This window comes from Pseudomonas sp. CCNWLW23 (assembly GCF_037095675.1).
Taxonomy (GTDB): domain Bacteria; phylum Pseudomonadota; class Gammaproteobacteria; order Pseudomonadales; family Pseudomonadaceae; genus Aquipseudomonas; species Aquipseudomonas atacamensis.
The window spans coordinates 170,183-223,769 of sequence record NZ_JBAWKM010000003.1; the positions used below are offsets into that span (position 1 = coordinate 170,183).

The 53,587-nt window shown below is 59.7% G+C and carries 68 protein-coding genes and 1 tRNA gene (2 of these 69 cut by a window edge); 45 read left to right on the forward strand and 24 right to left on the reverse strand.

Going from position 1 to position 53,587, the window contains the following annotated elements; all coding sequences use genetic code 11:
- On the forward strand, positions 1-310 hold the 3' end of the coding sequence (locus tag V8J63_RS06150; RefSeq protein WP_336463759.1) for an aminotransferase-like domain-containing protein. It extends 857 nt beyond the left edge of the window; only the last 310 of its 1,167 coding nucleotides appear in the window; the start codon falls outside the window, past its left edge; the stop codon is at positions 308-310.
- A 137-nt stretch (positions 311-447) separates the two neighbouring features.
- On the opposite strand, the gene V8J63_RS06155 is transcribed toward V8J63_RS06150, so the two are convergent.
- From V8J63_RS06155 to V8J63_RS06175, 5 genes are all read right to left on the reverse strand, one after another.
- The gene (locus tag V8J63_RS06155) at positions 448-819 is read right to left on the reverse strand and encodes a glutathione S-transferase N-terminal domain-containing protein (RefSeq protein WP_071171524.1); all 372 of its coding nucleotides are present in this window, start codon (positions 817-819) and stop codon (positions 448-450) included.
- Positions 820-922: 103 nt separating this feature from the next.
- Positions 923-1,468, reverse strand: a complete 546-nt coding sequence (gene folE, locus V8J63_RS06160) for a GTP cyclohydrolase I FolE (protein ID WP_016773769.1) — start codon at positions 1,466-1,468, stop codon at positions 923-925.
- 77 nt (positions 1,469-1,545) lie between these two features.
- Positions 1,546-2,103, reverse strand: coding sequence for a Smr/MutS family protein (locus V8J63_RS06165; RefSeq protein WP_016773770.1), 558 nt, complete (start codon positions 2,101-2,103; stop codon positions 1,546-1,548).
- Positions 2,104-2,177: 74 nt separating this feature from the next.
- A complete protein-coding gene (locus V8J63_RS06170; RefSeq protein ID WP_016773771.1) occupies positions 2,178-2,498 on the reverse strand; it encodes a hypothetical protein in 321 nt (106 codons plus the stop codon).
- A 131-nt stretch (positions 2,499-2,629) separates the two neighbouring features.
- Positions 2,630-3,220 (reverse strand): cysteine hydrolase family protein, encoded by a 591-nt coding sequence (locus V8J63_RS06175; protein WP_016773772.1) that lies wholly within the window; start codon positions 3,218-3,220, stop codon positions 2,630-2,632.
- 239 nt (positions 3,221-3,459) lie between these two features.
- Between V8J63_RS06175 and prmB the strand changes: the two genes are divergently transcribed.
- Positions 3,460-4,368 (forward strand): 50S ribosomal protein L3 N(5)-glutamine methyltransferase, encoded by a 909-nt coding sequence (gene prmB / locus V8J63_RS06180; protein ID WP_130887536.1) that lies wholly within the window; start codon positions 3,460-3,462, stop codon positions 4,366-4,368.
- Between the two features lie 58 nt (positions 4,369-4,426).
- On the opposite strand, the gene V8J63_RS06185 is transcribed toward prmB, so the two are convergent.
- Together V8J63_RS06185 and V8J63_RS06190 are read right to left on the reverse strand one after the other, a co-directional pair.
- Positions 4,427-5,218 carry a hypothetical protein gene (locus V8J63_RS06185; protein WP_130887535.1) on the reverse strand — a complete coding sequence of 264 codons (792 nt, stop codon included), beginning with the start codon at positions 5,216-5,218 and terminating at the stop codon, positions 4,427-4,429.
- A 99-nt stretch (positions 5,219-5,317) separates the two neighbouring features.
- A complete protein-coding gene (locus V8J63_RS06190) occupies positions 5,318-6,271 on the reverse strand; it encodes an alpha/beta hydrolase (RefSeq protein WP_125927483.1) in 954 nt (317 codons plus the stop codon).
- A 130-nt stretch (positions 6,272-6,401) separates the two neighbouring features.
- On the opposite strand from V8J63_RS06190, the gene aroC reads away from it, so the two are divergent.
- The 5 genes from aroC to mtnC all read left to right on the forward strand — a co-directional run bounded on the left by aroC (position 6,402) and on the right by mtnC (position 10,622).
- The gene (aroC, locus tag V8J63_RS06195) at positions 6,402-7,493 is read left to right on the forward strand and encodes a chorismate synthase (RefSeq protein WP_336463760.1); all 1,092 of its coding nucleotides are present in this window, start codon (positions 6,402-6,404) and stop codon (positions 7,491-7,493) included.
- Between the two features lie 34 nt (positions 7,494-7,527).
- A complete protein-coding gene (locus tag V8J63_RS06200; RefSeq protein WP_125927482.1) occupies positions 7,528-8,673 on the forward strand; it encodes an MFS transporter in 1,146 nt (381 codons plus the stop codon).
- Positions 8,670-9,296: a methylthioribulose 1-phosphate dehydratase gene (locus V8J63_RS06205; RefSeq protein WP_024012225.1), complete on the forward strand. Its 627-nt coding sequence runs from the start codon at positions 8,670-8,672 to the stop codon at positions 9,294-9,296. The genes V8J63_RS06200 and V8J63_RS06205 overlap by 4 nt, the downstream gene beginning before the upstream one ends.
- A 92-nt stretch (positions 9,297-9,388) precedes the next feature.
- Positions 9,389-9,934, forward strand: a complete 546-nt coding sequence (locus V8J63_RS06210; RefSeq protein WP_038861971.1) for a 1,2-dihydroxy-3-keto-5-methylthiopentene dioxygenase — start codon at positions 9,389-9,391, stop codon at positions 9,932-9,934.
- 4 nt (positions 9,935-9,938) lie between these two features.
- Positions 9,939-10,622 (forward strand): acireductone synthase, encoded by a 684-nt coding sequence (gene mtnC, locus V8J63_RS06215; protein WP_323621566.1) that lies wholly within the window; start codon positions 9,939-9,941, stop codon positions 10,620-10,622.
- A gap of 80 nt (positions 10,623-10,702) precedes the next feature.
- Here mtnC and V8J63_RS06220 read toward each other — a convergent pair whose 3' ends face one another.
- On the reverse strand, positions 10,703-10,981 hold the full coding sequence (locus tag V8J63_RS06220; protein ID WP_016773780.1) for a DUF3509 domain-containing protein: 279 nt from the start codon (positions 10,979-10,981) through the stop codon (positions 10,703-10,705).
- Positions 10,982-11,366: 385 nt separating this feature from the next.
- On the opposite strand from V8J63_RS06220, the gene V8J63_RS06225 reads away from it, so the two are divergent.
- The 10 genes from V8J63_RS06225 to V8J63_RS06270 all read left to right on the forward strand — a co-directional run bounded on the left by V8J63_RS06225 (position 11,367) and on the right by V8J63_RS06270 (position 20,539).
- The gene (locus tag V8J63_RS06225) at positions 11,367-13,205 is read left to right on the forward strand and encodes a long-chain-acyl-CoA synthetase (protein ID WP_336463762.1); all 1,839 of its coding nucleotides are present in this window, start codon (positions 11,367-11,369) and stop codon (positions 13,203-13,205) included.
- Positions 13,206-13,300: 95 nt separating this feature from the next.
- A complete protein-coding gene (locus tag V8J63_RS06230; protein ID WP_016773782.1) occupies positions 13,301-13,819 on the forward strand; it encodes an ankyrin repeat domain-containing protein in 519 nt (172 codons plus the stop codon).
- An 80-nt stretch (positions 13,820-13,899) separates the two neighbouring features.
- On the forward strand, positions 13,900-14,430 hold the full coding sequence (locus V8J63_RS06235) for a hypothetical protein (protein ID WP_123443419.1): 531 nt from the start codon (positions 13,900-13,902) through the stop codon (positions 14,428-14,430).
- 71 nt (positions 14,431-14,501) lie between these two features.
- Entirely contained in the window at positions 14,502-14,693 is a 192-nt protein-coding gene (locus tag V8J63_RS06240) for a PLDc N-terminal domain-containing protein (protein WP_016773784.1), read from the forward strand.
- Positions 14,694-14,934: 241 nt separating this feature from the next.
- Positions 14,935-15,810, forward strand: coding sequence for a polyamine aminopropyltransferase (gene speE, locus V8J63_RS06245; protein ID WP_016773785.1), 876 nt, complete (start codon positions 14,935-14,937; stop codon positions 15,808-15,810).
- A 288-nt stretch (positions 15,811-16,098) separates the two neighbouring features.
- The gene (locus tag V8J63_RS06250) at positions 16,099-16,332 is read left to right on the forward strand and encodes a hypothetical protein (RefSeq protein ID WP_024012230.1); all 234 of its coding nucleotides are present in this window, start codon (positions 16,099-16,101) and stop codon (positions 16,330-16,332) included.
- A 209-nt stretch (positions 16,333-16,541) separates the two neighbouring features.
- Positions 16,542-16,889, forward strand: a complete 348-nt coding sequence (locus tag V8J63_RS06255) for a ribonuclease E inhibitor RraB (protein WP_003223226.1) — start codon at positions 16,542-16,544, stop codon at positions 16,887-16,889.
- A 477-nt stretch (positions 16,890-17,366) separates the two neighbouring features.
- The gene (locus tag V8J63_RS06260) at positions 17,367-18,776 is read left to right on the forward strand and encodes a circularly permuted type 2 ATP-grasp protein (protein WP_016773787.1); all 1,410 of its coding nucleotides are present in this window, start codon (positions 17,367-17,369) and stop codon (positions 18,774-18,776) included.
- Between the two features lie 12 nt (positions 18,777-18,788).
- The gene (locus tag V8J63_RS06265) at positions 18,789-19,739 is read left to right on the forward strand and encodes an alpha-E domain-containing protein (protein WP_016773788.1); all 951 of its coding nucleotides are present in this window, start codon (positions 18,789-18,791) and stop codon (positions 19,737-19,739) included.
- Complete coding sequence (locus V8J63_RS06270) at positions 19,736-20,539, forward strand: transglutaminase family protein (RefSeq protein ID WP_016773789.1); 804 nt, start codon at positions 19,736-19,738, stop codon at positions 20,537-20,539. Before V8J63_RS06265 ends, V8J63_RS06270 begins: the two co-directional genes overlap by 4 nt.
- A 120-nt stretch (positions 20,540-20,659) precedes the next feature.
- Here V8J63_RS06270 and V8J63_RS06275 read toward each other — a convergent pair whose 3' ends face one another.
- On the reverse strand, positions 20,660-21,481 hold the full coding sequence (locus tag V8J63_RS06275) for a c-type cytochrome (protein ID WP_336463826.1): 822 nt from the start codon (positions 21,479-21,481) through the stop codon (positions 20,660-20,662).
- Between the two features lie 577 nt (positions 21,482-22,058).
- Here V8J63_RS06275 and V8J63_RS06280 point away from each other — a divergent pair.
- The 3 genes from V8J63_RS06280 to V8J63_RS06290 all read left to right on the forward strand — a co-directional run bounded on the left by V8J63_RS06280 (position 22,059) and on the right by V8J63_RS06290 (position 26,254).
- On the forward strand, positions 22,059-23,264 hold the full coding sequence (locus tag V8J63_RS06280) for an acetyl-CoA C-acetyltransferase (RefSeq protein WP_336463764.1): 1,206 nt from the start codon (positions 22,059-22,061) through the stop codon (positions 23,262-23,264).
- Between the two features lie 24 nt (positions 23,265-23,288).
- Positions 23,289-25,433 (forward strand): 3-hydroxyacyl-CoA dehydrogenase NAD-binding domain-containing protein, encoded by a 2,145-nt coding sequence (locus tag V8J63_RS06285; RefSeq protein ID WP_336463765.1) that lies wholly within the window; start codon positions 23,289-23,291, stop codon positions 25,431-25,433.
- Between the two features lie 92 nt (positions 25,434-25,525).
- Positions 25,526-26,254 (forward strand): amidotransferase, encoded by a 729-nt coding sequence (locus V8J63_RS06290; RefSeq protein ID WP_123443416.1) that lies wholly within the window; start codon positions 25,526-25,528, stop codon positions 26,252-26,254.
- A gap of 69 nt (positions 26,255-26,323) precedes the next feature.
- Here V8J63_RS06290 and V8J63_RS06295 read toward each other — a convergent pair whose 3' ends face one another.
- The 3 genes from V8J63_RS06295 to V8J63_RS06305 form a co-directional block, all read right to left on the reverse strand.
- A complete protein-coding gene (locus V8J63_RS06295) occupies positions 26,324-27,295 on the reverse strand; it encodes a magnesium and cobalt transport protein CorA (protein ID WP_122612025.1) in 972 nt (323 codons plus the stop codon).
- A gap of 132 nt (positions 27,296-27,427) precedes the next feature.
- Positions 27,428-28,150, reverse strand: coding sequence for a lysophospholipid acyltransferase family protein (locus tag V8J63_RS06300; protein ID WP_122747083.1), 723 nt, complete (start codon positions 28,148-28,150; stop codon positions 27,428-27,430).
- Between the two features lie 221 nt (positions 28,151-28,371).
- On the reverse strand, positions 28,372-29,061 hold the full coding sequence (locus V8J63_RS06305; RefSeq protein ID WP_016773796.1) for a crotonase/enoyl-CoA hydratase family protein: 690 nt from the start codon (positions 29,059-29,061) through the stop codon (positions 28,372-28,374).
- 296 nt (positions 29,062-29,357) lie between these two features.
- Between V8J63_RS06305 and V8J63_RS06310 the strand changes: the two genes are divergently transcribed.
- The 5 genes from V8J63_RS06310 to V8J63_RS06330 all read left to right on the forward strand — a co-directional run bounded on the left by V8J63_RS06310 (position 29,358) and on the right by V8J63_RS06330 (position 31,354).
- Positions 29,358-29,447: transfer RNA gene (locus tag V8J63_RS06310), tRNA-Ser, on the forward strand.
- Positions 29,448-29,652: 205 nt separating this feature from the next.
- Positions 29,653-29,871, forward strand: coding sequence for a hypothetical protein (locus tag V8J63_RS06315; RefSeq protein WP_336463766.1), 219 nt, complete (start codon positions 29,653-29,655; stop codon positions 29,869-29,871).
- Between the two features lie 672 nt (positions 29,872-30,543).
- Positions 30,544-30,867: a hypothetical protein gene (locus V8J63_RS06320; RefSeq protein ID WP_110645142.1), complete on the forward strand. Its 324-nt coding sequence runs from the start codon at positions 30,544-30,546 to the stop codon at positions 30,865-30,867.
- Positions 30,852-31,109, forward strand: coding sequence for a hypothetical protein (locus tag V8J63_RS06325; protein ID WP_336463767.1), 258 nt, complete (start codon positions 30,852-30,854; stop codon positions 31,107-31,109). Before V8J63_RS06320 ends, V8J63_RS06325 begins: the two co-directional genes overlap by 16 nt.
- Positions 31,106-31,354: a hypothetical protein gene (locus V8J63_RS06330; RefSeq protein WP_336463768.1), complete on the forward strand. Its 249-nt coding sequence runs from the start codon at positions 31,106-31,108 to the stop codon at positions 31,352-31,354. The genes V8J63_RS06325 and V8J63_RS06330 overlap by 4 nt, the downstream gene beginning before the upstream one ends.
- On the opposite strand, the gene V8J63_RS06335 is transcribed toward V8J63_RS06330, so the two are convergent.
- From V8J63_RS06335 to V8J63_RS06375, 9 genes are all read right to left on the reverse strand, one after another.
- A complete protein-coding gene (locus V8J63_RS06335) occupies positions 31,338-32,522 on the reverse strand; it encodes an Arm DNA-binding domain-containing protein (protein ID WP_336463769.1) in 1,185 nt (394 codons plus the stop codon). The genes V8J63_RS06330 and V8J63_RS06335 overlap by 17 nt on opposite strands.
- Before the next feature lie 106 nt (positions 32,523-32,628).
- The gene (locus tag V8J63_RS06340) at positions 32,629-32,799 is read right to left on the reverse strand and encodes a hypothetical protein (RefSeq protein WP_178081155.1); all 171 of its coding nucleotides are present in this window, start codon (positions 32,797-32,799) and stop codon (positions 32,629-32,631) included.
- A complete protein-coding gene (locus V8J63_RS06345; RefSeq protein WP_336463770.1) occupies positions 32,789-33,040 on the reverse strand; it encodes a hypothetical protein in 252 nt (83 codons plus the stop codon). The genes V8J63_RS06340 and V8J63_RS06345 overlap by 11 nt, the downstream gene beginning before the upstream one ends.
- A 65-nt stretch (positions 33,041-33,105) precedes the next feature.
- On the reverse strand, positions 33,106-33,399 hold the full coding sequence (locus V8J63_RS06350) for a hypothetical protein (RefSeq protein ID WP_336463771.1): 294 nt from the start codon (positions 33,397-33,399) through the stop codon (positions 33,106-33,108).
- 15 nt (positions 33,400-33,414) lie between these two features.
- Positions 33,415-36,213 (reverse strand): toprim domain-containing protein, encoded by a 2,799-nt coding sequence (locus V8J63_RS06355; RefSeq protein WP_336463772.1) that lies wholly within the window; start codon positions 36,211-36,213, stop codon positions 33,415-33,417.
- Positions 36,214-36,215: 2 nt separating this feature from the next.
- Complete coding sequence (locus tag V8J63_RS06360) at positions 36,216-36,449, reverse strand: hypothetical protein (protein ID WP_064392761.1); 234 nt, start codon at positions 36,447-36,449, stop codon at positions 36,216-36,218.
- Between the two features lie 75 nt (positions 36,450-36,524).
- The gene (locus tag V8J63_RS06365; protein ID WP_336463773.1) at positions 36,525-36,890 is read right to left on the reverse strand and encodes a hypothetical protein; all 366 of its coding nucleotides are present in this window, start codon (positions 36,888-36,890) and stop codon (positions 36,525-36,527) included.
- On the reverse strand, positions 36,887-37,360 hold the full coding sequence (locus V8J63_RS06370; protein ID WP_336463774.1) for a YmfL family putative regulatory protein: 474 nt from the start codon (positions 37,358-37,360) through the stop codon (positions 36,887-36,889). Before V8J63_RS06370 ends, V8J63_RS06365 begins: the two co-directional genes overlap by 4 nt.
- A 29-nt stretch (positions 37,361-37,389) precedes the next feature.
- Positions 37,390-37,590, reverse strand: coding sequence for a DNA-binding protein (locus V8J63_RS06375; protein WP_336463775.1), 201 nt, complete (start codon positions 37,588-37,590; stop codon positions 37,390-37,392).
- Positions 37,591-37,682: 92 nt separating this feature from the next.
- Between V8J63_RS06375 and V8J63_RS06380 the strand changes: the two genes are divergently transcribed.
- On the forward strand, positions 37,683-38,030 hold the full coding sequence (locus V8J63_RS06380) for a helix-turn-helix domain-containing protein (RefSeq protein WP_227974493.1): 348 nt from the start codon (positions 37,683-37,685) through the stop codon (positions 38,028-38,030).
- 102 nt (positions 38,031-38,132) lie between these two features.
- Complete coding sequence (locus V8J63_RS06385; RefSeq protein WP_130929242.1) at positions 38,133-38,318, forward strand: hypothetical protein; 186 nt, start codon at positions 38,133-38,135, stop codon at positions 38,316-38,318.
- 55 nt (positions 38,319-38,373) lie between these two features.
- Here the strand turns inward: V8J63_RS06385 and V8J63_RS06390 are convergent, their stop codons facing one another.
- From V8J63_RS06390 to V8J63_RS06400, 3 genes are all read right to left on the reverse strand, one after another.
- A complete protein-coding gene (locus V8J63_RS06390) occupies positions 38,374-38,631 on the reverse strand; it encodes an ogr/Delta-like zinc finger family protein (RefSeq protein ID WP_064392752.1) in 258 nt (85 codons plus the stop codon).
- Between the two features lie 75 nt (positions 38,632-38,706).
- Positions 38,707-39,561, reverse strand: coding sequence for a phage portal protein (locus tag V8J63_RS06395; protein WP_243241673.1), 855 nt, complete (start codon positions 39,559-39,561; stop codon positions 38,707-38,709).
- Positions 39,488-41,530, reverse strand: coding sequence for a terminase large subunit domain-containing protein (locus tag V8J63_RS06400; protein WP_336463827.1), 2,043 nt, complete (start codon positions 41,528-41,530; stop codon positions 39,488-39,490). Before V8J63_RS06400 ends, V8J63_RS06395 begins: the two co-directional genes overlap by 74 nt.
- A gap of 162 nt (positions 41,531-41,692) precedes the next feature.
- On the opposite strand from V8J63_RS06400, the gene V8J63_RS06405 reads away from it, so the two are divergent.
- The 18 genes from V8J63_RS06405 to V8J63_RS06490 form a co-directional block, all read left to right on the forward strand.
- Positions 41,693-42,616 carry a GPO family capsid scaffolding protein gene (locus tag V8J63_RS06405; protein ID WP_336463776.1) on the forward strand — a complete coding sequence of 308 codons (924 nt, stop codon included), beginning with the start codon at positions 41,693-41,695 and terminating at the stop codon, positions 42,614-42,616.
- 2 nt (positions 42,617-42,618) lie between these two features.
- Positions 42,619-43,638, forward strand: a complete 1,020-nt coding sequence (locus tag V8J63_RS06410; protein ID WP_110645156.1) for a phage major capsid protein, P2 family — start codon at positions 42,619-42,621, stop codon at positions 43,636-43,638.
- Complete coding sequence (gene gpM, locus V8J63_RS06415) at positions 43,635-44,357, forward strand: phage terminase small subunit (RefSeq protein ID WP_110645157.1); 723 nt, start codon at positions 43,635-43,637, stop codon at positions 44,355-44,357. The genes V8J63_RS06410 and gpM overlap by 4 nt, the downstream gene beginning before the upstream one ends.
- A gap of 97 nt (positions 44,358-44,454) precedes the next feature.
- On the forward strand, positions 44,455-44,970 hold the full coding sequence (locus V8J63_RS06420; protein ID WP_252885621.1) for a head completion/stabilization protein: 516 nt from the start codon (positions 44,455-44,457) through the stop codon (positions 44,968-44,970).
- A complete protein-coding gene (locus tag V8J63_RS06425) occupies positions 44,967-45,419 on the forward strand; it encodes a phage tail protein (protein ID WP_243241675.1) in 453 nt (150 codons plus the stop codon). The genes V8J63_RS06420 and V8J63_RS06425 overlap by 4 nt, the downstream gene beginning before the upstream one ends.
- Positions 45,406-46,089 (forward strand): phage virion morphogenesis protein, encoded by a 684-nt coding sequence (locus V8J63_RS06430; protein WP_336463777.1) that lies wholly within the window; start codon positions 45,406-45,408, stop codon positions 46,087-46,089. Before V8J63_RS06425 ends, V8J63_RS06430 begins: the two co-directional genes overlap by 14 nt.
- A gap of 11 nt (positions 46,090-46,100) precedes the next feature.
- Positions 46,101-47,216, forward strand: a complete 1,116-nt coding sequence (locus V8J63_RS06435; RefSeq protein WP_336463778.1) for a DUF2586 domain-containing protein — start codon at positions 46,101-46,103, stop codon at positions 47,214-47,216.
- Positions 47,217-47,222: 6 nt separating this feature from the next.
- Complete coding sequence (locus V8J63_RS06440) at positions 47,223-47,675, forward strand: phage protein (RefSeq protein WP_110645162.1); 453 nt, start codon at positions 47,223-47,225, stop codon at positions 47,673-47,675.
- A complete protein-coding gene (locus tag V8J63_RS06445) occupies positions 47,675-47,887 on the forward strand; it encodes a TraR/DksA family transcriptional regulator (RefSeq protein ID WP_336463779.1) in 213 nt (70 codons plus the stop codon). The genes V8J63_RS06440 and V8J63_RS06445 overlap by 1 nt, the downstream gene beginning before the upstream one ends.
- Complete coding sequence (locus tag V8J63_RS06450; protein ID WP_110645164.1) at positions 47,884-48,180, forward strand: hypothetical protein; 297 nt, start codon at positions 47,884-47,886, stop codon at positions 48,178-48,180. Before V8J63_RS06445 ends, V8J63_RS06450 begins: the two co-directional genes overlap by 4 nt.
- Entirely contained in the window at positions 48,177-48,704 is a 528-nt protein-coding gene (locus V8J63_RS06455) for a lysozyme (RefSeq protein ID WP_336463780.1), read from the forward strand. The genes V8J63_RS06450 and V8J63_RS06455 overlap by 4 nt, the downstream gene beginning before the upstream one ends.
- Entirely contained in the window at positions 48,701-49,228 is a 528-nt protein-coding gene (locus V8J63_RS06460) for a lysis system i-spanin subunit Rz (protein WP_336463781.1), read from the forward strand. The genes V8J63_RS06455 and V8J63_RS06460 overlap by 4 nt, the downstream gene beginning before the upstream one ends.
- Positions 49,225-49,512 carry a putative phage tail assembly chaperone gene (locus tag V8J63_RS06465; protein WP_336463782.1) on the forward strand — a complete coding sequence of 96 codons (288 nt, stop codon included), beginning with the start codon at positions 49,225-49,227 and terminating at the stop codon, positions 49,510-49,512. The genes V8J63_RS06460 and V8J63_RS06465 overlap by 4 nt, the downstream gene beginning before the upstream one ends.
- A gap of 23 nt (positions 49,513-49,535) precedes the next feature.
- Positions 49,536-49,676: a DUF6890 family protein gene (locus V8J63_RS06470; RefSeq protein ID WP_177433972.1), complete on the forward strand. Its 141-nt coding sequence runs from the start codon at positions 49,536-49,538 to the stop codon at positions 49,674-49,676.
- A 5-nt stretch (positions 49,677-49,681) separates the two neighbouring features.
- Entirely contained in the window at positions 49,682-51,667 is a 1,986-nt protein-coding gene (locus V8J63_RS06475) for a phage tail tape measure protein (RefSeq protein WP_336463783.1), read from the forward strand.
- Positions 51,664-51,981: a DUF2590 family protein gene (locus tag V8J63_RS06480; RefSeq protein ID WP_110645169.1), complete on the forward strand. Its 318-nt coding sequence runs from the start codon at positions 51,664-51,666 to the stop codon at positions 51,979-51,981. Before V8J63_RS06475 ends, V8J63_RS06480 begins: the two co-directional genes overlap by 4 nt.
- Positions 51,978-53,153: a baseplate J/gp47 family protein gene (locus V8J63_RS06485; RefSeq protein ID WP_336463784.1), complete on the forward strand. Its 1,176-nt coding sequence runs from the start codon at positions 51,978-51,980 to the stop codon at positions 53,151-53,153. Before V8J63_RS06480 ends, V8J63_RS06485 begins: the two co-directional genes overlap by 4 nt.
- A protein-coding gene (locus V8J63_RS06490) for a phage tail protein (protein ID WP_336463785.1) crosses the window boundary here: on the forward strand, positions 53,150-53,587 show its 5' portion. 87 nt of this gene lie beyond the right edge of the window; only the first 438 of its 525 coding nucleotides appear in the window; the start codon lies at positions 53,150-53,152; its stop codon lies beyond the right edge, outside the window. Before V8J63_RS06485 ends, V8J63_RS06490 begins: the two co-directional genes overlap by 4 nt.

The following is a 53,587-nucleotide window of genomic DNA, read 5'->3' on the forward strand; positions in this document are numbered from 1 at the left end:
GCAGCGGCGCGACGCGTTTCAGTTGGCGCTGGAACTGCATTTTACCGATCTGGCTGAGTGGAACATGCCCCAGGGCGGGCTGTTTTTTTGGTTGACGTTGAAGCAACCGCTGGACACCCGGTCATTGCTCAATGAGGCGTTGGCCAATGATGTGGCATTCATGCCCGGTGAGCCGTTCTTTCCTGAGCCGGACAAGCATCATGGGCATTTGCGCTTGAACTTCAGCCACATTGATCCGGCGCGGCTGGATGAGGGGTTGAAGCGGTTGGCGGCGGTGGTGCGGCGGGCGCAGATGGAGAGGGCGGCCTAGCAAAAACGCCGGCTCAAGGGCCGGCGTTGTCAGTGCGGGCCTCTTCGCGAGCAGGCTCGCTCCCACAGGACGGGATGCGTTTCAACGGTGGGAGCGAGCCTGCTCGCCAAGGCGGCTAGCGCTCCAACCCATTAAAATCAGACCGCCGCAAACCGCTTATCCAGATAATCGATAATCACCTTGGATTCATACATCCAGGTGGTTTGCCCATTCTCTTCGATACGCAGGCAAGGCACTTTGATTCGGCCACCCTGTTCCAGCAGAGTCTGGCGATCCTGCTCGTTGTTCTTCGCGTCTTTCAGCGCCACCGGCACATTCAGACGATGCAGGGCGCGGCGGGTTTTCACGCAGAACGGGCAGGCGTGAAACTGATACAGCGTCAGATCTTTCGCGGCAGCGTCGACTTGCGCCTGAGCAGCAGCGGGGCGCTTTTTCTTGCCTGGACGGGTGATGAAGTCGATGAAGATAACCAGTTGGCCGAGGCCGACACGAAGCGCTTTGACGAACACGTTGAAAGCCTCACGGTGCAAATGAAGAAAGGCGCGCAGCTTACCCGATTTTTCACAGGCGAAAAAAAACCGGCGATCAATGCCGGTCCTTTTCTGTTGCGAATTACTTGATGAGGCTGAGGAATTCGCTACGGGTCGCCGCGTTTTCACGGAATTCACCGAGCATCACCGAAGTGATCATCGACGAATTCTGCTTTTCGACGCCGCGCATCATCATGCACATGTGCTTGGCTTCGATCACCACGGCCACGCCCAGCGCGCCGGTCACTTGCATCACGGCATCGGCGATCTGGCGGCTGAGGTTTTCCTGAATCTGCAGGCGGCGCGCGTACATATCGACGATCCGCGCAACCTTCGACAGGCCCAGCACTTTGCCGCTCGGGATATAGGCGACATGCGCCTTGCCGATGAACGGCAGCAGGTGGTGTTCGCACAACGAATACAGCTCGATGTCCTTGACCAGCACCATTTCGCTGTTGTCGGAGCTGAACAGGGCACCATTGGTGACCTCTTCGAGCGTCTGTGCATAACCACGGCAGAGGTACTGCATGGCTTTGGCGGCACGCTTTGGCGTGTCGAGCAGGCCCTCGCGGGACACGTCCTCGCCCAATTGGCCGAGAATCGCGGTGTAATTCTGTTCCAGGGACATGAAACTACCTGTGGGGATTTTCGCAAAGGGCAAGGGTACGGTGGCGGACACAACCCTGCAAGTTCGGTGTGACGGCTTTATTCGTCGCGGCCTTCCATCATCGTCCGTTTCAGCATCACATAAACCGCGCCGGCGCCGCCGTGGCGGGCCTGGCAGGAGCAGAAACCGAGCACTTGCGCATGCTGGCGCAGCCAGGTGTTGACGTGGCTTTTGATCATCGGCCGCTTGCCATCCAGGCGCACAGCCTTGCCATGAGTCACGCGTACGCAGCGGATTTCGAATTTGGTTGCTTCGGCGAGAAAGGCCCAAAGCGTCTCCCGGGCCTTTTCCACGCTCATGCCGTGCAGGTCGAGACTGCCTTCGAACGGGATCTGCCCGACCTTGAGCTTGCGCATCTGGCTTTCCTGCACGCCGTCGCGGGACCACATCAGCTCGTCTTCCGGGCCGACGTCGATCACGAACTGGTCGGACAAGCCGTCAATGATGGTGGTGTCGCTGCGCACGGTGGCGGACTGACGCAGCTTGGCGATCTGCGCGCGGTCAGCCTTGGGTTTGCCGGTGTCGGCGCGGTCGTGCTTGATCGGCTTGACGCCCTGGATGGCACTTTTGAACAGAGAAAAATCGTCGTCTTGCATGTCAGCCTCCGCGAAGGGCGGCCAGTTTACCCAAGTCGACAGAAAACGGCCCGGCAAAAAGCCAGGCCGTTGGGTCAGTCGTGTTTTTTCATCAGATGCGGGGACATGTTCAGTTCCCGCGATTGCCGTGCGCGACGGCGGCAGCGGCGCCACAGAGCAACGCCGAAGTACAGAAACAGCAAGCCGACGGCAAGCATGATTGCCGAGCCCAGCGGTGATGCGTTCAGGTCACCCAGCGCCGGCGGGCGGCCGAGCAGGCTGGCGGCGCCGGCCATCGCCAGCAGCACGCCGAACGTCGCCAGAATGGCCGAGATCGCCGCGCCAAATCGAAAACGCCAGTTGCTTTGGCCTTTGGGCCGCAAACGGCGTGCGTCAAATCCATCGGATAACTTCATTCCGACCTTCCTCAATGGTATCGGCCCTTCGACCGGGAGTTGACCGGGTTGTTCCTGAGGCTATGGCATTTGCGGCAAATCAGCGGATATAGCGGATGAGCGGCGCCAACGCACCGCTCACAAGGGCAGGATCAGATCAGGTCCTGAGTCTTGGCCAGCGTGGCGAAGTTGTCGGCCATGATCGCCATTTCCGCTTCCTGCACGCGTTCGGCGCTGAGCACGCCGCCCTTGAACGGCAGATCGCGGGTCGCGCAGGCGTCTTCGACCAGGGTGCAGCGGAAACCGAGGTTCTTCGCCGCGCGCACGGTGGTGCTGACGCTGGAGTGACTCATGAAACCGCAAACGATCAGATCCAAAGAGCCGAGGTTCTGCAGGCGCTCGAGCAGTTCGGTGCCATGGAACGCGCTCGGCAGCAGTTTGCCGATAATGGTTTCATCGCCTTGCGGTTCGAGACCGGGGATGAATTCGCCGCGTTCGCCCTGCGGGTCGAACAGGCCACCAACGGTGCCGAGATGACGCACGTGCACGATCGGCCGACCGGCGGCACGGGCTGCGGCAACCACTTGTTTGATGTTCGCGACGGCCGCGTCCATGCCGCTCAGGGCCAGCGGGCCACTGAGGTATTCCTTCTGGGCATCGATGATGACCACGGTGGCATGGCTCAGGGTGGCCGCTGCGTAACCGCGACCGCTGAGTTGAAACATCGTTTTTGGAACGGACATTCTGGGGCTCCTCGGGGTGGGGCTTTTGCGACATTGTCCTCTGGCTGAGCGGTTCTGTGAATCGCTACCATCGTAGGCGCCGTCGTTCTTGGCCTGCAGCCTTGTCAAGTTACACGTTCCGTTCAATGCCTGATGCAAAAAAAAGAAAACTCCTACCGGAACCGCGTGGTTTTTCCTGCGTCGTCGTCGCGCGTTTTGGCTGCTAGAATCGCCAGTCGTTTTTTCTGGAGTTCTACGCCGTGATCACTTCCCGACTTCGTACCCTGCGCGACCATATCCGTTGGGCCGTCAGCCGCTTCCATGGGGAGGATCTGTTTTTCGGTCATGGCACCGACAACGCCTGGGACGAGGCGCGCCAGTTGGTACTGGGCGCTTTGCACCTGCCTTGGGAAATCGCCGACAGCTATCTTGATTGCGCGCTGGAAGATGACGAACTGGTCAATCTGCAGCGCTTGCTCAAGCGCCGCATCGAAGATCGCGTTCCCACCGCCTATCTGCTCGGCGAGGCGTGGTTCTGCGGCATGTCGTTCATCGTCGACCCGCGCGTGCTGATCCCGCGTTCGCCGATTGGTGAACTGATCGAAAACCGCTTTGCACCGTGGATCGGCAACGAACCGGCGCGGATTCTCGACCTGTGCACGGGTTCCGGCTGCATCGGCATTGCCTGCGCTTTCGAATTCCAGAATGCCGAAGTGGTGCTCGCGGACCTGTCGTTCGAAGCGCTGGAAGTGGCCAACCAGAACATCGAGCGCCATGGCGTCGATGAGCGCGTCTACACCGTGCAGGGTGATGGTTTCGATGGCTTGCCGGGTCAGCGTTTCGACCTGATCGTGTCGAACCCGCCCTACGTCGACGCCGAAGATTTCGCCGACATGCCGGACGAATATCAGCACGAGCCGGAACTGGGCCTGGCCTGCGGTGATGATGGTCTGAATCTGGTCCGGCGCATGCTCGCCGAAGCGGCGGATCACCTGACCGAGAAAGGTTTGTTGATTGTCGAGGTAGGCAACAGCCAGGTGCACGTCGAGGCGTTGTACCCGGAAGTCGATTTCGCCTGGCTGGAGTTCCAGCGCGGCGGGCATGGCGTGTTCATGCTGACCGCCGAGCAGTGCCGCGCGCATCAGGCCCTGTTCGCGTCCCGCGTCTAAGGTTGTGACAGATCGTTCCCACGCTCCGCATGGGAACGATCAGTACGCGCTCAAGCCCTCAGCGGTGTGTAGCAATCCAGATCAACAACCCCGCCTGAAACACCGCAAACGCCACCAGACACGTAATGGTGAAACGCAACCCGGCATCTTCGCGCTTGAACTTGCTGACTTTTTCTTCCTGCTTCTTCAGCTTCACTTCCTGCTCGGCGAGATTCTGTTCGGCCTGCTGCAGCATCTGCGCGGCTTCAAGAATTTCGACGATCTGCAGCTTTTCGCTGTTCCAGTCACCGAGCAGATCACCGACCTGCACCGCCTTGATGCTGCCTTTCAAATGCTGGGCATCGGCGTAAGCCACATCGAAACCGTGCACGCGCAGGAAATGGTCGCGACGCAAGCGAGTGTCTTCGTTGAGCGCGTCCTTGTTGTTCAGGTCCATGCCTTCAACGGTGTAGCCGGGCCAGCGCTTTTTCGCCCAATTGATGCCTTGCGCAGCCATGAAGCGGCCGATACCGCGATTCAGCGGTTCGATCTGCAAGCCACTGTCGGGACCGAAACTCACTCGTTTGCTCGCGTGGTCGACCCACACATCGAGATGATTCTGCTCTTTGCGCACGCGCTGGTTGGGCAGCTTGATCGCCATGCGCATCAGGCTGCGCTCTTTGCTGTTGCGCTCGGCGTAACCGAATTCGACAAAGCGCAACGGCCGGCCGCCGGTGTTGCGGTCGGTCTGCAGCGGCGCCAGGCGGAGCATCTTGTGGTGCTCGGCCTGAACGTCCGCCCACGGCAGTTCGACCGCTGGCGATGCGTCTTTTTCAGCGCTGGTGTCGGGTGAAGTCTGGGTTTCAGTCATAACGGCGAGATCCTGTCCAAGCCCTGCTTGCCGCCAGACGTTGCGCTGGCGACAAAGGCTTATCGGCCGTTTTCTGTGAGGCTGGAGGGTAAAACGCAGTTAACTTGCACGAATTCCGTCAATAAATTCGATGACGGCGGCGCCCAGTTCGGCGGCCAGGGGCAAATTCGGGTCCTTGTAGGAGGCCAATTGCCGCTTCATGTCGTTGTGGACGATGCGCAGCACATGATTCATGCCTTCGATCACCGTCAGTTGCGCGTCCGGTTTCGCCGCCTTGAGCAGCTTCGCGTCCTCGGTGCCGACCTGAATGTCGTTGCTGCCTTGAACGATCAGTGCCGGCATTTTCAGCTGGGCAAAGGCTTGCGCCGGGTCCTGACGGAACAGCGAAATCAGGTAAGGCTGCACGCTCGGGCGAAAGATCACCTGCAACGGTTGCGGCACGTTGTCATCGGTGTGGCCGGCCTTGAGACTGTCGAGCAGTTCGTTGCTGCGCAGCATCAGTGGCGGCGGCAGGCTGCGCGCCAACTGTTCGCGGATGACCTGATCGACCGGGCGCGCGCTGCCGGACAGCGAGATCACCGCCGCTGCGTCCAGCTTCGGCGCGGCGAGACTGGCAATCAGCGCGCCTTCGCTGTGGCCGAGCAGAATCAGTTTGCCGAAACGCGGATCGGCCTTGAGCTTCTGCCCCCACGCCACCGCGTCCGCCGCATAGCTTTCTACTGACAGATCACGTTCATCGGGAGCGGCCGCCAGGCTCGCCGCAACGCCACGCTTGTCGTAGCGCACGCTGGCGATGTTGTGTTTGGCCAGCACCCAGGCCAAGCGCTTGAGGCTGTCATTGCGCCCGCCGTCGGGGTTGTTTCCGTCGCGATCTGTAGGACCCGAGCCAGAAATCATCAGAACAATCGGCACCGGGCTGTCGGACTTGGGCAGCAACAGCGAACCGAAAAGTTCGCCGCTGCCGGTGTCCAGAGTGACCGGGCGCTGTAGGACTGTCGCTTGGGCAAAGCCGGTAAAGAGGGTAAGACTCAAGATCAGAACTCGCAGCATCATCACGCCATCATTGGTCAAGGTGCCGGTTGGACTCGCCAGCACCACTAAGGTTCGAGGATGAACTACTCGGTTAGCCTGCGTATACTGGCGCGCATCAAGAATTCGGGTTTGATTTCACGGAGCGTCCTGCATGTCCGGCAATACCTACGGCAAGTTGTTCACTGTCACCACCGCTGGCGAAAGCCATGGTCCGGCGTTGGTCGCCATTGTCGACGGCTGCCCGCCGGGCCTGGAGATTTCCTTGGAAGATCTGCAGCGCGACCTCGATCGCCGCAAGCCTGGCACCAGCCGCCACACCACCCAGCGCCAGGAAGCCGATGAAGTCGAAATCCTCTCCGGCGTGTTCGAGGGCCGCACCACCGGTTGCTCGATCGGCCTGCTGATTCGCAACACCGACCAGAAGTCCAAGGACTACTCGGCGATCAAGGACCTGTTCCGCCCGGCACACGCCGATTACACCTATCACCACAAATACGGCGAGCGCGATTATCGCGGCGGTGGCCGCAGTTCGGCGCGGGAAACCGCCATGCGCGTAGCGGCCGGTTCGATCGCCAAGAAGTACCTTGCGAGTCAGGGCATCGTCATCCGCGGTTACATGAGCCAGCTCGGCCCGATCGAAATACCGTTCAAGACCTGGGATTCGGTCGAAGAAAACGCCTTTTTTAGCCCTGACCCGGACAAGGTCCCGGAGCTGGAAGCGTACATGGACCAGTTGCGCCGCGATCAGGACTCGGTCGGGGCGAAGATCACCGTGGTCGCCGAAGGCGTGATGCCGGGCCTTGGCGAGCCGATTTTCGATCGCCTCGACGCCGAACTGGCCCACGCGCTGATGAGCATCAACGCGGTCAAAGGCGTGGAAATCGGCGCCGGTTTCGCCTGTGTCGCCCAGCGCGGCACCGAACACCGCGATGAACTGACGCCGGAGGGTTTCCTCAGCAACAACGCCGGCGGCATCCTCGGCGGCATCTCGTCCGGCCAGCCAATCGTTGCGCATCTGGCATTGAAACCGACCTCGAGCATCACCACCCCGGGGCGTTCGATCGACGTGAATGGCAACCCGGTCGACGTGATCACCAAGGGTCGTCACGACCCTTGCGTCGGTATCCGCGCGACGCCGATCGCCGAAGCGATGATGGCCATCGTGCTGATGGATCATCTGCTGCGCCACCGTGGGCAGAACGCCGATGTGCGCGTGAGCACGCCGGTGCTGGGCCAGCTCTGATGGCTGCGCTCAAAGCCGTCGCGGCATAACCGGCGTGGCGGCGCTTCCTTACTGGCGGCTGTCCAGTTTTTATCTGTTCTATTTCGCCTTGCTCGGTTCGACAGCGCCGTTTCTGGCGCTGTACTTCGATCACCTCGGCTTCAGCGCCGCACGCATCGGCGAGCTGGTGGCGATTCCGATGCTGATGCGCTGCGTGGCGCCGAACATCTGGGGCTGGCTCGGCGATTACACCGGCAGGCGTCTGGCCATCGTGCGCTTTGGCGCGGTGTGCACGTTGCTGACCTTTTCGCTGATTTTCGTCAGCCAGACCTACGCCTGGCTGGCAATGGTCATGGCCCTGCATGCGTTCTTCTGGCACGCGGTGCTGCCGCAGTTCGAAGTCATTACCCTCGCGCATCTGCAGGGGCAAACATCGCGCTACAGCCAGATTCGCCTGTGGGGCTCGATCGGTTTCATCATCACCGTAGTAGTGCTGGGGCGGCTGTTCGAATGGCTGAGCCTGGACATCTACCCGGCGGCGCTGGTGCTGATCATGGCCGGTATCGTTCTCAGCAGCCTGTGGGTGCCAAATGCACAGCCGGCGCAAGGCAATCGGCCGGCGGGCGAGGGCTTTCTCAAGCAATTGCGCCATCCCGGCGTGTTGGCGTTTTATGCCTGCGTCGCGCTGATGCAGGTGAGCCACGGGCCGTATTACACCTTTCTGACTCTGCACCTTGAACGCCTCGGTTACAGCCGTGGCGTCATCGGCCTGCTCTGGGCCGTGGGGGTGGTGGCGGAAGTGCTGATGTTCATGGTCATGAGCCGCATTCTGGCGCGCTTTTCCCTGCGCCGGGTGCTGCTGGCGAGCTTCCTTCTGGCGGCGTTGCGTTGGGTGCTGCTCGGTTCGTTTGCGGAGTTTCTCTGGGTGCTGTTGTTCGCCCAAGTGCTGCACGCAGCGACTTTCGGCAGCTTTCATGCGGCTGCCATCGCTTTCGTGCAACGTAGTTTCGGCGCCCGCCAGCAAGGCCAGGGCCAGGCGCTGTATGCGGCACTGGCCGGCACCGGCGGGGCGCTCGGCGCGCTGTATTCCGGCTACAGCTGGAACGCCCTCGGCGCGACATTGACCTTTAGTATTGCCAGTCTCGCAGCGCTTGCCGCTGCCGTTATCATTGCCACATGTATGCAAGAGGACAGGCCATGAGCCTTAGCCGTGAACAGCTCGCCCAGCAGATCGTTGACGCCGGACGTTTTCTATATGGCCGTGGCTGGTCGCCAGCCACCAGCAGCAACTATTCGACGCGCCTGTCGCCGAGCGAAGCGCTGTTGACCGTATCGGGCAAGCACAAGGGCCAGTTGGGTGTGGATGACGTGCTCGCTACCGATCTGTCCGGCAATAGCCTGGAACCAGGCAAGAAACCCTCCGCCGAAACCTTGCTGCACACCCAGCTCTACAGTTGGCGCGCGGAGATCGGTGCGGTGCTGCACACTCATTCGGTGAATGCCACGGTGCTGTCGCGTCTGACTCCGGAAGACTTCATCGAGTTCGAAGACTACGAATTGCAAAAAGCCTTCAGCGGCATCTCGACTCATGAATCGCGGGTGCGTGTGCCGATTTTTGACAACGATCAGGACATTGCGCGCCTCGCCGCCAAGGTGCAGCCTTGGCTCGACGCCCATCCTGATTGCGTCGGTTATCTGATTCGCGGCCATGGTCTCTACACCTGGGGCGCGCAGATGAGCGACGCGCTGCGGCAGATCGAGGCCTTTGAATTCCTGTTTGAATGCGAGTTGAAAACCCGCAGCGTCATGAACCGCCAAGGCTGAGTTCACCAGAAACAGCCCGTTTGCCTGATGCCACGCGGCGCCCGACCGGTCTGCAAGAGCCGGACGGCGCCGCCGCTACCGAGGAATTGCCCATGAGCAGCCTGTCCGTTTATCACGTTTCCAGCCCTGAGATTCCCAACAAGGTGCTGACCCATTTCGAAGACATCGCCTCGACGCTGGCCGAGCAGGGCGTGCGTTTCGACCGCTGGCAGGCCGCCGCGAAGATTCAGCCCGGCGCCAGTCAGGAAGAGGTCATCAGCGCTTATAAAGAGCAGATCGACAAACTGATGACCGAGCGCGGCTACATCACCGTCGATGTGATCAGCCTCAACAGCGATCACCCGCAAAAAGCCGAGCTGCGCGCCAAGTTCCTCGAAGAGCACCGCCATGGCGAAGACGAAGTGCGATTTTTCGTTGCCGGTCGTGGCTTGTTTACCCTGCACATCGACGATTACGTCTATGCCGTTCTCTGTGAGAAGAACGACCTGATCTCGGTTCCGGCCGGCACCAAGCACTGGTTCGACATGGGCGAACATCCGCACTTCGTGGCGATCCGTCTGTTCAACAACCCGGAAGGCTGGGTTGCCAATTTCACCGGCGAAGACATCGCCGGCCGCTTCCCGCGTCTGGAGGACTGAAACCGTGTCGATCAAAGCCATCCTCACCGACATCGAAGGCACCACCAGCGCGGTGAGTTTCGTCTTCGACGTGCTGTTTCCCTACGCCGCCAAACATTTGCCCGACTTTGTGCGGCAGAACGCTTCGCGTGCTGATGTCGCCGAACAGCTCGACGCTGTGCGCCGAGACAGCAATGAGCCGCAGGCCGATGTTGAACGGGTTGTTGAAATCCTCTTGAGCTGGATCGCCGAGGACCGCAAGGCCACGCCGTTGAAGGCGTTGCAAGGCATGGTCTGGGCGCAGGGCTATCAGGCCGGGCAGTTGAAGGGGCATGTCTATCCTGATGCCGTTGAAGCGCTGCAACGTTGGCATGCGGCCGGTTATCAACTGTTTGTTTACTCGTCCGGCTCGATTCAGGCGCAGAAACTGATTTTCGGTTGCTCGGAAGCGGGGGATCTGACACCGCTGTTCAGCGGCTATTTCGACACCACATCGGGGCCGAAGCGTGAGGCGCAGTCCTACCGCAACATTCAGCAGGCGGTGGGTGTTGAAGCCGATGAAATCCTGTTCCTGTCGGATATCGTCGAAGAGCTCGACGCTGCCCAGTCGGCCGGCATGAAGACTTGTGGCCTGGCGCGTGAAGGCGGGGAGTTGGCAGGGCACGTGACGGTTGACAGCTTTACTGGAATCGAACCGGAAGCGTTCTGACCCCACAGTAAATATGTGGCAGACATAAACAAACAGGCCGTGAAGCGCATGCTCCACGGCCTGTTTTTGTTTAAAGCAAATTACAGCGAGTGATAGGTCGGCAGGGCAAAACGCTGCTGGCTCTGCAGCATTGCAATTTGCGGCAGCTCGCTGGCTTGTTCGGCCAGGTCGCGGCGGATCGCGCTGATCGCCCACGACAGTTGGTCACCGGCATGCAGTTGCTGATACGAGAGGGCGCGTTTGAAGACTTTGCCGTCGCTGCTACGCAGAGTGAGCAGGATGCCACCGTCAGGACGTGGGGCAGTGCTGACTTCGTAGTTGGAGAACAGCGATGTAAATTTTTCTTGAATCAGGCTCATGTCATCAGCTCCGTATGTACTTGAATGGCAAGCATGCGGAGGTAGTTGCAGCGTTTGTGCCAGTATTGATGCGAATAAAATCCCTTTAAAATCAATAAGTTGAAGGCATTGCATTTTGCAGGCGTCGTGCAATCTGCATGAATGGCCATCGTGCATCCTGCATTTTGCGTGATTTTTCTCCGTACAACGGAACCAAACGTCCGTACCAGAATCCGCTCTTCCCCGAAGGCGCGACGGGATACAAATCATTGCAAAAACCGCGTGTACAGCCCCGCGAGCACTGACGTACTTTCCTTCTCGACCCACGGCGTAAACGCGTCGGTCGCAGTCATTACCCGATAACAAGAACAGCGGTCTGCACGTCAAGATCGAACGGGGAGCTTTCATGCGTCACGCACCAAGCGACACGATTACCTGGGGCATGATGCTCCGCAAACTGCCGATGATCGCCAAGGCCATCCCCCGGGTGGTCAAAGGCATGAAGGTGGCCAACGTCACGGATCCGACCCAAACGTGCGGCCTGGGCTGGACGTTCGAGCAGGCGACGCTGCGCAATCCCGATGGTGTGGCGTTGTTGCAGGGCGACGTGGCGTTGACCTACACGCACGTCAATCAGTGGGCCAATCGCATTGCGCATTACCTGAGCGAGCAAGGCATCGGCAAGGGCGATGTGGTCGCGGTGTTCATCGAGAACCGTGCGGAATTGCTGGTGACGATTCTGGCGCTGGCCAAGCTTGGCGCGGTGAGTGCGCTGCTCAATACCTCGCTGATGCGCGACACGCTTGTTCACAGCATCAATCTGGTTGCGCCGGTGGCTATTGTGGTTGGCGAAGAACTGACCGCTGCCTATGCCGGCGTGCGTGATCAGGTTGCGATCGCAGCGCCGCGCACCTGGTTCGTCGCCGATCAGGACACCTACAGCCATCCGGGCATCGCGCCTGAGGGCTACGTCAATCTGATCAGCGCCAGTGCTGACGCCAGCAGCGATAACCCGCCGAGCAGCGCGCAAGTATTCTTCGACGATCCGTGTTTCTACATCTACACCTCCGGCACCACCGGCCTGCCCAAGGCCGGTGTTTTCAAGCATGGACGCTGGATGCGCAGTTCGGCGAGCTTCGGCATGATCGCCCTCGATATGCGCCCGGATGACATCGTTTACTGCACCTTGCCGCTGTATCACGCCACGGGTCTGTGCGTGTGCTGGGGATCGGCGATCAACGGCGCCTCGGGTTTCGCCATCCGCCGCAAGTTCAGCGCCAGCCAGTTCTGGGGTGACGTGCGCCGCTATCGCGCAACCACCATCGGCTATGTCGGTGAGCTGTGTCGCTACCTGGTCGAGCAACCGGTCAGCGCCGATGACAGCCGGCACGACGTGCGCAAGATGATCGGCAATGGTTTGCGCCCCGGCGCCTGGGCCGAGTTCAAGACGCGTTTTGCCGTCGAGTACATTTGTGAGCTGTACGCGGCGAGTGACGGCAACATCGGTTTCACCAACATCCTCAATTTCGACAACACCGTCGGGTTTTCGCTGATGGCGTGGGAACTGGTCGCTTACGACCATGACAGTGGCGAGCCATTGCGCGGCGATGATGGTTTCATGCGCAAGGTCGGCAAGGGCGAGCAGGGCCTGCTGCTGGCGCGGATCGACGACAAGGCACCGCTGGACGGTTACACCGACCCGCAGAAAACCGCCCGCGTCGTCCTCCACGATGTGTTCAACAAGGGCGATCGCTTTTTCAACACCGGCGACCTGCTGCGCAATATCGGTTTCGGCCATGCGCAATTTGTTGATCGCCTCGGCGATACCTATCGCTGGAAGGGTGAAAACGTGTCGACCACCGAAGTCGAGAATTTGTTGCTGCAACATCCGCTGATCGCTGAAGCCGTGGCCTACGGTGTGGAGATCCCCAACACCAACGGGCGTGCGGGGATGGCTGCAATTACTCCCGCCGAATCCTTGGCCACGCTGGATTTCGCTGAACTGCTGAGTTTCGTCCGGCAACGTATGCCGGCTTATGCCGTGCCGTTGTTCTTGCGGGTGAAAGTGAAAATGGAAACCACCGGGACCTTCAAATACCAGAAGACTCGCCTGAAAACGGAAGGCTTTGACCCCGGGCTCACCGGCGATGACCCGATCTTCGCCTGGCTGCCGGGCAGCGAAACCTATGTGCATGTCAGTGAGCAAATCCTCGCTGAAATTCAACAGGGCAAACATCGATATTGAGTGTGGCTATCGGGACGCTCGGAAAAAACCGAGTGACAGCCACCGTCGCGCTCGGGAAACTGTCGGCTTTCCGATAGACCGAAATGGAGTGCCCCATGTCCGACCAAAGCCGCCAGATGACCCCTGAAGAAGCTGCCGAATTCACCGAGCAGGTTTTCAACAAGGCGCGCGACGGTGATGCCGAGATGCTTGATCGCCTGGTCAGCGCCGGGCTGCCGGTGAACCTGAAAAACAGCAAGGGCGACACCTTGTTGATGCTCGCCAGCTACTACGGCCATGTCGATGCGGTGAAGGTCCTGCTTAAACACAAAGCCGATCCGGAAATGCGCAATGGCAACGGCCAGAGCCCGATTGCCGGCGCCGCGTTCAAGGGCGATCTGGCGGTGGTCAAGGCGCTGGTCGAGGCGGGCGCCGAAATCGAAGGTTCTTCCTTCGACGGCCGTACCGCGTTGATGATGGCGGCAATGTTCAACCGCGTTGAAATCGTCGACTATCTGATCGGCCAGGGTGCTGACCCGAAAGCCAAGGACGCCAACGGCGTGACCGCGCTGGATGCGGCGCGGACCATGGGCGCGGTCGACACCACCGCGCAGCTGGAAAAGTTGCTGGCGTAAAGTCCACGGACTGTGGCGAAGGGCAGAATGCGCTATCCTTCGCGCCCTGAAAATTCACCTCCGCCACAGGATCCGCCCTCATGAAAGCCGCACTCGTCGAACTCATCAGCAAAATCAGCTCCGGCTGCATGGGCGAGGATGAGATTCTGAAAGTGGCTGACGAAGCCGCTCAGGCCTACGCCGATGCCGATGCTTTTCTGGCCGCCAATCCGGACATCAACTACGACGACACTTTCCCGATCCCGCTGGGTGAGTGGGTAGTGGTCGGTAGCCTGCCGGAAACCGTGCTGTTTCAGGCCGATACCTACGTCGATCTGTTCGCACAAATCGTTGCCTCGTTTGGTCCGGGCGTGGATTTCAATCTCAAGCCCAAGCAACTGGCCAAGACCGAAGCACTGACCGCACTCAACCGTATTCAGGTGCAGATGAGCAGCCTGAACAAGGAGAACGGCGGTTACACGTTGATGAACTTCAGCCAGTTGCTCGACGATGAATTGCAAATGGTCCTGGTCTACGGCAACGATGTGCCCCGCGTGCTGGAGTTGTGCGCCGAGGTTGGTATCGCCGCCGCGCCAGCGCTGGAAGCCTTGAAGGTCGCCGTTCACGTCTGAACGCAATAAAAGGGAACCCTGCGCGCGACCGTCTATCCTAAAAGTGCATGCCACTATTCTGGAGCGACACCATGGGTTCCACGTTCAACGGTCTGATTGGCCTGATCATCCTTGCCCTCGACATCTGGGCCATCATCAACGTGCTGAAAAGCGGCGCCTCCACCGGGATGAAAATCGTCTGGGTGTTGCTGATCATCCTCCTGCCGGTGCTGGGCCTGATCATCTGGGCGATTGCCGGACCGCGGGGCAACGTCCGGATCTGAGCTGATTTTCGATCACACGGTCATCCCTGTGGGAGCGAGCCTGCTCGCGAAGACGTTGGGTCAGTCGCCATCACCGGCAACTGATGCTGCGCTTTCGCAAGCAGGCTCGCTCCCACAGTAATTTGCGTTGGTAAAAAACAACCGGAGGTTCGACCTGTCATCTTCGGCAACGTAGAATGCGCGCCTTTCCCGGGCAATCGTCCCCACGATGGCGCCCGCGCATTTATCGGAGCACTTGACCATGACCGTCACCAAGACCAGCGAGTACCTGGAAACCCTCTACGAAGGCTACGGCCAGCGTTTTCGCATGGAAAAACTGCTGCACGAAGTGCGCACCGAACACCAGCACCTGGTGATCTTCCAGAACCCGCGCATGGGCCGGGTCATGGCGCTGGACGGCGTGATCCAGACCACCGAAGCCGACGAATTCATCTACCACGAGATGCTCACCCACGTGCCGATCCTCGCCCATGGCACTGCCAAGCGCGTGCTGATCATCGGCGGCGGTGACGGCGGTATGCTGCGCGAAGTGACCAAGCACGCCGGCGTCGAGCACATCACCATGGTCGAGATCGACGGCACCGTCGTCGACATGTGCAAGGAATTCCTGCCGAACCATTCCGCCGGTGCCTACGACGACCCGCGTCTGAATCTGGTGATCGATGACGGCATGCGTTTCGTCGCCACCACTACTGAAAAATTCGACGTGATCATCTCCGACTCCACCGACCCGATCGGCCCGGGCGAAGTGCTGTTCTCGGAGAATTTCTACCAGGCGTGCCACCGCTGCCTGAACGAAGGCGGCATCCTCGTCACTCAGAACGGCACGCCTTTCATGCAGATCGACGAAGTCAAAACCACCGCCGGTCGCCTGCGCAGCCTGTTCCCGGACTGGCACTTCTACCAGGCCGCCGTGCCGACCTACATCGGCGGTTCGATGACCTTCGCCTGGGGCTCGACCAACCCGGCGTACCGCAAGCTCAGCCGTGAAACCCTGCAACAGCGCTTCATCGGCAGCGGCATCGTCACCCGTTACTACAACCCGGAAATCCACATCGGCGCGTTCGCCTTGCCGCAATACGTGCTGCAAGCGGTCAACAAGCCGAGCAACGACTGATCACGCTGACGTCGCTCTGCAAGGGAGCTCTTGTGGCGAGGGGATTTATCCCCGTTGGGATGCGCAGCATCCCTGAACCGGCCTGCGCGGTGTCTCCGTCAAACCGCAATGGACGGTCTTACGACTGCTGCGCAGCCGGACGGGGATAAATCCCCTCGCCACAGAGTCCGCCCTATCGATCGGATGGTTATTTTCACCGTTGTCGGTTGTAATCCTTTTGAACCAACTATCGCGGAAAAAAGTCGAGATAGAGGTAAGCCCATTTACGGGTTGATCGAGGAGGCACTGATGCAAAAGTGGAAAGTCACTTTCGTGGATGATCACGGTGAAATTGTCGATGAAGTCTTCGAACGTGAGGAATGCCCGTCCGATGATGAAGCCGCACGGCTCGTCAAAGAACGGCTTCTTCCGGTCGCCGCCAAGCTGGATCTCAACGATCTGGAAGGGCGCACCGCCGATGCCGGGGTGAAAAACCTCAAGACCCAGAACGGCATCGAAATCCGCAGCATCACCCCTGTCTGAACACTTCCTGTCATCTCGTAAACCAGGCCTTGGCAGCGGCGCTCTCTTGGGGCTACTCTGCAAGCGAGATCAGCGAATGGATCGCTAAGGTCTGGTCTTGTCAGCTACATGCTTGTTTCCCGCGCGCAACCACGTTGCCGTAGTACTTAGGCCAAAAGGCCCGGGGCGGGAATACGGAAAGTCTATCCATCAATTGAGGGGGACGATTCATGAGCACAGCCTATCAAGAAGACATCAGCAGCAACGTTCTGCGCCGCATGAAAGAAGGCGGTTTCGATTTTTCCCGGTTCCATCCCATCGAGTTCTACGCGATTTTCCCGGACGAGGAGCGGGCGCGCAGGGCAGCAGGCAAATTTCGCGGTGAATCCATCAATGCCCAGGTCAGTGCGCGCGACGACGGCGCCTGGTCGCTGGAATTGAGCAAGGTGATGTACGCAACCTATGACGACATTGGCGATTTCGAGCAGGGCTTCTCTGCCGTGGTCGAGCCGCTGGGCGGCATTATCGAGGGTTGGGGCGTGAAGCAGGAGGTGCGCAATCGTTACCGCTTGAATTGATTTTGCGCATCGTTTGTCGAGCAACGGCTGGCCTTCGGGTCGGCCGTTGTGGTTTCTGGCTTCTGCACATCGCAGTGGCAAAACTCTGAAACAAGAATCCAGGGCAAAAAAAAGCCACCGGAGAGGGTGGCTAAAAGGGAAGACGGGTATGCAATAAAGTCCTGTCGGGACGGGGCTGCCAAGGCAGTTCAGATCGGTTGAGCTGTCTACTTCGCGGCGCCGTGCCATGGAAGTTTTGCAGCGAATGCGCGGATTATCCGCAGTCGTGGCCGGGCAGTGAAATCAACTCTGACTATGCTGGTGATAGGCGATGCAGTGCGTCGCAATGAAGCGGGGGCAATCGGGTCGGGGCATTTGCCGCACAGGAATGGTGCGCAGCCTTCGGCGTGGATCTACAACCGATTGAAATCAAAGCGTTTATGCCGATGGCACGGGCCTTGCGAAGGCCTGTATGTCCGGAGTGACAAGGAGTACGGCATGATCCGCACCTATTTTGACGAGATGTACGATGCCGGCGGCCTGGTCCGCCCGCATTACCGGGAATTTGCCCGCTGGCTGGCCGAGACGCCCGACGAGCTGCTCGCGCAGCGCCGCCGCGAGGCCGATCTGCTGTTCCACCGTGCCGGGATCACCTTCACGCTCTATGGCGACGAGCAGGGCACCGAGCGCCTGATTCCGTTCGATACCATTCCTCGCAGCATTCCCGCCAGTGAATGGCGGATTGTCGAGCGCGGCTGCATTCAGCGGGTCAAGGCGTTGAACATGTTTCTCGCCGACCTCTACCACGAGCAGCGCATCATCAAGGCCGGGATTATTCCCGCCGAACAGGTGCTGGCCAACGAGCAATACCAGTTGGCGATGCAAGGCCTGGATCTGCACCGCGACATCTACTCGCATATCTCCGGCGTCGATCTGGTGCGCGATGGCGATGGCACTTATTACGTTCTCGAAGACAACCTGCGCACACCCAGCGGCGTCAGCTACATGCTCGAGGACCGCAAGATGATGATGCGCCTGTTCCCCGAACTGTTCTCCGCCCAGCGCATCGCCCCGATCGATCACTATCCCAATCTGCTGCTCGACACCCTGAAAAGCTCAAGCCCGATCGACAACCCGAGCGTGGTGGTGTTGACGCCGGGACGCTTCAACAGCGCGTTCTTCGAACACGCGTTTCTTGCCCGGGAAATGGGCGTGGAACTGGTCGAAGGTGCGGATCTGTTCGTGCGTGACGACAAAGTCTTCATGCGCACCACCGATGGCCCGAAAGCGGTCGACGTGATCTATCGCCGCCTCGACGATGCCTTCCTCGATCCGCTGGCATTCAACCCGGACTCGATGCTCGGCGTGCCTGGGCTGCTGTCGTCCTACCGTTCCGGCAACGTGGTGCTGGCCAACGCCATCGGCACCGGAGTGGCGGACGATAAATCGGTGTATCCGTTTGTCACCGACATGATCCGTTTCTACCTCGACGAAGAGCCGATTCTGAAAAACGTGCCGACCTGGCAGTGCCGCAACCCGTCCGAGCTGTCCCACGTGCTGGCCAATCTTCCGGAACTGGTGGTCAAGGAGACCCAAGGCTCCGGCGGTTACGGGATGCTCGTTGGGCCAGCCGCGACGACAGCGGAAATCGATGCCTTTCGTGAGCGCATCAAAGCCAAACCCCATGCTTACATCGCGCAGCCGACGCTCTCGCTGTCGACCTGTCCGACCTTTGTCGAAAACGGCATCGCGCCGCGCCATATCGATTTGCGTCCGTTTGTGCTGTCCGGTCGCGAAACCCGGGTCGTGCCCGGCGGTTTGACTCGTGTCGCGTTGCGTGAAGGCTCCCTGGTGGTGAACTCCTCCCAGGGCGGCGGCACCAAGGACACCTGGGTAGTCGAGGATTGAAGGAAGCTTGCCATGTTAAGTAGAACTGCCTCGGATCTGTACTGGATGTCGCGTTACCTGGAGCGTGCGGAGAATCTCGCGCGCATGCTCGACATCAGTTATTCGCTGTCGCTGATGCCGCAGGACGGGCGCGGCGACGGTCTGCACGAACTCGCCATGCCGTTGCTGATCACCGGCACCCTGGACGATTACCTTGAACGCCACGGCGACCTCCACGCAGAGCGCCTGCTGCATTTCTTCGCACTGGATGCGGCTAACCCGGCCAGTATCTACAGCTGCCTTGGTGCAGCGCGGGCCAGTGCTCATGCGGTACGCGGGCGAATCACTGCGGACATGTGGGAAAACATCAACGCGACCTGGCTGGAAATTCGCGGCATCGCCGAACAGGGACTGAGTCGTTATGGCATGAGCCGGTTTTGCGAATGGATCAAGGAACGTTCGCACCTGTTTCGTGGCGCCTCATACGGCACGATCATGCGCAACGACGCGTTTCGCTTTATTCGTCTGGGTACGTTTATCGAGCGCGCGGACAACACGCTGCGCCTGCTCGATGCCCGTTACGAAATGGCCGGCGATCAGGCCGAAGCAGTCAGCGACGGCACGGCGCACGCCTATTACCAATGGAGTGCGCTGCTGCGCGCCTTGTCCTCATTCGAGGCCTACACCGAAATCTACCGCGACGCGCCCGGCGCCCGGCATGTCGCCGAACTGCTGCTGTTACGCGCCGATGTGCCGCGTTCGCTGCGTGCCTGTACCGAAGAGATCGACCAGATCCTCGCGCAACTGCCAGGCGCCAACGGCCGACCGGCACAACGCCTGGCGGCGGAAATGGACGCACGCCTGCGCTACACCGGCATCAACGAAATCCTCGAAGAAGGCCTGCACGCCTGGCTGACCGAATTCATCCCGCTGGTGCGCCAGTTGGGCAACGCCATTCACAGTTCCTACCTGGAGGCTGCATGAGACTTTCCATAAGCCACGAGACCACCTATCACTACGAAGATCAGGTGCGCGCGAGCATCCAGTACCTGCGCCTGACGCCCCACGATAGCGAGCGCCAGCATGTCCTCAGTTGGCAACTCGACCTGCCGCGTCCGGTGCGTGCGCAGCTCGATCCGTTCGGCAACATCCTGCATGTGCTGACCATGGACGAGCCGCACGAAGCGATCATCATCGGCGCCCGTGGTCAGGTCGATATCGATGAATTGCGCGAGGCCGAACATGAGAGCCAGTCGGCGCTTCCGTTCCTGCGCTTCACGCGCCTGACCGAAGCCGATGAAGCCTTGCGCGAATTTGCCGCGAAGAACTGCAAGCAACGGCGAGATCGCACCGCGCTGATCGACTTGATGCACGGTCTGAATCAGCACATGACCTACACGCCGGGCTCGACTGAAGTCGACACCAGCGCCGCCGAAGCTTTCGCCGGTCGCGCCGGGGTTTGTCAGGATCATACCCATGCGTTTCTCGCCTGCGCGCGCAGCCTCGGCGTGCCGTCGCGTTACGTGTCGGGTTATCTGTACAGCGAAGATTGCGAGCATCTGGCCAGTCATGCCTGGGCAGAAGCGTGGCTGGATGACGCGTGGTACAGCTTCGACGTGACCAACCAACTGGCGCGCCCGGAGCGACACCTGAAGCTGGCGGTGGGTCTGGATTATCTCGACGCCTGCCCGGTCCGTGGCATGCGCCGGGGCGGCGGCTGCGAGCAGATGCATGCGAAGGTGTTCGTCTCGCCGACGCCGGTTATTTCCGTGCAGCAACAATAGCTCGACGCACGCAAAGCCCTGTGGGAGCGAGCCTGCTCGCGAAAGCGGTTCATCAGCCAGCCAACCAGCGACTGACACTCCGCCTTCGCGAGCAGGCTCGCTCCCACAAGGGAGACTGCATCAAGGCTTGGCTTTGCGGCCGGCCATGTGCTTGAGATAGCCCACCAGCATTTCCAGGTCTCCATCCGGCAACACCTGCGCGGAAAACCCGGGCATCTTCGCCTGCGGCCACTGACGCAAACTCTGCGGATCGCGGATGTAGCGCTTCAAGAAATCCGCCCCAAAATACTCGGTCGGGCTATACGGAATATTCAAATCCGGACCGAACTGCGCGTCTCCGGCACCATTCAACCGGTGACAGGCCAGGCAGTTTTTCTGAAACAGGGCAAAACCCTTGTTCACCGGATCATCGGCCTTCAAGGCAGGATCGGGCAGCAGGGCAGGGAATCGTTGGGCCACCGGCGCCATCAGTTTGATGCTGGCGACTTCGAACGGCCACTGTTCGGGGCTGATATTACCTGCCTGCGGATCGGTCCAGACCAGATAGAACGGCCCGGCGCTGTGCTTGCCGGCAGACAGCGGTGGCCACGGCCGCGCCGGGTCCTCGATTGCCAGCCATGCTCGTGCGCCGTCCTTGTTCAGCAAGGGCGCGGCGGCCAACTCTGCGGCAAAGCCGTCCAGCGCCACCGCTTGCAAGTGATCCTTCAGCTTGACTCCCGTCAGCAATGCGGCCAGCGGCACGGCCTGATAGGTCATGTCCTTCTTGTAGGAAACATCATTGTTGATCGTGAGGGTTTGCACCTGAGGATGTTCGAGCAGCTCTTGGGTCTGCCAGGTGCGGCTGTTTGCGCCCAACTGCAGATCCAGTTGTGCGGCAGACAAGGGCAAGCTCAGCAGCAAGGCACCGAGCGCAATGAGCGTTTTCAAATGATCGCCGTCCATGTCGTGGGAGTGCGCAAAGGTTGGCACAACCACGCTGGCCCGGGTAGCGGGCCAGTCACATTTTCAGTGGCGATATACAGCACGCGACGTTTGAATCAGCCGATGACCTTGGTCAGATTCGGCAAGATCAACAACAGCGTCGTGGCGAAAAGAATGAGTCCTGCTTGACGTACTTTCGGTTGTTTGAACATGGCTTGACCGCCTTTATTGTTATTTCCTGATGCATGCCTGACTGCATATCCCTGACGGCACGCGGTGCACTTCCTGTTGAAGGACGCCCGTCTCGGCAAAACCCGACGACGATGGCGTACATCTTCACCTTAGAGCCCGCGTCTGCCTTCGCTTAGATCCATTTCATATGGAGTTCATTGCAAAAGCTCTTAAAACGGCATGAGGCGTATTGCCAGCTTCTTTGCCGCCCGCTGGCTAGACAACTCGGTGACCTGAACCGGTTCACCTGATGACGGATGACCGTCCGTCTGAGCGTGTGCGTCAAGCGCTTTGAGCAATGTGGTCATTGCTTGCCAGTCGGCGCAGGGCGAAAGTGAAGTGACAATAAATCAGGTTCGAGGACGTCATGACTGAAGCTTTGATTTTTGATGCGTTGCGCACCCCGCGTGGCAAAGGCAAGGCCGATGGCGCGCTGCACAGCGTGAAGCCGGTCAACCTGGTGGCCGGTTTGCTGAGCGCCTTGCAGGCGCGCACCGCGCTGGACACCAGTCAGGTCGATGATGTCGTCCTCGGCTGCGTCACGCCGATCGGCGATCAAGGCTCGGACATCGCCAAGACGGCGGTGCAAGTGGCCGACTGGGATGTCAGCGTCGCCGGTGTGCAGATCAACCGCTTTTGCGCTTCGGGTCTGGAAGCGGTGAATCTTGGCGCGATGAAAGTGCGCTCGGGCTTCGAGGAGCTGGTGGTGGTTGGCGGCGTCGAGTCGATGTCGCGGGTGCCGATGGGCAGCGATGGCGGCGCTTGGGCACTGGACCCGCAGACCAACCTGCACAGCCATTTCACCCCGCAAGGGGTCGGCGCCGATCTCATCGCTACCCTCGAAGGCTTCAGCCGGCAGGACGTCGATGCCTACGCGCTGCACTCGCAGCAAAAAGCCGCACGAGCGCGGGCCGACGGCTCCTTCAACAAGTCGCTGGTGCCAGTGCAGGATCAGAACGGCATCATCCTGCTTGATCACGATGAGTTCATCCGCGCCGAATCGACCCTCGAAGGCCTGGGCGAGCTCAAGCCAAGTTTCGAAATGATCGGGCAGATGGGCTTTGACGCCACGGCGCTGCGGGTCTACAGCCATGTCGAGCGGATCAACCATGTGCACACGCCGGGCAACAGTTCCGGCATTGTCGACGGTGCGGCGCTGATGCTCATCGGCTCCGAAGCCAAGGGCCGCGCGCTGGGGCTGCAGCCACGCGCGCGTATCGTCGCCACGGCCGTCACCAGCACAGATCCGACCATCATGCTCACCGGCCCGGCGCCGGCGACTCGCAAAGCGCTGGCCAAGGCCGGACTGCGCGTGGAGGACATCGATCTGTTCGAGGTCAACGAAGCGTTTGCTTCGGTGGTGTTGAAATTCATCAAGGACATGGCCGTCGATCCCGGCAAGGTCAACGTCAACGGCGGCTCGATCGCCATGGGCCACCCGCTGGGCGCCACGGGTTGCGCGATCCTCGGCACCCTGCTTGATGAACTGGAAGCGCGGCATCTGCGCTACGGCCTGGCGACGCTGTGTGTCGGCGGCGGCATGGGCATTGCCACCATCATCGAACGCCTCTGAGCCCCGACTTCAAGGAACCCTGTTATGAGCGAAGCCATTCGTTACGAAAAAGGCCAGGACGGTATCGTCGTGCTGACCATGGACATGCCGGGCCAGAGCGCCAACACCATGAACGCCGTGTACCGCGAGGCCATGGCCGCTTGCGTTGCCCGCTTGCTGGGAGAGAAAGACAGCATTGCCGGAGTGATCATCACCTCCGCGAAGAAGACCTTTTTCGCCGGCGGCGACCTCAATGAATTGATCAAGGTCGGCAAGCCTGAAGCCAATGCCTTCTACGACATGGTGCTGACCCTCAAGGCGCAATTGCGCAGCCTGGAAACCCTCGGTAAACCGGTGGTCGCGGCGATCAACGGTGCAGCGCTGGGCGGCGGCTGGGAGATCTGTCTGGCCTGTCACCACCGCATTGCTGTTGATGACGCCTCGGTGCAACTCGGTCTGCCGGAAGTGACCTTGGGTCTTTTGCCGGGCGGCGGCGGGGTGGTGCGCATGGTGCGCATGCTCGGCATCGAAAAAGCCCTGCCGTACTTGCTTGAAGGCAAAAAAGTGCGCCCGCAACAGGCGTTGCAGGCCGGGCTGATTGATGAATTGGCAGCGGATCGCGATGAGCTGCTGGCCAAGGCGCGTGCTTGGATTTTGGCTAATCCGGCGGCAGTGCAGCGCTGGGACGTCAAGGGGTACCAGATTCCCGGCGGCACGCCATCGAACCCGAAAGTGGCGCAGATGCTGGCGATTGCGCCGTCGATCCTGCGCGCGAAAACTCAAGGCACCCTGCCGGCGCCGGAGAAGATTCTATGCGCGGCGGTGGAGGGCGCTCAGGTCGATTTCGACACCGCGCACCTGATCGAAACCCGCTACTTCACCGAGCTGACGACCGGGCAAATCTCGAAAAACCTGATCGGTACGTTCTGGTTCCAGTTGAACGAGATCAACGCCGGCGGTTCAAGACCGCAAGGTTTTGCGCCCTATAAAACCCGCAAAGTCGGTGTGCTCGGCGCCGGAATGATGGGCGCAGGCATCGCGTTCGTCAGCGCCTCGGCCGGTATCGACGTCGTCCTCAAGGACATCAACCTTGCCGCTGCCGAGAAGGGCAAAGCGCATTCCGCAGCGCTGCTGGACAAGAAAGTTGCCCGTGGCCAAATGACTCCCGAACAGCGCGAAGCGGTGCTGGCGCGAATCGTTGCGAGCGAAAGCGATGCCGACCTGGCCGGTTGCGATCTGATCATCGAAGCGGTGTTCGAGGATCGCCAACTCAAAGCCAGGGTGTCCGCCGCCGCGCAACAGGTCGTGGGCGGTGAAGCGGTCATTGCTTCCAATACGTCGACGCTGCCGATCACCGGTCTGGCGACGGCGGTGCCCGATCAAAGCAAATTCATCGGCCTGCATTTCTTCAGTCCGGTAGAAAAAATGCCGCTGGTGGAAATCATCAAAGGTGCGCAGACCAGCGCCGAAACTCTCGCTCGCGGTTTCGATTTCGTTCTGCAAATCAAGAAAACTCCGATCGTGGTCAACGACAGTCGCGGCTTCTTTACCTCGCGGGTGTTCGGCACGTTCACCAACGAAGGCATTGCCATGCTCGGCGAGGGCGTCAGTGCGCCGATGATCGAGACCGAAGCGCGCAAGGCCGGGATGCCGGTCGGGCCTCTGGCAATCTCCGACGAAGTTTCCCTCAGCCTGATGAGCCATATCCTTCAACAGACGGCCAAGGACCTACAGGCTGAAGGGAAACCGCTGATTGAGCACCCGGCCTTTGCCGTGATTGACTTGATGCTCAATGAATTCAAGCGACCGGGTAAAGCTGCCGGAGGCGGTTTTTATGAGTATCCAGCCGGTGCCCAGAAGCATTTATGGCCGGAGCTGAAAACGCGCTTCGAGAAGGCAGACGGACAGATCTCTGCGAAGGATGTGCGTGATCGGCTGTTGTTTGTGCAGGCCATCGAAACCGTGCGCTGTGTGGAGGAGGGCGTGCTGACCTCGACGGCGGATGCCAACGTCGGCTCGATCTTCGGCATCGGTTTCGCCGCGTGGACCGGCGGGGCGCTGCAGTTCATCAACCAGTATGGCCTGAAGGACTTCATCGCCCGCGCGCAGTATCTGGCCGAGCAGTACGGCGAGCGCTTTACTCCGCCAGCGCTGCTGCTGGACAAAGCGGCGAAAGGTGAAATGTTCTAAGGCCAGCGAGCATTTCGGGGCTTGCCTTGGCCACGTGTTTCAAGGCAGGCTCTGGGGTGTTCATTATTCCCATCACGTGTCAGGTATTTTTTATGTCGCTGCGCATCTGCATTCTCGAAACCGACATCCTGCGGCCCGAACTGATTGACCAATATCAGGGCTATGGGCAGATGTTCCAGCGCCTGTTCTCGCAGCAACCGATTGCCGCTGAGTTCACTGTCTATAACGTGGTGAAAGGGGATTACCCAAGTGACGATGAGACTTTCGACGCGTACCTGGTCACTGGCAGCAAGGCCGATTCGTTCGGCACTGACCCGTGGATCCAGACCCTCAAGACCTATCTTCTGAATCGCTACGAACGCGGCGACAAATTGCTCGGCGTGTGCTTCGGCCATCAATTGCTGGCGCTACTGCTTGGTGGCAAGAGTGAGCGGGCCTCCCAAGGCTGGGGGGTCGGCACTCACAGCTATCAGCTGGCAGCCAAGGCGCCGTGGATGAGCCCGGTGCGCGAAGAGCTGACACTGCTGATCAGCCACCAGGACCAGGTCACCGAACTACCGGAAAACGCCACGGTCATCGCCTCCAGCGATTTCTGCCCGTTCGCGGCTTATCACATCAACGATCAAGTGCTGTGCTTCCAGGGCCACCCGGAATTCATTCACGATTATTCGCGCGCGCTGCTCGATCTGCGCCAGGAAGCGCTGGGCTCGCAGATCTACAGCAAGGGTGTGGCAAGTCTTGAGCAGGAGCATCATGGCGCTACCGTTGCAGAGTGGATGATGCGCTTCGTGGCGCACAAACCAGAAGCGGCTCAACGCTGAAAGGGCCTGCTCCCACAATCCCTGTGGGAGCGAGGCTGATCGCGAATCGCCGGGGCAACGCGGTCCCGGCTACAGCCACCCCGACCGCTTGAAACTCGCCCACAAACTCACACAGCCCACCGCGATAAACCCCAGCACTGCAAAATAACCGTAATGCCAGGTCAATTCCGGCATGTTCTGGAAGTTCATCCCGTAAATCCCCGCCACCGCTGTCGGGAACGCCAGAATCGCCGCCCACGCTGCAAATTTGCGCTGCACCACGCTCTGCCGGGATGCCTCGAGCAACACGCCGATCTCGATGGTCTGGCTGGCAATGTCCGCCAGCGTACTGAGGTCTTCCATCTGCCGCGTTACATGAATCTGCACATCGCGAAAGTACGGGCGCATGTTCTTGTCGATGAACGGGAAACTGAGCTTTTGCAGCTCTTCGCCGATTTCCACCATCGGCGCCGCATATCGACGCAAGCGCACCACGTCACGGCGCAGACCGTGCAGCTTCTGAATGTCACGCTCGTTGAGGGCGCTACACAAGACGTTGCGCTCCAGCTCATCGATCTCGGCGTGGATCGCTTCGCCCACCGGCTGATAGTTCTCGATGACGAAATCGAGCAGCGCATACAGGACGAAATCCTCTCCGTGCTCGAGCAACAGCGGACGCGCTTCACAGCGTTGACGCACATAGGCGTACGACGCGGAATGGCCGTTGCGTGCGGTAATGATGTAACCCCTGCCGGCGAAGATATGCGTTTCGATGAACTGCAAAACGCCGTTTTCGCGAACCGGTGAGTAGGTGACGATAAACAGAGCGTCACCAAAGGTTTCCAGTTTTGGTCGGCTGTGTTTTTCCAGCGCGTCTTCGATGGCCAGTTCATGCAAGTTGAACTGACGTTGCAGGTTGGATAATTCCTGTGCGTCCGGTTCTTCCAGGCCGATCCAGACGAAGTGGCCGGGTTTGGCCGCCCAGGCAGCACCTTCGTCCAGCGAAATATTGGAGACTTTCTTACCCTCGCTGTACACCGCAGCAGCAACAACTCGACCCATGGTGGTGATTCACTTCTTCTTGGCAGATGGCAGGGAAACTAGGCTTCAGCTTAGCCGTGTCGCTGCTTGAGAGTCAGTGAAACTTCTACAGTTCAGCCGGCAAAAGAAAACCCGCACAGGGCGGGTCTTGTTTCACGCGGCTTGCAGTTGCCGATCCATCGATTCGATGCACTCGCGCATCTGCTCGCGGCATCGCTCGATCAGCATGGGCATGTCGTCCATGGTCAATCCGACTGTAGGAATCGCCGGCAAGGAACGTATGAGAACGTTGCCGCTGCGCCAGCGATTCAGGCGCATGTGTTTTATATAGCTGCTCACGCACACCGGAACGATCGGCACGCCGGCGGCAATTGCCATCTGGAACGCGCCTTTCTTGAACGGCAACAAATCTTCACCGAGGTTGCGGGTGCCTTCCGGAAACACCCAGATCGAGGTGTCTTCATTCTGCAAGGTATGGGTGGTCGTCAGCATCGACTGCCGCGCCTTGTGCGCATTGCCACGGTCGATCAACACATTGCCGGCCAGCCAGAACAACTGGCCGAACAACGGCACCCACTTCAGGCTTTTCTTGCCGATACACACGGTACGGCGGGGGACGACATTGCCGAACACGAACAGATCGTAGTTGGACTGATGGTTGGCGATGATCACGCAACTGTCGGGCTTGTTCATCAAGCCGTTGACCTCGGACCTGACCCGCAAACGCAAGATACACATCGCCGGCAAAGCGTAGAGGCGGGCGCAGAGTCGGCTGTTGTCCGGGTTGAACGGGCGGCACAGTCCAAGGATCACGCCGAGCACGCCGGCTAGAATAAAGTGCAGGCCCATCAACAACATACGAAACGCAAACAGCATTTTTGCAGGCCCACCGGGACAAAAGGTGGCGCAGTGTACGGATGTGCACTGTTTTCGGCAATTGCCGCTATAGAGTCCGGAGATGGCCGATGTTTAAGCGCATGTTTCAGTCTTGCCTGTCAGGCGCGTCCTAGAGCTTTCCGCGAATCTTCGACGTGTGACGTAAGAAAAAGCCCGACACGAGGGTCGGGCTATTCACTTACCGGCAGATCCTGGACGGGTCAGCCCAGATGTTGCTGATCCTGCAGGATGGCGTCGTCAAGAGTTTCCAGCAGTTGCTTGCGCACTTTCAGCTTGGTGTTCTTGTGCGCGAGCATGTTGATCTTCTTCAACTGCCGCGCGGCAGCCAGCGCGGCGCCCTGCAATTCTTCGGCAGCAACGACTTTGTCGAGGAAGCCCGCGTCCACCGCGCTTTGCGGATCGAACATCTCGCCATTGATCACGGAGCGATGGAAAGCCGAACGCCGCAAGCGATCACGCGCCAGCTCGATACCGGCGTGGTGCATGGTCATGCCGATCTGCACTTCGTTCAGGCCGATGCTGAACGGGCCGTCGACACCGATGCGGTAATCGGCGGACAACAGCAGGAAAGCACCCTTGGCCACAGCGTGTCCCGGGCAAGCAACGATCACCGGGAACGGGTGAGAGAGCAGGCGGCGGGCCAGGGTCGAACCGGCCGTCACCAGCGCAACGGCTTCTTTGGGGCCTGCGGTCATCACCTTCAGGTCATAACCACCGGAGAGAATCCCCGGCTGCCCGGTAATGATCACCACCGCGCGATCCGCCACCGCCTGATCCAGCGCCGCGTTAAACGCCGCAATCACATCCGGAGAAATCGCGTTGACCTTGCCATTGTTCAGGGTCAGGGTCGCGATACCGTCTTCGAGGTGGTAGGCAATCAACTCGCTCATGACGCTATTCCTTATTAGAAAGATGGGCAGACGTTACCCACCGCCGCAGGCCAGGTAAAGCGCCGTGACTGACCTGCCAGTCACCGTTTTGCGCTTCGGCCAGCGTCGCGCGCGTGTTGCCTGCTATAAAGGAAGCGTGCGGCTTACCCGAGATTGGCGGGTTTGCCATCGCCCGCTCTGGCTGAACGCAACGGCCTCTCTTAAGCGCATGAAAATTCTGAAAAAAAGTTTGCCATCGGAAAAGCTTTCGACTACATTAGCGCGCCTCGACAGACAGAACATGTCTGCAGAGATACGGTGAAGTGTCCGAGTGGCTTAAGGAGCACGCCTGGAAAGTGTGTATACAGGAAACTGTATCGAGAGTTCGAATCTCTCCTTCACCGCCATATTCAGTGAACGCAAGCCCCTGATTTTCCTAAAGAAAGTCAGGGGTTTGTGGTTTTTGGTGTCCGAAAAATGGGCATATGGGACAGATCTGGGACAGATGCGCCATTTCGGTGCGGAAATGAGCCTCCAGAATTGAGTGCCTGAGCTACCCTGTATTAGCTGCGCAAATCAGTCTTCCGAATCTTTGATCCAGGGACGATCAACATGCCAAGTAATGCAGATTTCAATATCACCACTGCCGATGCGCTGACACTGTTGTTGCACAACCAGCATGCGCTGGGTGCAGCGATAGAAGAGATTACACATTGGATATCGGGAGCTGGTGCAGATGATGTTGCCGATAACGCAATCGTGGCCTTGGCAACGCTGGACACTAACGCAGCAGCGATCACAGACGCGATCATGCGACTACGGAAGGTTTAAGGGGAGGTCTGGCGGCACGCGGTCTAAACGCAAAGTTCAGTCCGCGAGCTCCAGTAACTTAGACAGCGATCACCGTCGCAATCTAGACATGGATTCGGCTGGCCAGCTTTCTCGGGCCGTAGAGTCACACTATGTGCTTACGTGACGACGTGAAATAAGCCGTTCCATCGCTGATCGCCGGGATGACCCCAGCGCACACTGCGTCTACGATGAGCTGTCGGGTAGCCTTGACGTCGAGCGTCTTGCCTACATTCTTTTGCATGAGTTGCCTGCTAATAAAATAGCGGCCACAGGCAGAACAGTCGATGACCTGCCAATCCCCCACTTCATATTGAAGCTCTGCATTTTCCCAACAAATCCAGCACATACATTTCATGAATTCCCCTCCGTGACCAATGGATTGCGCCAGAAAAAGGCTGGTTCAATTCAGAGGGGCGACTGGAGTAACCGTCGGTCGTGTTTAAGTGCGCAAATGCACGAAACACTAATTATGACCTATCGCGGCTATTAGCCACTAGTGGATGGAACGCCGTTTATGTTCAATCGGCCCCCACATCTGGCCCAGGTGTGGGGGCCTTTTTCATGCGCCGTGGAAACCAGACGTCCCAGGACTGGTCTACCATCCTCCTACCGCTTGGCTTGCTGCAGCCACTCATTATTTGAAGGATGCCCATGTGCTTTTATGAAGGTCTGGCCACCGTCACCGTGTTGGCCCGCTATCAGGGGCGGGAGCCGGGCGAGCTAACCAATCTCGAATGCCCGGTGCGCCTCATTCATGTGGGCTCCGGTCGCGTCCGCGTTGAACTGCAGCATTACCTGCAAGGACCCAAGGAGGCCAACGCGCTGCGGGTGATGCTGCCGCATGGAACAATGGTGCAGGGGTTCTTGATCGACGGGTCTAACCAACCCACCGGCGGCTGGCTGCTGATCGACGTCGAGCAGTACGATTTGGCTCTTGAGCAACCGGGGACTCTGAATGGATGGCAATGGCAATGATTGACGACGACGAATTTGCGGCACTTAACCTGCCGCGTTCTGTGCATGTGCAAGCGCTGAAGTTGCTCGCTGGCATCGTCCAGGCAAACACCCTGGCCGACACGCTGCACGCCGCCGACCGAGCTGAAGGTTTCACCCTGGGCATTGAAACGGTGAAAGCACTCAACCTCGGGGCCATCGAAGGGCTGTACCTCATATTCGACCGCGCTTTACAGGCGCGTCAGCGGGAACTGAATAGATGATCGGCGAAGGCATTCACGAAAACGTATTGCGCGCCCTGGTGGAGCAACATGCGGTGCGCGACTGCATGGTCGCCAAGATTGAAGGTGGCCCCGATTGGGGCCTGTCGATTCTTTTAGGCGGCAGCGGCGCACGCTGGGTGCCGGTGCGCTCACGGCGTGAGCGACTGCGCACCTGGGCCAGTTCGACCGCTGTGGGGCGCTTTGCCGAAAACGTCGGCCTGCGGGGTTTTAGTGTGGAGCTGTGACCGGCGTCAGCTTCAACGCCATTTGCAGCATCCCCACCACATCCGGGCCGTCTTCATTGATCCACGTTCCGTAGTGCTGACGGATCATGTTGCCGTTGGTATGTCCCATCTGCTCGGCGATCCAGTCGATTGATGCCACGCCGGTGGTCAGCAGCTGACTGGCATAGGTGTGCCGGCATTGCCCCGGTCCCCGATAACGCACGCCGGCGGCGAGCAAGTGCGCCTTGAAAAAGCGATCGCGTACCACGAAGTCGTTGGCATGCGGCAAGCCGGTTTGGGTGTTGAGGAACACAAAGTGCAGTTTGTGTTTTCGCACCGTCTTGTTGTCTCGCTCGACCACCTCCACGGTTTCCGCTTTTCGGTTGCGGTTTAGCGCATCGATCTTGCGCAGGGCATCCCATGCCGGGGCCAGCAGGCGCACCCGCCGCGTCGATCGGCGGGTTTTTGTCACCCGATAAGCGCCGCGCACCTTCGACCGGCGAAAGGTCACGGTGCCTTGCGCCAGGTCGACGTCCTCCCAGGCCAGGGCGATCGTTTCCGATACCCGAGGGCCTGCCCATAACATGAACTGCACCATCAGCAGTTCCTGAGTGCGATGTGTCGGGGTGGTGAGGATCTGGCTGATTTCCGCGCGGGTGAACGGATCCGGCGCTTCGGGATCGGGCAAACGCACCATCAACCCCTCGGTTGGGTCATGCGCGACTTTCATCCGCGTGCGGTACAAGCGAAACACCTGGCGCACGTTGCTGATGATGTCGCGGATGGTCTTGTTCTTAAGCGTCTTCGACAGCGTGTCCTGAATCCATTCCTGCAGGTCCAAGTGATCGATGTGGTTGATCTGCACCTTGCCCCAGCGCGGACGCACATGTACTTCGGCCTTGTTGGCGTAACCGCGGTAGCTGGAGGCGGCGACGCTGTTGGCCTTGATCTTCAGCCACAGGTCCAGGTAATGGCCAAAGGTGTTTTCCACCAGCCTGGAGGAATGCGGAAAGTGCCGCGCATAGTCAAAGGTGCCGGTCTGTATTTCGTATTCGATGATGTCGACCAGGCGCCGGGCCTGCGCCACGTTCGCCGGTGTGTTGCCGCCCGGGATCGCTTCCCGGCACTTTTCCCCGTTGTATTGAAAATAGATTCTCACGGACTTTCCGCGAGCTTCGACCCCACTCATGTAAACCCCTAACGCTGTACTCGTATGTCGACAGTCTGACGATCGGAAACAAAAAGGCCCGTTTCCGGGCCAAGTATCTGCGGGTGCGTCTTCTGGTGGACGCGGCCTATGCCTTGGGCTTGGGATGGCGCAGATGAGCATTCAGCCGCTGACGCCGGCGGCTGCATTTATCGTGATTGCCCTGGGCGCGCCACTTGCCGCACTGATCGCACACGCTGGTGTAATCGATGTTCCAGGGAAATCGGCGCACCGGTGTTACGGCTGGGTCACTGGACATGGCGCGAGTCTCCCTGTGTGACGGGGCGGGCGAGTAGTTGACTAATCACGCCGGCATCCGTCGCGCTCAGATCGCCCAAGCGACTGGCCATTTGGCTTAGGCTTTCCAGGCGCGTGCGGGCCTCGGGGGTTTTGTGCACCAGGTAGCCGATAACGGCGGCGCCGATAATCGCGGTGGCCACCAGGTGCCGCGCCGGTGTGGTAGCCTTCGCGCCGCTGCTGCTGTGGTTCTGTGCTTGCATGGTTAGGGTCCTCAGTTGTAGTCGGGTGTCGAGGAGCTGCAACTCCTCGACACTGTTTTTTTTCCTCAGTCCTTACGTGCCAGGTGGATCACCAGGCCGTCGAAACGCGGCTCGTGTTCAACACATGACTGCCATTCCAACACCCGCAAAATCTGTTGCCGGCTGCAGTCGTCCACGAGGATTTCGCGCTGGCCAGCGGCGGCTCGAACTTCCAGCATCTGCAACAAACCGTCCTCTGCGTAAGCACCGGCCTGAATGATCGGCGCGCGTCGCCCCGCCAAATCCAAACGGTCTTGCACCGACTGGAGCTTGTTGGTGTGGCCGTCGCCGGCATGGCCCATAAACACTTGGATCTGCATCGGTCTTGCTCTCCTTTACGCCTTGAATGTCCAGCACTTGACCGTGGTCGGCCGGGGTTGGGAAACAGGGTTGCGGTGATTGAAGGCGGCACGCACGGCGCTGTGCACGGCCTTGTTGCTGTCGAGAAATTTGCGCGAGCGCGACTCCTTGAGCAGGTCGCGCAACGTAGCCACGTCAGCCAGCTTCTGTTTGTGCTCGGCGGCTCGCTCGCAGAATTCGTTGAGGTTGATAGCAATCACCGTCGGATCACTGCTGTGGTCGACCACTGGGTCTTCGCTCAAGGATTCGAGGTAGTCGTAGACTTCCCAAAATTCGGCGACGGCCGGATGGTCGGAGCTGATCGAGGCTTGGCGCTCAATGGCCATCCGCACGATCTGCCGCTGCGTGGCAGCGACCTGCGGATCACTGAGTTTCAGCACCAGGCGCAGGCCATCCAGCAGCGACAACAATTGCGCGTGGTTCTTGCTGATGCGCTCCACGCGGATGTAACCGCGCAGGTCGTAGCCGCAACTGCTGCAGTTGCCTTGGTCACTGGTGTAAGCCGTACCGCAGGCAAAACAGTGTGTGTGCAGACGGCGCAGCTTGGCTTCGTGTTCGGGCATGCGCTGAGCAAACAGCTCAAGCACAGCAGACTCCTTGCCCACAGCGCGCAACAGAAAGTGGCTGAGGGTGTTGCCGTCCAATGCGTTCAACTGATCAGCGGCCGCACGGCTCTCCGGCGTGACGATCGGACGCACGAAGTGCAACTTGACGATGCGCGTCATGATCGCTTCGTGAGCGACCACCGCCGCGTTCTGGCTGATCGCGATCGTTCCGCGAAAGGGCGGTTCATACGTTTCGTTGCCCGCTGTCTTGACGCCTTTGGTGGCCAGCGTGCCGCCGCCGTAGAAGTCTTTCAGCTCGTCCCATTCGAAGGTTTTGGCGTGCGCCCGATCGTCGCTGTGGCGGTCGGCCTCAAGGAACACCACTGGCATGCCGGACACCTGACCCATCAGGCGAGAACGCCCGGCCTTGGTCGATTTCATCGGGTCGAAACCCTCATAACCTTCGCGGCCGAGCAGTTTCCACAGCAGGTTGAGCAGGGTGGTTTTACCCGCGCCCGCTTCACCGGTGGCTTCCAGAAAAGGGAAAGACTGGTACCGCGCGCGGATCTGTTCGCAAAACAGCGAGCCGAAAAAGAACACCAGTGCGACGAAGCCCTGGGCGCCGAAACAGGTCCACAGCAACTGTACCCACTTTTCGTTGAAGTCTTTGCCATCGCGCTGCAGCTTGATTGGTACGCCTTTCTGCAGCGTTTTCAGGCGCAGCTTGCCGAACTCGAAATAGTCTTCGCTGTTGACCTTGTAAGTGGTGCCGTCCTTGATGGCGAGGTCGCCGTAGACGTAGCAGGCGTATTCCTTGCTGTAGCCGACGTAGTCGATGGTCGATACGGTTTTGATGCCAAACAGCTGATCCTTCATCAGCTTGTCGAGTTGCTGGCCGCTGCCGGTGAACATGGCGCCGGCCGCCATGCCGAGCAGGCGTTTCTTGAATTCACTGGCCGCAGACAGCTGACCGCTGGTGAAGGTGTTTTTCACACTCTCGGAGTCATGCGGGAAATCCACGCGCAGGTAATACCAGGACTCGTCGGTGACTTCGTTGCGCTGGAAATACAAGGCTTGCGGGTAGCAGTTGGCAATCTCCACGACGCTGCCGGACTGCTGCAGTGCCTTTTCGCGCTGTTGCGCCTGGTTAAGCAATTGATCGTCATGGTTCTCGCTGTCCTCGATGTCGGACATGGCGCGGTTGAACTTCTCCATGTCCAACTTGAACCAGTACAAACGGTTGCCAAAGCCCAGGTGAAATTCGCCGCGTTTGTTCCAGTCGTACATCAGCAAGGCTTTTTCCGCTGCGCTCTCAGCCAGCAGCAGCGCACCCTGGTGGCGAGCCTGTTTGAGATCCGTAGCAATCTGCTCGGCGCGCTTGGCGTCGTCCTGAATAAAGCTCCAGCGCTGGTGCATGTCGTTCCAATCAGCCTTGCGTCCGTCGCGTTGCGGAATCAGTGCTGAATCGCAGACGAAACCCAACGCGCGGGCATCGCGGACCCAACGTCGGGTGTAGGCGTTGGCGCTCGGTTCGTTGTCCAGCGCCCATACCAACTTGGGCAGCTTGCCGCCCTCGCGGGTCTTGATGAGGGCTTTGAGCGAGTCCGCAGGGAACGCGTTGGACGACATAGCCGACACCGCCGCGATGTCGTTATGCACCAGGGCGATAGCATCGAAGATGCCTTCGACAATCCACAGCTCCTTGACCTCAAGCAGGTCGACGCAGGGCGGGCACCACCAAACGCCGCGATAGCTGTCCTTGGATTTGAAACGCGCCTTCATCTTGCCGAAACGGTGCGGCTGATCGATCAGGCGTTCCCACCAGCCGCCTTTTTCCAGAGCAAAACGCACCGTGGCGCTGCCGGCGTTGTGTTCAGGCGAATAGAAGCTCTCTTGTGTGAACCAACCTTGGATCAGTTCGAACCGAAAGCCTCGAGCGAACTCCAGATAAGCCCGGGCAGTGGCATTAGGGTGCTGGTCCGTCGCCGGCGCACGCTTACTCCAGTCTTCAAACAGATCGTCGTACAGCTCTTTCACGTGCAAGGCGTGGCCGCACTTTTCAGGACGTCCACAAATCACGATCCATGGCGTATCGAACCGTGAATACAACTCCTTTTTCTTGCACTTGGGGCAGGTGCCCCCGCGCATGTAATCGGTGCCCACTCGGTGCTTGAGTCCGAAGTCGAACTGGAGGCGTTGCAGCACGTCGTGGCGGAGATCTTCTTTCATGGTTACTTCACTGCTTTGAGGCTGAGGGAGAGGGCGGCCATCAGGCGTTTCTGTGCCGCCATCACCGGAGTTCTTTCGAGAATCGAGCTGTGCCGTTTTTCTTGCGGGACGTACCGGTATTCATCCGCGTACCAGTAGTCGTTGAGGCTCAAGCGGTACTGCTCGCGCATCGCAGCCAGCAGCGCTTCGGCTTCTGCGGGTGGCAGCTGGGTGGTCAGAATTACGGCGTTTCCCATCTTGAAACCTCGATTTTGGGCGCAGATCACCCAAACCCACGGGATGCGGGACAGGCGTTGGTTTGAGGGTTGGTGTTACGAGTTTGCTAAGCGAAAGCGGCCGATGTCTGGCGCGTTGATGATTCGCTCATAGATGACGCTGACCGGTATGGCCCACTGTCTGCCGGTGGCCGGATCAACGATTACGGTATGCGTCGACGTGCTGCTCTGGATGTTCAAGCGTTGCCGATCGCGTACCGCGACCATCGTGGTGCCCGCCAGATGGACGATCTTTTCAGCGACCTGCGTTTTCACGTCGTAGTCTGCAACCAGGAATTGAACGGCCCGGCTGAACAGTTGCTGGTCGTCGCTCAGGTGTTCGCAGTGGTGACGCTCAAGGAACGACAGCGCAGCGTTCTGCAGAACATCTTGATATTCGGGTACTGCAGACAGATTGTTCATTGAGCTTTTCCTGCACGGTAGAGAGCGATTGCGGCCAGCACTTCTGCGTGTCTGGCTGCTACGTGGAGGTTATGCGCGTCCATGATGAATTCGGCTTCTTCATCACTGATCGATCCGTCTTCAAGAGCGGCGGCGATTGCTTGATCAACGCAACCTCGCTTGGCAGAAACTTGAACGGAGCGTGCGTAAAGTTCGACGTTGTCCAGCGTTTCAGGATCAGCCATCGGCACGAACAATCCGCCATACATCGAGGCAATGTAGTTGGGAAAGTGGTTCGTTCCACAGTCCTGCTCGAGCATGAAAACTTGGGTATCAGTCAGGGGACTGCAACCTGCATTTTCGTAGGCATGGTTGTCGAATTTTTTAAGCTTCAGACCTAGGCGTGCTGCTGCTGCCTCACGTCCGCCGTTATAGCTGCGGATGATCTCGCTCATGACTTCTTTACGGGTGTCTAGGATTGGACTTTTCAACTTCTACTTTTCCCTGTGGAGCGCCGCTATTACTGTTCAATCACGCCGTCTTTTATCCGCAGGAGAACGGCAGCTCGATGTGCCTCCCCTCGGCGACCTTTGATCCGACCGTTCAATAGGTCGCTGACTAAATTTTTGTTCAGTCCATGCTTCCGACTGAATTCCGCGATGCTTAGTCCCTTTCGATCGAGAGCCGCCCGGGCTTGCTCGTGCGTAACGGTGGCGGGCATAGTGTTCCCTCTGTTCGTTTGTGTTTGTTTGCGTTTGTCTGTGGTGATTCTTGGTCAAAAAAATGATCAAGTCAATGGTGGTGACTAAAAAAATGCTCATAGCGGATCGTGTCGGTGAACGCCTCAGGGAAGAGCGCGAGCGCTTGGGGTTGAATCAAACAGATTTCGGCGTCCTACTCGGGGTTAGTAGGGGTACGCAAAAAAACTACGAATTGGGAGCGAGTTCCTTAGATCTTCGATATGTAACCGCTCTTGAAGAGAAGGGCGTAGATGCGGCGTATGTACTCACTGGAAGGCGTTCCACTCCGCTGGGTCAGCTCTTTAGCCCTTCAGAAGAACTGTTAATCAAGCAATTCAGAACGATTTCTGACGATGACCAAAAAGCGATTCGTCGATTTCTTGAAGCCATGGCAGACGACGCAGCTCGGCATCGGTCTTAAATCGCAACAAACCCACACAGTCATTGGGGTAACTCTTATTCCAATGCACTTGCCCACCCCCCATAAAGTCCGTTCAGCAATGCACTTTATGGAGAAGTTAGAATGTTGGATCGCAAGAAGAACGATCAAATCAACCTCGAACAAGCCGGGTCGGAAATTGCCGTACTCACGGACATCGAGCGTCGACTGATCGATCTGTATCGCCGGCTGAGCCGCGTAGAACAGCAGCAAGTTCGCCGCGTGGCCGAGATACTGGCAATCAACCCAAAGGAGAGCGCAGAGGGCTGACCGTCATTCTTTGAATGATCCCGATCGCCGGCGCTCGTACGTCGGCGATTTGTAGCTACGCCACCGCCTGCGATCCCAACTGTTCGAAAAGCTCCCGCTGCTTCGCTCTGGGCATCTCGCGTAAGCGATCGATCAGCATCCGTTCGAACGTCTGAGATGACGGGCTGAGCGTGTGTGAAAACGTCAGATTTGCCACCCATGTGTGCCCACACTTTGCGTCCAGGCATTGGCAGTACAGTTTTACAAAGGCTCTGGTTACCTCTTCTCGCGAGGCAATCCGGCCCTTGTGTCCGCAATTGCATACAACTCTCATTATGTCCCTCCCCAGGGGCAGCTGGTCGCCACCATTTTGCCACAGTTTGTAGTGGCTTTTCTTTCTGCGGGCACTTCATGTAGTGATATCCGCTGCTTCTGGTATGGCTTTCCAGCTAAAGCGCCTGTCTTCGCGAAGCGTGTCATTCAGTTGGTTGAACAGCTGACAGATCGGCCGGATCTCGTTGCTCGTGTACACGCGATCAATCTTTTCGATGTCCCCGAAACCACCTGTGTTTTCCGGAATGATGCCTGCCAGTGCTGGGTTCATACGCCAAGCGGCGATGACGTCGTTTCGGGTGATGTTTTTCACCTTCTCCAGCTCGTCTTTCGCCTGAAAGTCCCCGACGGGGATGATCTGAATCGCGTTTTCCTTGCCGTTAGGGATGTTCACGAACATCGAGCGGAAGTTGCCCACGCCCTTGCTGGCACTGATCTGTGCGCGCAGTTCGTCTTCGTCCTCTTCCGTCAGGTCGGGGTCGTTGGTGTAGAAGATGTAACCGGCGTGCGCGCCGTTGCTGTAGTACCGGCGACGGAACAGGGTCGCCGCCTCGTTGAGCAGCAGCGCCTGCAGACCGCCCAAGTAATCTGGAATTCCGTAAATGTTCTGCTCCACGTCGTAGTCCAGGACGTGTGAAATCTCGTGCTGTTCGAACTCCATTTCCTTGTTGTCGGGCAGCAGCATCACGAAACCGCCGTCGACCTTTACCCGCATGTTGATAGCCGGAAGGTGCTGCAGCTCCAGCACCTGGCCGAATGCGTTGGTGTCGTTGTAAAAGTACGCTTCGCCAAACACCATGTAATCCAGTCCGGCGCGGCCCATCGTTTCGGTGCTGCAGCCGGCCGAGGGGATGAACTCACGCAGCAGCAGGTTGCGCTTGAATTTCGGAATGGCGCCGTGGTGGGCATTGGCCCGCAACAGCTTGGCCAAGCCAACCCGGGAAACGGGAGGCTTGTAGATTTTGCCGTCGTCGCTGGGGAACACGCCCACGTATTCGCCGATGTTGCCGGACAGCACCTGTTCCGGCTCCCCGAACGTAAACGAGCGCATTGGCTGTTGCTGTCGTTGGGCTACGTGTTGCTTGCTGCGTTTGCGGTTGGCCATGGCTGGTCTGATTACTCGTGACGTAGCGGCTGCGACGCCGCTTGTTGGTGTTCAAAGGTTCGTTGGCCAGGGCGTGCATCACCGCCCAGGCAATGTCGGCGTGGCCGGTGGCGTCGGTGCGCGAAGCGCTGTAGGTGATCTGGCCGCTGTTGGTGGCGCCGCGCTTGATGGTCAAGAACGCCTGCGCGATGTCCGTCCACCCGGCGTCCCACTCGATTCGACTGCCTTGGATCGTGTCTTGGGCTTTGAGCACCAAGGCGTTTTTCGCCTCAAGGCTGTAGTGAATGGGCGTTGCCTTGGCGTAGAAGTCGCGCACCAGGTCGAACACGCCATATCCCACGCCGGTGACGTCGATGCCGATATGCTGGACGTTGAAGCGTTCGGTCAGTTTCTTGACCTGTGCTGCCTGGTAGGTGAACGAGTGGCCACGCCAGCTGTGCTTCTCCAGAATGCGGAACTTCGCGCCGGGTTCAAGCGGCGGTGCGATGACCACGCAGGTGGCGTCGTCGCGTGTGCGGCTCGGGTCGTAGCCCAGCCAGACCGGGCTGTTGCCAAACGGTCGATCAAGGTCCGGGTTGTAGTCCTCCCACAACGACAGATCCGAATAGCAGCGCTCCAGATCCTTGAGGCTGAATGCGCTTTGGGTGCTGTCGATGAATTTGCAGTAGAACAGCTGCTGAAATTTGTCTTCGTCGTACTCCAGCTGCAGCTGCTCCAGGTCGAACAGATCGCAGCCGCCGGCGATCGCATCGTCCAAGGTGATCGTCTTGCGCCACTGGCCGTCTGGACACAGCGCGCCCTGGGTGTAGGCCGCTTCGCTGGGCCACACACCGCCGGCTTTCTTGCCGCGTTTGCTGTTGCGAAATTCCTCGCCCGACCAGAACGGATACGCCTGGTGCGACACCGCGCTGGGCGTCGAGAAATAGGTTTTGCGCCATTTCTTGTGGGTCCCCATGGCGCTGGCGACGGTGCTGAGTTTTTCGAAATCGCGAATCCAGAAATACTCGTCTACATAGACGTGGCCGTGATAGCCCTGGGCGGTGCTGCTGTTGGTGCTTAGAAAGCGCAGTTCGGCGCCGTTACTGAGCGTAATCGGGTTGCCGGTCAGTTCGATATCAAACCACTGCTTGGCAAACTGGATGATGTAGCTGCGAAAGATCTCGGACTGCGATCGGCTGGCAGACAAAAAGACCTGGTTGTCACCGCTCAGCACGGCGTCCATGAACGCTTCGCCGGCGAAGTAGTAGGTCAGGCCAACCTGCCGGCTTTTGAGGATGTTCCGGACACGGCGTGTCAGTGGGTTCTGCTTCGCCTCGAAAAGCTCTTTCTGATAGCCGTACATCTTCGAGATGAATTTATCGAGGAAATCCACTTCGGTCAGGCCGCTGATGTCGTTCTTGGCCTTCTTTTCACGCTTCTTGGCGCCGCCTTCGCCCCGCTCACGGCGTTGACCAGGCTGCCGTTCGCGAGGCTCGTCCGGACGATCAGACGGCAGCGCCGGCGAAGGTTTCGCGGACAGCTTTTTCAGGCGTTCAAGCAGGCCGGTCAGTCGCTCCAGCTCGTCCAGTTCGGCTTTCGTCAGCGGATCGACTTTTTCCAGGATCAGGGTAATGCGCCGATTGACCGCGCTCAACGGTTCTTCATCAGTGAGCATGTCGTCCCAGCCGCCTTGGCGGATCCAGTAGTAGACGATGCGGATATTGGGCAGCTTCAAATGCGCCTGTATTTCCTTCACCGAACAGCGGCGCAGGTAGAGGCGTTTTGCGGCTTCTTTAACTTCAGTCGGGTAGTTCATGGGCCGCAGTCTATGCGGCGAAAACCCCGGAAACGCGGGGTGAAAAGCTGCGATTCGCCTATCTGGCGGAAATAGGAGAACACTGAATTTCAACCGTTTGTTTGACGGCAAACGGCTCCCTATCGTGGCGGCTCATTCAACGATTGAGCGCACTCACCACTCATGCCCCGTTCCCTTGTCTCCTACTGGAAACGTGTTGCCACCAGCGGCCCGACCGTCGATGGCCGCGAGATTCTTCCCCAGGAACTGCGCGACATCGCCGAGACCTACACGCCGGCCAAATACACCGCTGTGATCTGGTGCGACCACGAGCGCTGGCCTGGTTCACACGGCACTGTATTCGCTGTGCGCCTGGTTGAAGAGGGCGAGGATCTAGAGCCCGGACAAATTGCCCTGGAAGCCCAGCTAAAACCGAACGATCGCCTGCTGTACCTCAACGATCAGGGCCAGAAGCTGTTCTCCAGCATCGAAATCACTCCGAATTTTGCCGGCAGCGGCAAGGCCTATCTGACAGGGCTTGCGGTGACTGATTCGCCCGCCAGCCTCGGCACTCAGGAGCTGTATTTCTCCAACCGAACCAGCCGGGCCGCGTATTACGCCGCGTCGCTGGAACTCGGCCCACTGCGCGAAACCGAGACGCAGGGCGAGATCGGCCGTCTGGCCGCCATGTTCACCCGCCTGTTCAAGCGTTTCGGTATCGAAGACAGCCCCGCCGAAACCACTCCGCAAACCCCAAACGAGAGCAAACCCCCAATGGATGAAGCTACCGCCACGGCCCTCAAAGCCCTGCTGGCCCAGCTGCTGGTTGTCGCCGCCGGCATTCAAGCCGTGATCGAGCCTGCTGCAGAAGACGCACCAGAACCCGATCAAGCCCCGATCGATGATGTCACTGAGGCGGTGGACGAGATCGTCACCACGGCCGAAGAAGAGCGCGAATTCAAGCGCAACGGCGGCGGAAACAAAGCTGTGCTAGCGGCGTTGGCCGATCTGCAGAAGCAGTTCACCGAACTGAAGAACACCAGCAATGGCCGCCACTTGCCGCGCACTGCTGCCCCCGTTGATAAATCCAAAGTACGGGTGCTCTGATCATGGCCCGTTCCCTGAGCGCTTACGGCGCCAAGATGTACGCCGAAATGCAGCTGGCGATCGCCGAAACTTACGGTGTTCCGCTGTCCAGCAAGATGTTTTCCGTTGAACCGTCGATCGCCCAGGAGCTGAACGACGCCATCACCGCAAAGGCCGATTTCCTGCAACGCATCAACGTCATTCCAGTGACCGAGATCAAAGGCGAGAAAGTGTTCATCGGCGTGTCCGGCCCGGTGACCGGCCGCACCAATACCAAGACCACCGATCGCGAAGCGAAAGATGCGTCGGAGCTGGATAACAGCACCTACGAGCTGTCGTCGACTGAATCTGACGTGGGCCTGCCGTACGCGAAAATCGACGCCTGGGCCAAGTTTCCGGACTTCCACCAGCGTTACTCGGCGGCCGTCCAGAAACAGATCGCCCTGGATCGCATCATGGTCGGTTTCCACGGTTTGAAAGCGGCTGCGCAGACCGACATTGAAGCCTATCCAATGCTGCAGGACGTCAACAAAGGCTGGCTGCAGCAGCTGCGCGAGCAAGCGCCGCAACAGGTTCTCAAGGAAGGCAAGGAAGCGGGCAAGGTGACACTGGGGCCGGATGGCGATTACGCCAACCTGGACGCCCTGGTACATGACACCAAGCAGATGGTGGACGAACGTCTGCGCGACGGGGGCGACCTGATCGCCATCATCGGCACCGACCTTTTGGCGGCGGACAAAGCGAAGCTGTACGCCAAGCAAGGCGACGTGCCGACCGAGAAAGAGCGCATCGAAGATGCCCAGGTGATTGCCACCTATGGCGGTCTGCCGAGCTTCAGCGTCCCGTTCTTTCCGGTCAACGGTGTGCTGGTCACCAGCTGGGACAACCTGTCGATCTACTTCCAGGACTCCAGCTGGCGCAAGCAAACCGTGGACAACCCGAAACGCTCCCGCGTCGAGGATTACAACAGCCGCAACGAAGGCTATGTGATCGAGCAGCTGGAGAAAATCGCGCTGACCGAGAACGTGGAGCTGGTGAAGTGAGCCTGGCTCTCGCACACAAGCGCCGCACCTTGGCTCAGGGAACCGCTGCAGTGATTGCTGCTGCAGCGGCACCGCTGGCGTATTCGCCGGCGGAAGCCCTGAGCAGCCCGGCCAACGCGAAAAAGCACCTGCTGCTGATGGAAGCCTCGCTGGATCAGGATCTACAGCGCCTGAGCGATATCAAGGGTCTTGCCGGGCGTCAGGCGCTTAAGCGTGAGGAACTGCTGCCCAAGTACCAGGACTTCATTCAGCGCTACATGGACTCGGGCCTGGTGATGCCGAACCGCGTCCTGGTCCAGGTGATGGTCTGGCTGTTCGACACCGAACAGTTCGAAGATGGCCTGGCACTGGCTGACTTTGCGATCGGGCAGGGGCAGGAGATGCCCGAGCGGTTCAAGCGGCGCGACGTGCAGACCTTCGTTGCCGACGCGGTAATCGATTGGGCTTACGCGGAATACAACGCCCAGCGCAGCCCGGAGCCATACCTTTCTGACCTGCTGCCCCGCGTCGACGGTGAGTGGGAGCTGACCGAGCAAATCCCGAGCAAGTACCACAAGTTGATCGGCATGCGCGCCATGGAGGCCGAGCAGTGGGAAACCGCGCTCCAGCATCTGGAGCGCTCGACCGAGCTGTACGCGAAAGCCGGCAACGAGACGCGCATTGCGAAGTGCCGCAAAGCGATCGCCAAACAAACACCCGCCGTCACCGGCGCCCAATAACCGACTACCCCCCCAGCGGGGAACTGTGGACGTGTGTCTGCCATTCATGGCCAGCCCCACGGAAAACAGTCTCCCCGCCCTATTTGAGCGGTCAGCAATGAGCTTTTCCGGTAAACCCACCACGTTTGTGGAACAGATGATCGAGAACGACGGCTTTTGGCCGGATCTGTCTGTTGCCGAATTCCAGAAAGGATACCGCCTGCCGGCGGAGTACCTGGTGGACATGCTGGCCGCTGACCTGACCATGGCAATGGTCGAGGTCAATGCCGATCTGGCAGAGCTGAAACAACGCTGGCGAGCCCTTGGCGTAAACAGTGTCGAGGTTCCCGATCCGCTCAACCTCCCGCCGAAGCAGATCAAGGTATGGCCATTCATCCAAACTGATCAGAACCTTCTGCCTGATAACGCATTGAAGCTGAAAATCTACCGTCGCGCCGTGTACTGCCGGGCCAAGGCGAGCGCGTTACAACAGTTCGCCACGGTGACCCGCCGCGAAAGCGCTGAGAACACGGGCAAGGAAGCGCCGGAACGCGAAAGCACGTTCCTGGCATTCAGCCAAGCGGCAGTGCGCGCCTTGCAGGGCCGTGGCCGCATCACGGCGGCGCTGCTATGACCAAGCTCCAGGGGCTGACCGCCTACCTGCAGGAACGCCGTCTGGTCGAACCCGAACAGCTCGACAGTTTCACCGAGCAGGTGAAGCTTGCACTGATCTGGAAGCCCGACGTCGACGGGATGCATCTGGGCGACATGCACTATCGCGCCGTGATCGTCTTGGAGCGCTTCGCCGACCATCCGGCGCGGCTGATGGCACTGGTGGGCAGTTGGCTGGAAAACCAAGACGCCAACCGCGACCGTCACGAGCTGCCGGCGCCGGAATTTCTTGTCGAGCCGGTCGACAACGACCTGTTCGACGTGGAAATCACGCTGGAGTTTGTCGAGCCGCAGTATCTGGCCGAGGACGTTGCCGGCGAGATCCAGGCCTTTGGCAAAACGTGGGCGTTTGTCCCGTTTGACCTGTGGGTCGCCGAGCGCGGCGAGGTGGCCACCGATGGCCGGCCGTAGCACGTTCGAACTCGACATTCGCGGTCGTTTGGGCGTTCGCGAGCAGTTGGCATTGCTGAGCCTTCCGCCGCAATTGCGCCGCCGCTTGCTGAACCAGGTCACCAAACGCGTGCGCACGATGAGCCGCAAGCGCGTGCGTGAGCAGAAGAACCTGGACGGCACGCCGTTCGCCCCACGCAAAGGCGACGGCAAGGGCAAAAGGAAGATGGAAGCCGGTCTGGCCAAGTTGATGGTGGTCACCCGGGTAAGCCCTGATGAAGCGGAACTGGGGTGGAAAAACGCCCTGACCCGATGGGTTGCCGCGCAGCAACACAACGGCGTCAGCGAACGCCGTACCGCTCAACAGATGCGCCGCTGGAACAAGATCCCACCGGGTTTGGCAGCCACCGACAAGCAGGCCAAGCGCCTGCGCCGGTTGGGCTTCCGCGTGCGCCAAGCGGGCAAAAAGACACTCACCCGGCCGTCGGTGGCGTGGATTCAGGAGCATGTGAACTACGCCAAAGCCGGTTTGCTAATCCGGATCCTCGACGACCAGCGCAGCGAAAGCACCGGCGCGCAGAGCTGGGAAATCACGCTGCCGAAACGCCAGTTCATCGGCGCCGAAACCGAACGCGAAACCAATCTCCTGATTAACCAGGTGTTGCAACAAATCCTAACTTCACCCCGCTAACGAGGCACTGCATGGCACTCGGTCAAGTCACCGTCGACAATCTCAATCTAGGCCAGGGCGCCGTGACTGAGGTTGAGCGTTACTTTCTTTTCATCGGCCCCGCCGCCAAGAACGTCGGCCAGTTCATCCCGCTGAATACCGACAGCGACCTGGACGCCGCGCTGGGCGTTCCGGCGAGCGACCTCAAAACCCAAATCGCTGCCGCGCGGCAGAACGGTGGTCAACGCTGGGCCTGCATCGCGGCCCCGATCGGCGCCGAAGGTGACTGGGCCACTGCGCTGGAGAAGACGCAGCAACAGGGCGTGTCCGTCGAAGCGGTGATCATCACCAAGCCTGTAGTGAAGGCTGACGAGCTGTCGGCGATGCATGACGCAGCCGTCACTCTGAACAACACCTACGGCCGCCGAGTGTTCTTTCTGGCGAGCAGCGTTGGCATCGCCGTCGACCAGACCTGGGCGCAGTACCTCGCTGAGCAGAAGGCCTTGGTGGCAAACCTCGCCGCGCCGCGCGTAGCTGTAGTGCCTCAGTTGCACGGCAACGATTTGGGCGTGCTGGCTGGCCGCTTGGCCAATGCGGCGGTGAGCATTGCTGATAGCCCGATGCGCGTAGCCACCGGTGCCGTGCTGGGACTTGGCGAGGTGCCTGTTGATAGCGAGCTGACCCCACTGCCGTCCGCCGTGCGCACTGAGCTGGACCGCGCGCGGCTATCCGTTACGCAAACCTACCCGGATTACCCAGGCGTGTACTGGGGTGACTGCAACATGCTGGACACCCCCGGCAGCGACTTTCAAGTCGTGGAATACCTGCGCATCACCGACAAGGCCGCTCGCCTGATTCGCCCTCTGCTGATCCGCCGCGTCGCCGATCGCCGATTGAACAACACCCCCAACAGCATGGCGGTGAACACCAATCAATTGATGGCGCCGCTGCGTGCGATGGCCAAGTCCATCAAGTTTGCCGGCGAAGTGTTTCCCGGCGACATCGAGCCGCCGAAGGACGGCGACCTAGTGCTGGAATGGCTCAGCAAAACCAAGGTAGCGGCCTACATCAAGCTCAAACCCCTCAACTGCCCGAAAGACCTGACGGCGAACATCGCCCTCGATCTTTCCACCGACAAAACGGAGTAACGCCCCATGGCAAAGATTGGCGGCAAGAACTTTGACGTGAGCCTGGGCGACATCGCGCTGCACGTTGAGAACTGCACCCTGGACATTACCGACAACTCGGCAGTGGCTCAGACCCGAGGTGTTCCAGACGGGTACGTGGACGGCGACGTCGCCGCCGCCGGCGAACTGGAGCTGGATACCACCAACTTTCAGCTGCTGATCGATGCGGCGCGCTCGGCCGGCAGCTTTCGCGAACTCAAGCCGTTCGACGCGGTGTTCTTCGCCAAAGCCGGTGGGGATGAGGAACTGCGCGTGGAAGCCTTCGGTTGCAAGGTGAAGGTGTCCAGTCTCCTGGCGATCGACCCGAAGGGCGGCGAAAAGACCAAGCACAAGGTGCCATTCGACGTCACCAGCCCGGACTTTATCCACATCAATGGCGTGCCGTACCTCGCTGCCGCTGAGATCGAAGGTATTCGCTGATGGTGGACTGGTTCGATCGCGCCCAGGAACTGGAGCAGCGCCAGCGTGACCAGGCCATCAAGGCTCAGTTGCTGAAGCCTGTGCCGGTCGGGCCAAGCCTGAGCCATTGCCAGGACTGTGACAAAGAAATCCCGCCGGCGCGCCAGGCGCTGGGCGGAAAAACTCGGTGCGTCCCGTGCCAAGCGGGATTTGAGCAGAGTGATCGTCGATGACCACTGACGCCGTGCGCCTCGGAGCGCTGGAACAGAAGTTCGCTGTCTTTGAACACCGCTTGGGCGAGCTGGAAGACCGGCACGAAACCGTCCCGACCCGGGTCACCAAGTTGGAGCAGGGTTTCGAGCACATGGCGGGGCAGCTGTCTGAGCTGAACGCTGGCCAGCAGACCCTGACGGTCGCGGTGAACGACATCGGCGCGAAGGTTGGCCGCTTGCTGACCATCCTCACGGTGGTCGCTTCTGTGCTTCAAATGGTTGTGCCGGCACTGCTTCGAGTGTGGTTTCCATGAGCCTGCGCGGCCGAATTCAAGCTGGCGCGCTCGCGCTGGCCAGCGCTCCGCTGGTGATCTTCCTGGGCACCTGGGAAGGCCGTGGTCAGAACACCGTTTACGCCGATCAGTTGGCCGGCGGTCTGCCGACGGTATGCATGGGCATCACCCGACACACCAGTCCGTTTCCGGTGGTGGTCGGTGACTACTGGTCGCCAGGACGTTGCGCGGAGGTGGAGCAGTTGGTGATCAGCAAAACCCAGCTGCAGCTCGCCGATTGCATCACCAACCCTGACGTAAGCCAGAACACCTTCGACGCCCTGACCAGTCACGCCCACAACGTTGGAGTGCCCAGCACCTGCGCCAGTCGTGCAGTGGCATTGATCAATGCCGGCCGCATCGCTGATGGCTGCAAAGCATTGGCCTGGGCGCCGGATGGAAAGACGCCGGTATGGGCGTATGTGACCGACGCGCAGGGGCGCAAGCGCTTCGTTCAAGGCCTGCACAACCGTCGGCTGGCGGAAATGAAGCTGTGCCTGCGATGAGTTTTTCCCCGTTGCGCCTGGCGCCGCTCGTCCTTTCGCTGACCTTGCTGTTGTGGCTGGCCTTCGATTGGGTAACCGATCAGCGCGATGACGCCAGGCGCGAGCGCGACAGCGCGCAGTGGGAAGTGAACGGCCTACGTGAAGCGGCCCGAATCAGCGGCGAAATGCTGGCCGAGCGGGACGCGATCGACCAACGAAACACTCAGGAATTGACCGATGCGCGCACCAAGAACGATCGCCTGCGCGGCGCTGTTGACGATGGCACTGGCCGGTTGCACGTTCGCGCCGCCTGTCCCGCCGGTGGATCTGTGCCCGCCACCGCCGGCGCCGCCCGCGTGGCTGATGCAGAGCGCCCCGAACTCGCAGCAGACGCTCGACCGGATTATTTCACCCTCCGGGATCAGCTCGCCTTAAGCCGGCAAATGATCCTCGGACTGCAGCAATACGTCCGAGACGTGTGCCAGCGATCGCCGGCGCACCAGGACACCACTTTACCCAACCTCAACAAGAGAGCCCCCCAATGAGCCAAAACACCGAAATCACCCTGGAAGTAGGCGAAGCGGAATTCACCTTCACCCTCACGCCGGCGGACGTCACCAAGTACTTCAATGCCCTGACCCAAACCAACAAGGTGGCCCCGGGCAACAACCTGCTGATGACCACCGTCAAGCAAGAAGAAAAGGCCACGCTCAAACCGTTGCTGGCCAACCCGGTGATGGTGATGCAGATCGCCGGCGCGCTGCTCGAGGAGTACGCGCCCAACGTTGAGGTGATCGTAAAAAAGCGCTCGAGCACGCTGAGCGCCTAAGCGAAAACGGACTGGGCCAGTTAATGGCCCTGACGAACCGCTGGCTTCCTGGTACCGAACCCACGCCCGAAGCGATGGGAACCGCCAAGTGGCTGGAGGACGAATACTGGAAACGCATGGAGTTTGCCGTGGCTAACGGCATCGCCCTTGCGCTGAACGGGTAACGACATTGGCAGATCGTAGCGCCAGCCTGGCTTTCATTCTGAGCTTGCAAGACAAGGTCACCGCGCCTCTGGGCAAGGTGAAAATGGGCTTCTCCGAGCTTGCCGATCAGAGTGAAAAACACATCAAGACGATCGGCATGGGCATCGGCGGCGTGACGGCGGCCGTTGTCGGGATCCGTGAGTCCATGGAACCAGCGCTGGAGGTCAATCGCGCCTTGGGCGACGTCCGATCGCTCGGCGTCGCCGAGGATGCGTTGTCAGCGCTTAATGCCAAGTCGCTGCAGTTCGCGGTGAGCTACGGCGAGAACGCAAAGGATTTTGTGGCCTCGGCGTATCTGATTGAAGGCGCCATCAAAGGCCTTGCCGGCAACCAACTGGCGATCTTCACCAACACCAGCAACCTGCTGGCAAAGGCCACCAAGACCGACGCTGAAACCATGGGCGAATACGTCGGCACGCTCTACAACCTGCAGAAGTCCCAAGCGGACGCGATGGGGAAGGGCGCTTGGGTTGAAAAACTCGGCGGGCAAACGGCGCTGGCCGTGCAGCTGTTTCGCACCAGCGGCGCGGCGATGAAGGACGCTTTCAAGGAAGCCGGCGCGATCGCCACCACATCCGGCGTCGACCTGGCTGAGCAGATGGCAGTGATCGGCACGCTCAGCAGCACCATGGAAGGCGGCGACGCTGGCGGACGCTACAAGGCGTTTTTCGAGAACATCGGCGCGGCGTCGGACAAACTGGGCATGAAGTTCACCGACCAGCAGGGCAAGGTCCTGCCGATGATGGCGATCCTGGACAAGCTGCAGGGCAAGTTCGGAGATCTGACCAGCGCATCGGCCGGCGCCAAGTTGATGGAGGCTTTCGGCGGTGAGGGCGCCCAGGTGATCGGCGCGCTGGCCAAGGACACCGATCGGTTGCGTAACGGCATCGAGCAGTTGGGCAAGGTGCGCGGGTTGGAGAATGCCGAGCAGATGGCCCGGGCTATGGTGGACCCTTGGCAGCAGTGGGCCTCCCTGGTCGAGGTCATGCGTGTGGTGTTTGGCCAGGTGTTGATCCCGGTGCTGACGCCGTTCATGAACAAGATGGTGGATATCGGCAAAACCCTGGTCCGCTGGTCGCAGCTGTTTCCCAACATCACCCGCGTGATCGGCATCACCGCACTGACGATTATGGGCATCGTTGGCGCCATGTCGCTGCTGACATTGGTCGTTGGGATTTCGCGGATGACCTGGCTGGGTCTGGTGTCGGTGTGGAAAGTCGTCCAATTGCTGAACCTGCGCAGCGTTGCCGGCTTCGTGCTGCAGAAACTCGCGATCTTGGCTTACATGGCCGTGATCTACACCCTCAGCGCAGGCCTCGCTCTGGTACGGGGAGCCATGCTGCTGTGGCAGGGCGCGATCTGGCTGGTCAACACGGCGCTGCTGGCCAACCCGATGGTATGGATCGTGGTCGGTGTTCTCGCCCTGGTGGCGGTCATTGTTGCGGCCGTCCACTACTGGGACGAATGGACGTCCGCTCTGATGAATACGGCCGCGTTCCAGTTCGTCGCCGACAAGCTCCAGAAACTGGCCGACTGGTTCAACTCTATGGGCGGTTGGTCAGGCATGGCCAAGGCGGCATGGGACAGCATCGTCGGCATTTTCACCAAGGCCGTTAACGGCGTGATCGAGCTGCTCAACAGCATCCCGGGCGTGAACATCGAAGCGCGTTTCGGCGGCATGCCAGAGGTGCCTGGTGTTGATGCTGCCACCAATGCCGCCGACACCGCCAACGCCGCGCAGAAAGCCCAGCAGACCATCAACGCGGCCATTCCCAGCCTGTCGCCGGCGCGCCCTGCAGCGGTGCCACCCGGTGGCCTGTTGACCAGCATCCAGAATACCAACAGCAGCCAGAACAAGGGCACGCATGTGGAAAACGTGAATATCCACACCAGCAAACCGATGAATCCGCTGGAGGTGGAAAACATGGTCGCTATGGCGGTGGGCGGATGAGCGAGTACGTAGACCTGTTGATCGTCAATAACGACCTGGCACTGGATCCGTCCCGCCAGCCGCTGCTGATCGATGACCGAGCCTGTATCGCCCAGGACATCGCCCACATGATCCGCGACAGCGGGCTGCTGGTGACGTTGGTCGCGGAACGCGATCGGCTGCGTCAGCGCGACTGCATCCAGCAGCTGGAGCTGTTGGTGGAGGATGACCAGCGCCTGGTGCCGGGTACGGCGCGCATCACCCAGCAGGAACCAGGCGTGTACCTGGTCACTGCGAAAACTCTGAAATTTGGTTCGATTGAGGTAAGTCTGTGAGCCAGGTCGACTTTAAAAAAGTGATCGCCGACGCCGGCATCCCGACCACCGAGGCCGCTCTGAAAGCTGCGTGGGAGAAGGAGGTCGAAGCCCAGGGCGCCAAAGTGGCCAACACCAGCAGCTATTCGCCCTTCTGGCGAGTGATGACCGCACTGGTGACCAAGCCGGTGCTGTGGCTGTTGGATTTTATGTGCCTGACGGTGCTGCCCAATTTCTTCGTTAAAACAGCGGTAGACGCTTGGCTGGACACGCTCGCGTGGGCGGTCAACGTCGAGCGCAAAGGTGCTACCAAGGCACGGGGGAAGTTGTTGTTTACCCGGGCTTTACCGGACGGTGTCCTGGAGCTGGAAAAAGGCATTGTGGTGCAGTCTGCCGCGATCAACGGCAACGTCTACCAGTTGATTACCACGGCGCCGGTGACATTCGTTGCCGGTCAGCTGCAACTGGACGTACCGGTGGAGGCGGTCGATTCCGGCAGTGGGTTCAACCTTGCCCCGGGCTACTACGCGATCTTGCCGGTGCCGGTACCGGGCATCATTCAGGTCGTGAACAAGGACGGTTGGCTTGAGTCACCAGGTGCGGATCCGGAGCCGAACGACCAGCTGCGCTTGCGCGTGCGCAACCAGTTCTCGGCGGTAAACCAATGGCACACCGACGCGGTGTATCGCGCAATGATTTCAGCCTTCCCGGGCGTGCGTCCGGATGGCGTTTATTTCGAGCACGGCGCCCCGCGTGGGCCGGGCAGTGCCAATGCCTTTGTGCTGTTCGATGCGGGCGTGCCGGCGGCGACTTACCTGGAGCAGATCAATTCGCATATCCGCGACCAAGGTAATCACGGCCACGGCGATGACCTGCTCGCCATGGTCATGCCCGAAGTCCCCGTGGACGTGGAAATGACGCTTTGGCCGCAGCCCAACCTGAGCGCTGAGCAGGTTGACACGCTCAAAGCTGAGGTCGATCTGTTCATTCGTGCAGCGTTTCGAGAAAGCACGCCCCGCGACTATCAACCCACGCTGACTTATCCACAGTCGCGTTTCAGCTTCAGTCGACTCGCGGAAGAACTGCACCAGCAGTTCGCCGATATCGCATCACTGCGTTTTACCCCAGGCGTCGACATCACCAGCGGATTGGACATTCCGCGCCTGGCGACGCTCAAGGTGAACGTGCAATGAACAAACTGAAACTGCCGTTCTGGCTCGGTGGCACCGAGCTGTCGAATTTGGTGGCCGCTGCCCAGGCATGGTGGGAAACCGTGACCGGGTGGCTGCGCTGGCCTTATTCGCAGATCGATCCCGACACCTGCCACCTGAACATTCTTGAGTTGTGGGCCTGGCAGCGAGACGTGACGCGGTTCAAAGGTGAACCCGAATCCCTGTTTCGGCTGCGTGTGAAATACGCGTTTATCAACTCGGTCGACGCCGGCAGCACCGCCGGTTTGAAACGCATTTTTCTGCGCCTCGGTGTGGGTTACGTCGAGATCGAGGAGCGTCAGCCCGATCGGGATTGGGACGTCGTGCTGCTCAAATTCAGCAACGCTCAGCTGTCTCTGAACCCCGAGCTGCTGCGTGTGTTGATCCAGCAATACGGCCGAACGTGCCGGCGCTAT

Bases quoted from the DNA above. Each gene is read 5' to 3' on its own strand.
- V8J63_RS06435 (WP_336463778.1), top strand. From the start codon at position 46,101: ATGGCACTCGGTCAAGTCACCGTCGACAATCTCAATCTAGGCCAGGGC.
- V8J63_RS06460 (WP_336463781.1), top strand. From the start codon at position 48,701: ATGAGTTTTTCCCCGTTGCGCCTGGCGCCGCTCGTCCTTTCGCTGACC.
- V8J63_RS06380 (WP_227974493.1), top strand. From the start codon at position 37,683: ATGCTCATAGCGGATCGTGTCGGTGAACGCCTCAGGGAAGAGCGCGAG.
- V8J63_RS06190 (WP_125927483.1), bottom strand. From the start codon at position 6,271: ATGATGCTGCGAGTTCTGATCTTGAGTCTTACCCTCTTTACCGGCTTT.
- V8J63_RS06465 (WP_336463782.1), top strand. From the start codon at position 49,225: ATGAGCCAAAACACCGAAATCACCCTGGAAGTAGGCGAAGCGGAATTC.
- V8J63_RS06225 (WP_336463762.1), top strand. From the start codon at position 11,367: ATGCGTCACGCACCAAGCGACACGATTACCTGGGGCATGATGCTCCGC.
- V8J63_RS06255 (WP_003223226.1), top strand. From the start codon at position 16,542: ATGAGCACAGCCTATCAAGAAGACATCAGCAGCAACGTTCTGCGCCGC.
- V8J63_RS06220 (WP_016773780.1), bottom strand. From the start codon at position 10,981: ATGAGCCTGATTCAAGAAAAATTTACATCGCTGTTCTCCAACTACGAA.
- V8J63_RS06170 (WP_016773771.1), bottom strand. From the start codon at position 2,498: ATGAAGTTATCCGATGGATTTGACGCACGCCGTTTGCGGCCCAAAGGC.
- V8J63_RS06305 (WP_016773796.1), bottom strand. From the start codon at position 29,061: ATGAGCGAGTTGATTGCCTACCACCTCGAAGACGGTATCGCGACCCTG.
- V8J63_RS06235 (WP_123443419.1), top strand. From the start codon at position 13,900: ATGAAAGCCGCACTCGTCGAACTCATCAGCAAAATCAGCTCCGGCTGC.
- V8J63_RS06250 (WP_024012230.1), top strand. From the start codon at position 16,099: ATGCAAAAGTGGAAAGTCACTTTCGTGGATGATCACGGTGAAATTGTC.
- V8J63_RS06420 (WP_252885621.1), top strand. From the start codon at position 44,455: ATGAGCTTTTCCGGTAAACCCACCACGTTTGTGGAACAGATGATCGAG.
- V8J63_RS06445 (WP_336463779.1), top strand. From the start codon at position 47,675: ATGGTGGACTGGTTCGATCGCGCCCAGGAACTGGAGCAGCGCCAGCGT.
- V8J63_RS06165 (WP_016773770.1), bottom strand. From the start codon at position 2,103: ATGCAAGACGACGATTTTTCTCTGTTCAAAAGTGCCATCCAGGGCGTC.
- speE (WP_016773785.1), top strand. From the start codon at position 14,935: ATGACCGTCACCAAGACCAGCGAGTACCTGGAAACCCTCTACGAAGGC.
- V8J63_RS06270 (WP_016773789.1), top strand. From the start codon at position 19,736: ATGAGACTTTCCATAAGCCACGAGACCACCTATCACTACGAAGATCAG.
- V8J63_RS06175 (WP_016773772.1), bottom strand. From the start codon at position 3,220: ATGTCCGTTCCAAAAACGATGTTTCAACTCAGCGGTCGCGGTTACGCA.
- V8J63_RS06450 (WP_110645164.1), top strand. From the start codon at position 47,884: ATGACCACTGACGCCGTGCGCCTCGGAGCGCTGGAACAGAAGTTCGCT.
- V8J63_RS06360 (WP_064392761.1), bottom strand. From the start codon at position 36,449: ATGGGAAACGCCGTAATTCTGACCACCCAGCTGCCACCCGCAGAAGCC.
- V8J63_RS06285 (WP_336463765.1), top strand. From the start codon at position 23,289: ATGAGCGAAGCCATTCGTTACGAAAAAGGCCAGGACGGTATCGTCGTG.
- V8J63_RS06260 (WP_016773787.1), top strand. From the start codon at position 17,367: ATGATCCGCACCTATTTTGACGAGATGTACGATGCCGGCGGCCTGGTC.
- V8J63_RS06425 (WP_243241675.1), top strand. From the start codon at position 44,967: ATGACCAAGCTCCAGGGGCTGACCGCCTACCTGCAGGAACGCCGTCTG.
- V8J63_RS06440 (WP_110645162.1), top strand. From the start codon at position 47,223: ATGGCAAAGATTGGCGGCAAGAACTTTGACGTGAGCCTGGGCGACATC.
- V8J63_RS06325 (WP_336463767.1), top strand. From the start codon at position 30,852: ATGGCAATGGCAATGATTGACGACGACGAATTTGCGGCACTTAACCTG.
- V8J63_RS06320 (WP_110645142.1), top strand. From the start codon at position 30,544: ATGTGCTTTTATGAAGGTCTGGCCACCGTCACCGTGTTGGCCCGCTAT.
- V8J63_RS06385 (WP_130929242.1), top strand. From the start codon at position 38,133: ATGTTGGATCGCAAGAAGAACGATCAAATCAACCTCGAACAAGCCGGG.
- V8J63_RS06280 (WP_336463764.1), top strand. From the start codon at position 22,059: ATGACTGAAGCTTTGATTTTTGATGCGTTGCGCACCCCGCGTGGCAAA.
- V8J63_RS06345 (WP_336463770.1), bottom strand. From the start codon at position 33,040: ATGCAAGCACAGAACCACAGCAGCAGCGGCGCGAAGGCTACCACACCG.
- V8J63_RS06230 (WP_016773782.1), top strand. From the start codon at position 13,301: ATGTCCGACCAAAGCCGCCAGATGACCCCTGAAGAAGCTGCCGAATTC.
- V8J63_RS06240 (WP_016773784.1), top strand. From the start codon at position 14,502: ATGGGTTCCACGTTCAACGGTCTGATTGGCCTGATCATCCTTGCCCTC.
- V8J63_RS06185 (WP_130887535.1), bottom strand. From the start codon at position 5,218: ATGACTGAAACCCAGACTTCACCCGACACCAGCGCTGAAAAAGACGCA.
- V8J63_RS06340 (WP_178081155.1), bottom strand. From the start codon at position 32,799: ATGTCCAGTGACCCAGCCGTAACACCGGTGCGCCGATTTCCCTGGAAC.
- V8J63_RS06295 (WP_122612025.1), bottom strand. From the start codon at position 27,295: ATGGGTCGAGTTGTTGCTGCTGCGGTGTACAGCGAGGGTAAGAAAGTC.
- V8J63_RS06405 (WP_336463776.1), top strand. From the start codon at position 41,693: ATGCCCCGTTCCCTTGTCTCCTACTGGAAACGTGTTGCCACCAGCGGC.
- V8J63_RS06455 (WP_336463780.1), top strand. From the start codon at position 48,177: ATGAGCCTGCGCGGCCGAATTCAAGCTGGCGCGCTCGCGCTGGCCAGC.
- V8J63_RS06480 (WP_110645169.1), top strand. From the start codon at position 51,664: ATGAGCGAGTACGTAGACCTGTTGATCGTCAATAACGACCTGGCACTG.
- V8J63_RS06410 (WP_110645156.1), top strand. From the start codon at position 42,619: ATGGCCCGTTCCCTGAGCGCTTACGGCGCCAAGATGTACGCCGAAATG.
- V8J63_RS06365 (WP_336463773.1), bottom strand. From the start codon at position 36,890: ATGAACAATCTGTCTGCAGTACCCGAATATCAAGATGTTCTGCAGAAC.
- aroC (WP_336463760.1), top strand. From the start codon at position 6,402: ATGTCCGGCAATACCTACGGCAAGTTGTTCACTGTCACCACCGCTGGC.
- V8J63_RS06375 (WP_336463775.1), bottom strand. From the start codon at position 37,590: ATGCCCGCCACCGTTACGCACGAGCAAGCCCGGGCGGCTCTCGATCGA.
- V8J63_RS06430 (WP_336463777.1), top strand. From the start codon at position 45,406: ATGGCCGGCCGTAGCACGTTCGAACTCGACATTCGCGGTCGTTTGGGC.
- folE (WP_016773769.1), bottom strand. From the start codon at position 1,468: ATGTCCCTGGAACAGAATTACACCGCGATTCTCGGCCAATTGGGCGAG.
- V8J63_RS06265 (WP_016773788.1), top strand. From the start codon at position 18,789: ATGTTAAGTAGAACTGCCTCGGATCTGTACTGGATGTCGCGTTACCTG.
- V8J63_RS06470 (WP_177433972.1), top strand. From the start codon at position 49,536: ATGGCCCTGACGAACCGCTGGCTTCCTGGTACCGAACCCACGCCCGAA.
- V8J63_RS06210 (WP_038861971.1), top strand. From the start codon at position 9,389: ATGAGCAGCCTGTCCGTTTATCACGTTTCCAGCCCTGAGATTCCCAAC.
- V8J63_RS06350 (WP_336463771.1), bottom strand. From the start codon at position 33,399: ATGCAGATCCAAGTGTTTATGGGCCATGCCGGCGACGGCCACACCAAC.
- V8J63_RS06290 (WP_123443416.1), top strand. From the start codon at position 25,526: ATGTCGCTGCGCATCTGCATTCTCGAAACCGACATCCTGCGGCCCGAA.
- V8J63_RS06400 (WP_336463827.1), bottom strand. From the start codon at position 41,530: ATGAACTACCCGACTGAAGTTAAAGAAGCCGCAAAACGCCTCTACCTG.
- V8J63_RS06275 (WP_336463826.1), bottom strand. From the start codon at position 21,481: ATGGACGGCGATCATTTGAAAACGCTCATTGCGCTCGGTGCCTTGCTG.
- V8J63_RS06315 (WP_336463766.1), top strand. From the start codon at position 29,653: ATGCCAAGTAATGCAGATTTCAATATCACCACTGCCGATGCGCTGACA.
- V8J63_RS06355 (WP_336463772.1), bottom strand. From the start codon at position 36,213: ATGAAAGAAGATCTCCGCCACGACGTGCTGCAACGCCTCCAGTTCGAC.
- V8J63_RS06205 (WP_024012225.1), top strand. From the start codon at position 8,670: ATGAGCCTTAGCCGTGAACAGCTCGCCCAGCAGATCGTTGACGCCGGA.
- V8J63_RS06300 (WP_122747083.1), bottom strand. From the start codon at position 28,150: ATGCTGTTTGCGTTTCGTATGTTGTTGATGGGCCTGCACTTTATTCTA.
- V8J63_RS06390 (WP_064392752.1), bottom strand. From the start codon at position 38,631: ATGAGAGTTGTATGCAATTGCGGACACAAGGGCCGGATTGCCTCGCGA.
- V8J63_RS06335 (WP_336463769.1), bottom strand. From the start codon at position 32,522: ATGAGTGGGGTCGAAGCTCGCGGAAAGTCCGTGAGAATCTATTTTCAA.
- V8J63_RS06330 (WP_336463768.1), top strand. From the start codon at position 31,106: ATGATCGGCGAAGGCATTCACGAAAACGTATTGCGCGCCCTGGTGGAG.